Raw genomic sequence first — 57,671 nt, 5'->3', positions numbered from 1 at the left:
TGGAGCGAGCTGCTGTTATCGCCAATTGTTGAATTAGCACAGGAGGCAGATCATGCAAACGCTTAATCCAATGAGTATGGCGCTGTGTGGGCAGAGCCTTATTGAAGCCAGTGCCGGTACGGGTAAAACCTACACCATCACAGGTTTGTATTTACGGTATTTGTTGGGTTTACAAAAAGCGACCGATGAAGATGAACAATTAAATACGCCGCTTAGTGTTGAGCAAATACTGGTGGTGACCTTCACCGAGGCCGCAACGCAAGAAATTAAAGACCGTGTGCGGGCGCGTATAATCAATGCCAGAGATGCACTGCTTGGTAAAAAGCCCGATGATGAGCTGATTGAGCAAGTAATTGACGAGGTAACTGACAAACACGCCGCATTTGATTTGCTAGACGCTGCGGCAAAGTCGATGGATGAAGCCGCCATATTCACCATTCATGGCTTTTGTCAGCGAATGCTTAAACAACATGCTTTTGAATCAGGTGTGGCGTTTAACTTAGAGTTTATTTTAGATGAGCGTGAGCTTATTCAAGAAACCCTTAATGACTTTTGGCGTGCCTTTGTCTACCCACAATCAAAAGAGCGCACCCAAGCAATTACCGATATTTTCCCAGTGCCTGCATCACTGTATTCACAGGTAGTGAGTTTACTCAACAAGCAAGGGGCAACAATCACCCCTGAGTACGACCTTGACGATATATGGCAAGCGCGCGACAACTTTGTGGCAAAAGTACCGGCATTTAAAAAGGCATGCCTTGAGAGTGAGTTTATTAATGCTGTAAAAGCATCTGATTTAAGTGGCTCAAAAACCCCAGGTCGAAAAAACAGCCTTGCAGCGCTTGAAGAATACCTTAACAATGACGAGCTGTTCTTTGTATTTGGTACCAATAAATACTCCTTTGAAGTGTGGAGTACAGAGAATTTAAGCGACCCTGCAAATTACAAGAAAAACGGCAATTTGCTTAGTCATGAAATGGTGGCTCAGTTTGGTGAAATGGCCAAACTCAGTAGCCTTATCAATAACGGATTGAATATTGCGATAGTGCAATACGCTGCTAAATGGGTGGCAAATGCATTAGTTAAGCGCAAGCAAGAGCAAGGCGTGATCACCCCTGATGATTTATTAAGTAACCTGCATCAGGCGCTTTTAAGCGAGCAAGGGCAAGCATTAAGTGAAAAAATTGCCGCCTTGTTTCCGGTTGCCATGATTGACGAATTCCAAGATACCGATCCAATTCAATACGGCATTTTTAGCCGCATTTATGGCATTAAAAACACCACGCTTGCCATGATAGGTGACCCAAAACAGGCTATTTATGGTTTCCGTGGTGCAGATATTTTTACTTATATTGGCGCAAAAGAAGCTGTTGCGAAAGATAAACAATACACCCTAGATACCAACTACCGCTCAAGTGAAGGGGTTGTTGATAGCGTAAACCGCTTATTTGCTAAAAATGACAATAGCTTTATTTATAACGACGCAATCCCATTTCAAAAGGTCAATGCTAAGGGAAAACAGCAAGACAAAGCGTTTTTAATAAACGGTGAAATGCCCAGTGCGTTTGAGTTTTCGGTTTTTGTTGATGAATACGCCGAAGCGAACAATAAGCCAACCAGCAAAGGGGTGGCTCAACAAGCATTGGCTTTGCAGTATACGAAAAAAATCACTGATCTACTCAAGCAAGCTGATGCCGGCTATGCGACTATCGCAGGAAAACCACTCACCGCTGCCGATATCTGTGTGTTAGTGCGTGACCGAAACGAAGCACAGTTGATGAAAACCGCACTGGCAGAAGCCGCCATTGCCAGCGTGTATTTGTCGCGTGATAGTGTGTTTAACCAAGAGCTTAGTCATCATTTACTTAACTTTTTAACGGCATTGCATGGTCAGTATGATGAGTCATTATTGCGCGGTGTACTTGCTGGGCCATTGTTTTGCTTAAGCTACAACCGCATTTATGAGCTTCACGAAAATGAAAGCGCATGGCAAGAGCATTTAAACTTTTTTGCTCAGCTAGCCCATATTTGGCATAAACAGGGCGCTATGGCGATGCTCGAGCGTTTATTGAGTCATAATCAACTTGCAGCGCGTTGGCAAGGCTTAGGCTACAACGTTGAGCGCTGGCTCACCGATTTCCGCCATTTAGGGGAAATCTTACAGCAAAAGCAAATTGAGCTTGAGGGAACCCATAGATTGCTGCGTTGGTTTGCGCAAAAAGTCAGTCAACAAGATGGCGAAGCGGTGCAAGTACGCCTAGAAAGCGATGCTAATTTAGTGAAAATTGTCACCATGCACGCATCAAAAGGCTTAGAGTACCCGATAGTATTCATGCCGTTTGCCTGTGGTTATCGCGAAAGCAAAGAAGCCCTTTATCATAAAGACGGTAAGCTGATTTATGACCTTGCTAAAAGTGACGATGCAATGCAAAAAGCAGAGCAAGAGCGCTTGGCTGAAGATTTACGCTTGCTCTATGTGGCATTGACTCGTGCTGTGCATTTTTGTTCAGTGGGGATGTATAACATTGCACTAGGTCGCAGCGCTCGCCCAGGTATTCAAAGTACCAGCATTGGCCACGTATTATTCGCAGGGTTAGAGATTAAATCGGGCGATGAATGGCGCGCATTGTTACAACAATTTTGTGAAGGCTCTGCGCACATGCACTATGAGGCGTTTAGCCAAGCAGATGAGCTAGAAAAGTTAACATTTGCTGGCGCAGCCAATGAGCAAGAATATCAAGTTAATACTGTTAAAGCAGACATTCAGCGTGATTGGCGCTCAACCAGCTTTAGTAGCTTAACACTGAAAAAGCATACTGATCATATCGAGCTTGGTCGCAGTGATGAAGACCACGAAAAAGATGAGTTTTTAGCCCAAAATGCCAATGCTTTAACACCTTACAGCTTCCCTAAAGGGGCAAAGCCGGGTAGTTGTTTGCATGAAATTTTTGAGCAATTAGACTTTACCGACCCTTACGCGTTAAAGCGTCCAGCCAGTGAACAAGAAGACCATGCACTTGATAAAGTGATCAAAACGTTATTCGAAAAATACCATATTGATGATAGCTGGCAGGAAATGAGCGAGCAGTGGATCCTTGCTGCACTGAATTGCCCATTAAACGATAAAGGACTTAGTTTATCAGTACTTGAGCCTGATACCTGTTTGGTCGAAATGGAATTTAACTTACCGCTGTTATCGCTCTCAAGCGATAGGCTAAACCAAGTGTTGGTAAAACATTTTAACTTACCCGGGCAGCTTGATTTTAGTGAGGTGCAAGGCTTACTAAAAGGCTTTATCGATTTAATATTTTGCTGGCAGGGTAAGTATTATATTCTTGATTATAAATCGAACTTTTTAGGCAATAGTGCGGCTGACTACCAACATGAGCAACTAGAGCAAGCCATGACCAGTCATCAGTATCATTTGCAGTATTTGATATACACCGTAGCACTGCACCGTTTATTAAAACAACGTATTCAAGACTACGATAGCGATACGCATTTAGGCGGTGTTTACTACACCTTCTTACGTGGTATGAGCGAAGGGCAAGGGGTGTATTTTAATCAGCTAACAAAACAGCAAATAACTGAGCTTGATAGCTTATTCGCACAAGGAGCCATGCTATGAGTCAACTGACATTCGGCTTTGATGACCATGAGCCAAACGGGCCAGTGAATAAGCAGCCAGAACAACCAGCACAACATGCAGAGAGTAACTCAGCGTTGCCTGCCACAGAGGTTAAAACGCAGCCATTACTTAGTTATTTGCTTGAGGCAAAACGTATTCGCTTAGTTGATGTGAAACTTGCCGAGCTATTGACTGGTACAGAAACAGTTTCCGGCTCACAATCGCTGATAGAGAATAACAATGGCGGGCACAGCGAAGTTTTTTACCTGATTTTATTGCTTGCGGCCGCGCAGCAAAGTCAGCACAGCTGTTTAGAGCTTGTGAATATAAACTGGCAAAATCCGTTTGAAATTAGAGAGCAAAGTTTAGCTGATGCCAGCATTGCAGCCCCCGAGGTTTTAACGCCGTTTGATATGGAGTTTGGCCTTACTGAGGCCGTTAATAAATTAATGAATGCTGATTGCGTAGGGGATGATAAGCCACTGCTGTTGTTTGCGAATAAACTCTACTTTGCCCGATTGGCTGAATACGAAACCACACTGGCATCACGTTTACATCATTTAGCAACGAAAGAGCTGACCCTTGATGAAGGTGAATTAACGGCATTACTTGAGGTGTATTTTCCTCACAGTGAACATACAACAAACCCAAGCGATGCTATTAAAACATTAAACTGGCAAAAAGTAGCCTGTGCGATTGCCGCAACAAAAGGCTTTAGTGTGATAACCGGCGGCCCAGGTACCGGTAAAACCACCACGGTAACTAAACTACTAGCCATTTTACAATCTTTGTATGCCAGTGCGCCGCTAACAATTAAGCTGGTTGCACCGACAGGTAAAGCGGCAGCTCGTTTAACTGAGTCCATTTTAGGGGCAAAGCAAAAGCTTAATATGATCCCTGATAATATCGTGCCACTTATTCCAGACAGTGCACAAACGATTCACCGTTTATTGGGCGTCATTCCGCATACTAATAAGTTTCGCCATAACAAGCGTAACCCACTGCATTTAGATGTATTGATCATTGATGAGGCATCGATGGTAGATTTGTCGCTTATGGCAAAACTAATCGAGGCATTACCGAGCCATGCAAGGCTTATTTTACTGGGTGATAAAGACCAATTAGCTTCGGTTGATACGGGCAGTATTCTCAGCGACCTATGCCAAGGGCTAGAGCTTGGCAAAATGCCTGATTACAGCAGTGAAAGAGCAGCGCAGCTTAATCGCGTTTGTTTTAATAATCAGAGCTTTATACCCGCGGCGAGCAGTCATTTTGTACTTAACGATTGTATTGCGTTTTTACAGCAAAGTTATCGTTTTGATAGCAGCAGCGGCATTGGTCAATTAGCCCAAGCTGTAAATACCAATAACAGTGGCTTACTGGGCTTCGTTGAGCAAACGATTAATCAAGGTGGCTTTAAAGACCTTAAACTTAATTACAGCGTGATCAGTAAACCGATTGAGCAATTTGTGCAACAAGCGGCTCTGCAATACCACGATTATTTGCAGCTTATCCAGCAAGGGGCAAGTGTTGCCAGTGTGCATAAAGCATTTGCGTATTATCAGTTACTGGCTGCCGTTAGAGAGGGAGATTATGGTGTAAATAGCCTTAATCAGCGTATTGAAAAAGCACTGGCTCAACAAGGTTTAATTTCGCCATATCAAAGGCATTATGTGGGTATGCCAATTATGATCAACCAAAACGACTACCAGTTAAAACTGTTTAATGGCGACATAGGTATTTTAATGCACGATGAGCAAGGTCAGTTAAAAGCCATGTTTGTTGATGAACAAGAAAATATTCGCGCCTTTTCGCCCGCACGTTTACCTGCTCACGATAAAGTGTATGCCATGACAATTCATAAGTCGCAAGGCTCAGAATTTGCTTACACAGCGATGATTTTACCGCCAATAAAACAGGCTAATCAGGGCATTAACAGACAATTGGTTTACACGGGGATCACCCGCGCGAAAACCACATTTGAGCTGGTGGCCGATAAAAATGTATTGCTAATGGCAATGAATAAATCTGTTACTCGTGCATCGGGTTTATATGATAGGTTAAAACATGAAGCTCGTTAAAGTAACGAATGACCAACTCAACGAGTTAATGGGTTGGTTTAACACAGAGGCAGAACTGCGTATTTGGTCAGGGCCATTTTTTGATTACCCATTTGATACGCAAAGCTTTAAAAAAGATTTAAACCTAGATGAGTTGAATTCATTCGCGTTGATTAATGACGAAGGCCAGATGTTAGGGTTTGGTCAATACTATTTACGTGAAGGTCGTTGCCATTTAGGGCGGCTAGTTATCGCGCCAAGCGAGCGTGGTAAAGGTTTTGCAAAGCTGTTGATAAATCTATTAGGAGAGCAGGGCAAACAGCAATTGAACTGCGATAGCTTGTCGTTGTTTGTATACACCCACAATATCCTCGCTAAAACGGCCTATGAGAAACTGGGGTTTATTCAAACTCAGTACCCAGCTGACATGCCCCTCGATGGCTGTATTTATATGACCTGCTAAGAGCGTTTAAAGCTGCTTTTACGAAATAGATTAGGTTGCCAGCCAAAATGAAGAGCGCCTAATCTTAAAAAAACGGTGACAACTAAACCACCAACAATACACCAGATATAGTCCACCTCTAAAGTAAATAATGCAGCATAAGTAAGCCCGCCAGATAGGCAAGCGGTTGAATAAAGCTCTTCGCCCATTACCAGTGGAACTTCTCGACAGATTACATCGCGCATCAAGCCACCAAAAATACCTGTTGTCATACCCATAGTAATGGCAACAACCATATCAGCCCCTTCAATAAGTGCTTTTTCAATACCGATAATATTGAAAATTGCCATCCCTACAGCATCCATTAATAGCATGGTGGTGTTACTTAAATCGGGGAGGTGACGAATTGATAAGATAGACGCGAATATGGCTATGTAAGTTGCGTATAAATAATCTGGTTGGGCTATCCAAAATACCGGCTTGTTGAGTAGGATATCTCGTAAAGTACCACCACCTATGGCTGTTACCGTGGCAACCACCACTACACCAAAACCACCGACACTTTTTTCATGACCTAGCAAGGTGCCAGAAATAGCAAAAAATGCCACCCCAATAATGCTTAAAAAGTGAAAGTATTCTGATGTCATGCGGCCTCCTTACCTGTTAGTAAGTTAACCCTAGCAAAATGAACTTTATTGGCGCTGAACAGATAAGAAAGTAGGGCGGGTAATGACCTTACCCGCCAGTGTGGAATTATTGATTATTTAAGGTAATCAACCACTAATTGGGTCATCGCATTTACACCAAGCTGTAATGCTTTCTCGTCTGCAAAAAAGTGTGGTGAATGGTTACTAGGCGCTGTAACTGCATCTTGACCTTTTGGTGTGACACCTAAGAAAAAGAACATGCCTGGTGTTTCTAAAGCGTAGTAACTAAAGTCTTCGGCACCTGTGATAAGTGGCGTTGTGATCAGGTTCTCTTTGCCAACCACACCAGCAAGTGTTGGCGCCATTTTCTTAGTTAATTCAATATCGTTCACGGTTACTGGGTAACCATGGTCAATGTGAACATGCGCTTGTGCGCCACCTGATTCAGCCACCATCTCGGCGGTTTTAGCTAAACGTTTTTTAATGTCAGCGCGCATTTCTTGGTCAAAGGTACGAATAGTGCCCACCATTTCAACTTGATCTGGGATGATGTTGTTACGTACACCGCCATTAATAGCACCAAATGAAACTACCGAAGGCGCTTTGGTTACATCAACTTGGCGCGAAGCAATGGTTTGTGTTGCCATAATAATTTGTGATGACGCCACAATTGGATCAACCCCATTCCAAGGGCGTGAACCGTGGGTTTGACGACCTTTTACTGTGATTGTAAATTTGTCGGCGCTGGCCATCAACGGTCCTTCACGAAAACCAATTTGTCCGGTATTTAGCGAGCTGGTTACGTGTAAACCAAATACGGCTTCTGGCTTTTCTTTAAATAAGCCCTCTTTAAGCATAAGCTCCGCACCGCCTTCTTCACCATCTGGTGCACCTTCTTCAGCTGGTTGGAAGATAAACAGAATATCTCCCGCGAGCTCTTCTTTTATTTTGACTAAAGACTCAGCGGCCGCCATTAAAATAGCCACATGGTTATCATGACCACAGGCATGCATTACGCCAACGGTATTGCCTTTGTACTCTGTTGTTTGAGTTGACGCGAAGGGTAAGTCTACTTGCTCTTTAACAGGTAGTGCATCCATATCAGCGCGCAGCGCAATAAGCGGACCTTTTTTGCCCCCTTTAAGTTTGGCAACCACACCGGTATGAGCCACACCTGTTTGCACTTCAAGGCCTAAAGAACGTAAATGCTTCGCTACGTATTTGGCTGTTTCAAACTCACGGTTACTCAGCTCTGGATATTGGTGTAAATGACGGCGCCATTTAATGACTTTTTCACTGACGCTTTTATTTGCAGATTTAAGCTCAGTATTAATATCACTAGCTAATGCAGGGGTCGAAATCGCACTGAGTAGTAGGCTGGTCGAAAGTAATTTGTTTAACATCCCGTATCCTTTTATTATTAATTTATTAAACCAATGTAAAGTATAAAGCTTTGAATGAACAGGAACAGGCGCTAATAAATCAAGATAATTGGTTTGGGCAGCGCACACAGAACTTTAAAGATAGCCTACTTAAAAATGCTAAATTAATCACCTTAAATGCAGGTGATGCATTGTTTTTGCGTGGTGATGAGAATACCGGTCTGTATTGTGTTATTGATGGCGTGCTTAGAGTTTCTGGGGTTAATAGTCAAGGCAAAGAAGCGGTGCTCAGTTTTGTAACCAGTGCGATGTGGTTTGGTGAAGTTGCTTTGTTTGATGGGGGTAAACGCACCCACGATGTGTATGCACAAACTGCGGTACGGCTTTTACACGTACCTGAGCGGGCATTAACTCAGCTATTACATGAGCATCCTGCCTATTGGCATGATTTTGGGCTGCTGCTTACCAATAAAGTGCGAAACCTGTTTGACTCATTAGAAGATCACGCACTCCTTGCAGCAAAGCAAAAGGTGAGTAAGCGGTTATGCATGCTTTATCAGTCGTCAAGCCAAAACCCTTTGCCGCTTACCCAGCAACAACTTGCCGATATGACCTATTTAACACGGCAAACTATTAATCAAATATTACAAACCCTGCAAGCTGACTCAATTATTAATCTTAAATATCAATCGATTGAAATAATTAATATAGATAAATTGCAATCACAGTGCTGATTTGGAACTAAAATTGCTACAAAGCAGCAATCAAGCTTAAACGGAAGACAGCGTGTGGCAATTACATTTCATAATCAGTACAACCCTTATCATTACTCTGGCACTAAAAATAGTGAGACGTCGCTTACTCCATCACAAGCAAAACCCATGGCTCAATCTTCTTCAGATGCACAACAGTTGTTAAGAAAACATACAGAGCCAAGCTCATTTTTAGACACAGCAAAGGAAGCGCTTGTTTATCAGCGTTTAGGCGTGGACAAAGAGAAAATTGATGAAATTAAAGCGCAAATAGAAAAGCTTGCTGAACAAATGCAACAACAAGGCGCGGATATGAAAGCCCTGCAAGAAAAAATGGAAGAGTTACAATCTATGCTAGAAGAGGAATATCAAAAAGGACGCGACCGCATGGACATGCAACCAGACGCTGAAAAGGGCAGGGTTATCGATGCACTGGTTTGATGTGTAAGTTAATGCCGGTTCGTCAAATGTCGGCTAGTTGACATTCTTGGTAGTAAATTTTCTGCTAATCTGAACTTTGAACACAGTTTTGGCAGGAAAAATAATGAAAACATTAAAACAACAATTAACAAATTACGCCCTCTATCACCGCTCTAAACGCAACATTTATACTCACTTTATTGGTATCCCATTAATTGTGTTTGCGATTATTTGTTTATTGCAACGTGTCACGCTTATCTCAGAGCCTGTTGTTATCCCCTTGGCAACTGTGGTGATTGCGCTCACTTGTCTTTATTATTTAATGCTCAGCTTATCTATGGGGTTAATTATGGCTGTATGCTTAAGTGTGTTAAGTATTGCCGCTAAGCCTGTGGTATCGCTTTCGACCGAATTATGGCTAGCTGTGAGTATTGGTAGTTTCGTTGTTGGTTGGGTATTTCAGTTTATTGGTCATTATTTTGAAGGTAAAAAGCCAGCTTTTGTTGACGATTTAATTGGTTTGGTAATAGGGCCTTTATTTGTATTAGCAGAGTTCTTGATTATGCTTGGTTTTTATAAAGATATTGCTGATCATATCGAACAACATGCAGGGCCTAACAAAGCATAACAACAATAATAAGGAACACATATGCAATTAAATGGTAAAACAGTTTGGGTCACAGGAGCATCTTCTGGAATTGGTGAGGCACTTTGTGAGCAACTGGCGGCAAAAGGGGCAACGCTAATACTGTCTGCCCGTAATGAGGAAAAACTCAACGCTCTTAATGCAAGGCTCGGCGGCAATCATCATGTGGTCGCCCTTGATTTGGCAAAGCCCGAAGCCCTACTTGAAGATATGCCAGCGGTGATTGAACGACTGGGCCGAATTGATGTACTTATCAATAACGGTGGGGTGTCGCAGCGTAGCTTATTTTTAGAAAACGAATTTACGGTTTATCGCCAACTGATGGAAGTAAATTACTTTGGTTTAATTGCTTTAACCAAGGCCGTAGTACCACAGATGGTGAAGCAAGGTATGGGTATGGTGGTCTCAATTAGCAGTGTGGCAGGTAAAGTCGGTTCAAAGTTCAGAACAGGTTATTCGGGCTCTAAATATGCGGTTGTGGGTTTTATGGATTGCTTAAGAGCAGAACTAGCCGACAAAAATGTGAATTGCCTGACAATTTGCCCAGGTTCAATCAAAACAGCCATTGCACATAATTCGTTAGATGGCCAAGGTAAACCGCAAAATAAGCCAGAGCAATCAATCGAGAATGGCATGGATGTCGCAAAAGCCGCTGCAAAAATGATCAAAGCCATTGAAGCCGAGAAAGATGAGGTTGTGATTGGCGAGGGAATAAGTGGTTTAGCACCGACCATTAAGCGTTTTTTTCCAAGCTTTTTTAATCGCCTCACAGCAAAAATGAATTATCGATAATTTATAGTCATAAGTTAGTGAATGATTCTTAGTAAACAATGCGCAGCTTAGGTTGCGCGTTTTTTGTACCAAACGGTCGAATTTTTAACACTTAAATCGATAAAAGGCACTAGTTTGCTATGGTTAAACGGGGATGGATTAGCTTACAATGAGGTAAAAGTAGTCCAAACAAGAGAGAACAACAATGGCCGCATTTGGTACTGTATTTATGCCACAAATGATCCAAGCACGTTTTGCTGATAACTCATGGAGTGAAAGCGCGCTGGTCCCATCTGATAAAATCGAATTACATGCGGGTGCTCACGTATTACATTACTCAAGCACCTGTTTTGAAGGATTAAAAGCATTTCGTCATGAAGATGGCACGGTCTATATCTTTCGTATGGATGCTAACATCGCGCGTATGAAACAAAGCTCTAAGTTACTAAACTTACCTGACTTTGACGAAAGCATGCTTGAGCAAATGATTAAAGACATTGTAAAAGAGTATGCAGACGAAACACCGACCCCTCCGGGGTCTATGTATATTCGCCCTACGCACATTGGGACAGAAGCCGCAATTGGTAAAGCGGCTGCGCCGTCAATGAGTTCATTGCTTTATGTATTACTTTCGCCAGTGGGTGACTACTTTGCTGGTGGCGCAACGGCACTCCGTGTATTACTTGAAGAAGATGGCATGCGCTGTGCGCCACATATGGGTATGGTGAAAAGTGGTGGTAACTACGCAAGTGCATTAGGTCCAATCTTACAGGCTCGCTCTGAGCACCAAGCAGACCAAATTTTATTCTGCCCAGGTGGCGATGTACAAGAAACCGGTGCTGCAAACTTCATTCTAATTGATGGGGATGAAATCATCACAAAAGCACTTGATAGCACATTCTTACACGGTGTAACGCGTAATAGTATTTTAACGATTGCTAAAGATTTAGGTATGACAGTATCTGAGCGTAATTTTACTGTGTCTGAGTTGCTTGAAAGAGCCGCTAAACCAGGCACTGAAGCTGCATTATCGGGTACCGCTGCGGTATTGACGTCGGTTGGCACGCTTATTCATAATGACCAAGAGTTTAAAGTGGGTTCGGGCGAACCTGGCGAAAAAGTCGCAAAATTACGCCAAGCATTGAATGATATTCAATGGGGTAAATCAGCGGATAAACACGGCTGGTTAACAAAAGTATAATTGCGCAGTAAATATGGAAAGCCACGTAAATTGCGTGGCTTTTTTGTTTTTACATTGGTTTACAGCTCTACCCGTGTTTAGGCGCAAATTACTAGACATTAATGGGTATTAACTTTATTTTCATTTTGTTAATAATGACTAACAAGTAAACCTATTATGATCAAGAAAACGCTTGCATGTGCGATTGTTGTTGCACTGGCGGGGTGTGGTGAATCAACCCCAAAAAATACAGAACAAACTGTAAAAACTGCAGAGGTAAAAACTGCAGAGGTAAAAGCTGCTGTGAATTATCCAGAAACTAAAAAAGGCACTGTTGTCGATGAGTACTTCGGTGAAAAAGTGGCCGATCCGTATCGTTGGTTAGAAGACGATATGAGCGACGAAACAGCACAATGGGTCAAAGCTGAAAATGACGTCACGTTTTCTTATTTAAAAAATATTCCTTATCGTGATGAGCTTAAAACCACGCTTGAAAAGCTGATGAACTATGAAAAAGTCACAGCACCATTTGAAGAGGGTGAGTATACCTACTTTTATAAAAACGATGGTCTGCAAAATCAATATGTGGTGTATCGCAAAAAAGGCGACTCAGAAGCTGAGGTGTTCTTAGACCCAAATACTTTTAGTAGCGACGGCACAACCTCAATGTCGGGCTTAACCTTCACAGAAGACGGTACGTTAGCAGCTTATCAAATCTCTGAAGGCGGCAGTGACTGGCGTAAAATTATCATTATTGATACAGCGACAAAACAGCCAATTGAAGAAGCGTTAGTCGATGTGAAATTTAGTGGTATTGCTTGGCTTGGTAACGAAGGTTTCTATTATTCGAGCTACGATAAGCCAAAAGGAAGTGAGCTGTCTGCCAAAACAGATCAACATAAAGTTTATTATCACAAATTAGGTACAGCACAAGCTGATGACCAATTAATTTATGGTGGAACTGAAGCACAAAAGCACCGTTATATTGGCGCAGAGGTAACCCGTGATAATCGTTATTTAATTATCGCTGCAAGTACTTCAACATCAGGTAATAAACTGTTTATAAAAGATTTAACTAAGTCTGATAGCGAATTAGTGACGATTTTGGATAACACAGAATCAGATACTTCTATTATTGATAATGACGGCTCGAAACTCTATTTAGTGACTAACTTAAACGCACCAAATATGCGTGTAGTGACTGTTGATGCCGCTGATCCACGCCCTGAAAATTGGCAAGATTTAATCCCAGAAACTGACAATGTGCTTAGTATTTCAAAAGGCGGTGACTACTTCTTTGCTAAGTATATGGTTGATGCGATTTCGCAAGTAAAACAATACGATAAATCAGGTAAACTGGTGCGCGATATCAGCTTACCAGGTGTGGGCACTGCATACGGCTTTAGCGGTAAGCACGATGCACAAACATTGTATTACTCATTCACAAATTACACCACGCCAGGTAATACCTATTCGTTTGATGTTGAATCAGGCAAGTCTGATGTGTATCGCAAGTCGGGCGCTAAATTTAATAGCGAAGACTATATTTCTGAACAAGTATTCTATACATCAAAAGATGGCACTAAAGTGCCGATGATTATCTCATACAAAAAAGGCACCGAGCTTAACGGTAAAAACCCAACTATTTTATATGGTTATGGTGGCTTTAACGTAAGCCTAACACCAAGCTACAGTCCTACGGTTGCGGCATGGCTTGAGCACGGTGGTGTGTATGCGGTAGCGAATATTCGTGGTGGTGGTGAATACGGTAAAGCGTGGCATGTGAATGGTACACAACTTAAGAAGCAAAATGTATTTGATGACTTTATTGCTGCTGCAGAGTACTTAAACGAAAAGCAATACAGCTCACCTGATTACTTAGCGGTGCGTGGTGGTTCTAACGGTGGCTTATTAGTCGGTGCGGTTATGACTCAGCGTCCTGAGCTATTTAAAGTTGCGCTTCCTGCCGTGGGCGTATTAGATATGCTGCGTTACCACACCTTTACAGCCGGTGCTGGTTGGGCCTACGACTATGGCACGAGTGAGCAAAGTAAGGAAATGTTTGATTACTTAAAAGGCTACTCGCCTGTTCACAATGTTAAAGCGGGTGTAAGTTATCCTGCGACTTTAGTGACAACAGGGGATCATGATGACCGTGTTGTGCCTGCGCATTCATTTAAGTTTGCTGCTGAGTTACAAGAAAAAGGTGCGAAACAAAACCCGTACCTGATTCGAATAGAGACAAATGCAGGACATGGAGCGGGTACTCCTACTAGTAAGGTTATTGATATGTACGCTGATATCTATGGTTTCACACTTTATAATATGGGTGTAAAGAGTCTTTAGTAAAAAGATAACGAGGCTAAATACAACGCCGAGCAATTGCTCGGCGTTGTTGTTTTCAGGCAGCTTTAATACTAACGTCGCGCTCTTTGTGTAATGGGTCGGGAAGAGTGTCAGCGCCGTAGCTCATTGGGGAGTGAGCTAATATGGCATTAAGTATCGTTGAAGCTTTATTGCAATCCATGTTCATTTAATGCGTGAAAAATTTGTCATTCAGTTCTAATTACTCAAGGTTAGACCAACTTCTAAACACACAATGATTAACTAACAGGAAGAAATAATCGCTGATAGGTTTTATATGCGTACTCGTCACTCATTCCCGATAAATAATCGCAAATAATGCGCATTGAGTTTTCTTGTTTGTCATGGGCACTCAACCACATTTCTTGGGTTGTTTCGGGCAGTAGACGCATAGGATCACTGGCAAACGCACTGAATAGCTCAATCAATAAATTTTGTCCTTTAAATTCAACTTGCTGCATTTTGGGTTCACGAATTAAACGCTTAAACACAAAATGCTTTAAAACATTAAGAATGGCTGCGAATTCATCAGGTAAGCTGACCGTGTACTGCAATATTTCAGACTCAAAATCAGCGTTTTGAACCACCAACTGAGCATTAATAATAAAGGTGTTAACCAACTCTCCAATGGCGTCTTTTCGCTCGTACTCATATTCTGAAAATAGCCGTTTGGTTATCGAGTTTAAATGCCCATTTAACCAAGGTGAATTAAGAGCGTCTAATTGTTGTTGAGCGTGGTTGAGCCAATCTGACAGGGTAAGCACTTCTGTTGCTATGGCATCTTCGAGATCATGCACGGCATAGGCAATGTCATCAGCCAACTCCATGATTGCAGCGTCGAGTGATTTATAATGGGTTCTAGCTCTAAATTCATCGGCTTGGTAATGACTAGACAAAAGCTTTTTATCATCGCCTGAAAGCGGGGCGATTATCCAGTTAAATACATCTTGATCATCTTTGTATAAGCCTTTAGCAGGGCGCCAATGATCCGCTTTTATAAAGCTTCTTTTTCCACTTAAAGGCGGAATGGTATGCCATAAATCATCAATAAACGCTGGGTATTTGATAAATCCGAGTAAAGTGCGGCGTGTTAAGTTCATACCGTAACCATTACTATATGGTTCCAGTTTTGAGACGATTCTTAATGTTTGCGCATTGCCTTCAAATCCACCATTTTCACGCATCATATAGTTAAGTGCTATTTCCCCACCATGTCCAAAAGGGGGATGGCCTATATCATGAGCTAAACATAGAGTTTCAAGTAAACTTGCACTGGGAAAATGTTTAAAATTAGCGTGTTGCGTTTTTAAATGTCTAAGTAGGCCACTGCCAATTTGCGCAACTTCTAGAGAGTGTGTCAGGCGAGTTCGGTAAAAATCATTAAGGCCAATGCCCATTATTTGCGTTTTTGCTTGTAAACGCCTAAATGCGGCTGCGTGTATAATACGTGATCTGTCTACTTGCCACGCAGAACGGTTATCATTTGGGCGATATTTTTGTTGATCAATGATACGGGCTTGCCAATATTGGCACATAAAATAACCTTATAATTACTCGCTCAGATGCCTTTTAGTATACGCAAGCACTTGAAAAATGCGAGCTAATTACTTGAAGCTCGACATAAAATGTAAGGCTATTAAATAACCTTTTTAGTGAAATTCGCCAAAAAAAATACCCTTTGATATAATTCGCTTTTATATGTGTGTGACGTTGCCGCACAGAGTTGTTGTTTACTTGAGAGAATACATGTTTAAATACCTTTTTCGAGGCTTACTTACTGCTTTCTTTACTTGGGCATTACTTTATCCATTTATAAATACAGACCATGTTGTTGAAGGCGTAGAACAATCAGACAGCACAAAAAAAGGAACACAACGTGTACAAAAAAAAGAGAAACCTTTACATAATGTAAAGCTGCCTGACTTTTCGAGCTTTACAGATGTAAAAGAAAAAAAGCATGCTTTTTTTGATTTTATTCGTCCGCACATTGAAGCTGAAAATAAAAAGATTTTACAGCAACGTGCAACGTTAGAAATTGCCCGCATGATGCTTGAGTTTAATGAGCCTTTATCTAACAAGCAAAAACAAGATATTAAAAAAATCTTAGCCAGCTACAAGTTACCTAGCTCACTGGATGTTTTATCACTTACGCAAGCATTACGGCGTGTTGATATCATACCCAAAGAACTTGCACTTATGCAGGCTGCAAATGAGTCAGCTTGGGGAACATCTCGCTTTGCAAGAATTGGCTTAAACTTTTTTGGCCAGTGGTGCTACAAAAAGGGCTGTGGCATGGTTCCTCGACGCCGTGCAAATGAAGCCGCACACGAAGTTACTGCATTTAAGTCTGTGCGTGCAGCAGTCAGTTCTTATTTTAAAAATATTAATACCCACGCAGCGTATTCAGATTTGCGCTCAATTCGCGAAGACTTACGACGTCAGCAAAAACCTATTGAAGCGACGAAGCTAACACACGGGTTGATGTCATACTCTGAGCGTGGTGAAGCGTACATAGAAGAATTAAACACAATGATTAATCAAAACAGAGCATACTTTGATGAATAAAACGGTTTCATGGTTGAAAGTAATTGGTGCTGTTGCGGCTTTGAGCTTTTCAAGTTTTAAGGTCGCGGCGAGTGAGTTTGTTGTAGCCTACGATGGTTTTTATGACCGCTTAAAAGTGGTTAATAAAGGTGAGTTTCAATATGCACAAGTGAATTTCTATTTAACTGATATTGCGACTAACGAAGTATGTACCATTAAATCAGGAAAAATCATTACAGAGCACCAAGAGTTTGATCTAACTTATACTGATCAAGCGCAGCTTTTACTGCCTTTTGATAAACAGTTAGATACTGACAAAGCTGTGATTGTGGTACAGCCTATGAATCCTAAACATGATTGTCAGCTTAAGTTACAGATTGAGGCAACACAACTGGATGAGTTCGCATTAACAAAAGCGAATCTATTTGCTCTTGACCAAGAATTTGATGAACTACTCTCCGACCTTTCAGGGTTTTTTGTGAGCAAACTAATGTGGTTCCTGTTACCTGAACAAAAAGGCGTTGTGTTGAAGTTTGATAGCACAGATGCAATGTCAGCAGCAGGAGTTAGCTGTAAAGAAAATCGCTGTTTTATTAATGTTACTGACGACTGGGAGGAGGATGAAACTCGTCTTAGTAATAATGGAGCGTTATTAAGTGCAACTCCTTGGATTGCGAAATAATATTTGCCAGCATAGTTAGCTTTTCAAAAAAAGGATCTTAACAGGTCCTTTTTTATTGATTTCAAATTACTCTTTAAGTATTTAATATGACAGATGTTGATAGTTAACACGCTCACATAAATACAATAAAGCGTGTTATATAAATTGATTTGATGAATAAGGAAGTTCGAATGTATATCAATGAGGCGTCAAAACTGACAGGGGCAACACAAAGAGCGATAAGACTTTATGAATCAGTTGGGCTACTGACTGTTTCTCGCCGAGGCAAGTATCGAGTTTATAGCCAAGAGAATATTCATCTAATCAAATTAATAAAAGAGGCTCAAACTCTAGGTGTTGCCTTGTCAGATATGGTTGCTTTAAAGGGAGAAAATGAGGATTTTGATTGGCAGGCAGTCAGCCATTACCTCATTCAAAAGCAAGCTCTAGTCGAAGAAAATATAAAGCAGCTTGAACTCCAAAGACAGCGTATTAAAAATTATCGAATTTCAATTGATAAGTGTATTCAAGAACTTGACTCTCACCCTTAGGTGAGAGTTTACACTGTATCCTTACTGTAAATGGATATGTAAGTGTATGAAAAGAATATTAGTAATTAATGCGAACCCAAAATCAATGAGCTTGTGTAAATCTTTAGCAGAGCAGTATGCCGCTGTTGCCATAAAAAAACACGATGTGAAACAAGTTCATATTGGTGACTTGAATTTCGCAATAAATTTAGCAGAAGGCTACGATGAAGTAATTGAGTTAGAGCCTTGTTTAGCCGATCTGCAAAAGAAAATCCTTTGGGCCGAACATATTGTGATAGTTAGCCCTGTTTGGTGGGGAACAATGCCTGCTAAGTTTAAAGGGGCGATTGATAGAGTTTTTTTACCAGGGTTTTCGTTTAAATATGTTGAGGGTAAATCTATACCGCAAAAGTTATTAAAAGGGCGTACATCCGAGTTGCTAGTAACGTTAGATACCCCTGTCTTTTGGTATAAATACATTCAAGGAAATGTTATCTATAAGAACTTTAAACATTGTATTTTAGACTTTTCAGGGATTAAAAATAAAGTCACCACATACTTTGGGCCCGTTATAAACTCTAGTAGTGATAAAAGAAAAGCGTGGCTTAACAAAGCAGCTCAATTAGGAGCGAAAGTTAATTAGACTATTTGTGTTCTAAAATTAAAAAGGAGAGCGAATGACTCTCCTTTTTAGCATATTGAATAGAGCTGGTTAGCTTAAATTAATTGTTACTACGTTATTTTCCTGCTCTTGTTCAAGCGCAGGTTGTTTCGGGATATCAGGCTTATCTAGAGCGATATCACCGCCATCAATTACGTCACCACCGGTTTGAAGGTCTTTAAAGTTAAATAAGGCATTGTCAGCTAAGTGTGACGGTACAACGTTTTGCATTGCTGTAAAAATACTTTCAATGCGGCCTGGGTGTTGTTTATTCCACTCTGCAAGCATTGCTTTAGTGTGCTTACGCTGTAAATTTTCTTGTGAACCACACAGGTTACAAGGAATGATAGGAAACGCCATACGGTCTGCATATTTTTCAATATCAGTTTCTTTACAATAAGCAAGTGGGCGAATAACCATGTGCTCGCCATTATCACTCATTAATTTAGCAGGCATGCTCTTTAATTTACCGCCATAGAACATGTTTAAGAAAAGCGTTTCAATCATGTCATCACGATGATGACCTAAGGCTATTTTGGTTGCCCCCATTTCTTTTGCTGTGCGATATAAAATACCACGACGAAGGCGCGAGCAAAGCGAGCAGGTTGTTTTACCTTCAGGAATAATATCGGTGACAATACTGTAGGTGTCTTCTTCTACTATTTTGTATTCAATACCAAGCTTGTCTAGGTATTCGGGTAACACATGCTCAGGAAAACCTGGTTGCTTCTGATCAAGATTGACTGCAAATAAGTCAAACTTAATTGGCGCAACGCGTTGCAAATGTTGCAGAGTATCCAATAGGGTGTAGCTGTCTTTACCACCTGATAAACACACCATGATACGATCGCCTTCTTCGATCATATTAAAGTCCATCACGGCTTGGCCGGTTAATCGACGTAAGCGTTTTTGTAACTTATTAAAGTTATATTGCGCTTTAGCTTCTACTGAGTGAGACACTACGCCCCCTTAAAAATACATGGGTAAAATAAAGGGGAGTATTATATTGGAAGCGCGGAGAAACAACAATTGTTAGTTACCCTTTGCACGGTTAATTATTTTGCAAGGGGACTGATGTAGCCATCAGGTTTCAATGCTAATACATCGCAATCAAGACTATCAATTACATGCTCGGCTGTGTTACCAACCAGTGCGGCGCTCAAACCTGTGCGTCCTACCGTACCAATAACCACTAATTCGCTGTTGAGCTTAGCGGCAACATCAGGAATAACATCTTCAGGTAAACCTTCTTCAATATGACAGTGTTCTTCACTAATTGAAAAGCTCTTTGCAAGCGCTAAGGTTGATTCGAAATGATGTTTTTTTACTGATTCGTTATAAACGCCTGGGTTGAACTCGGGGATTTCAATCGCAATGTTTACCGGCGTTGCTGGGTAAGCATTAACAAGATTAAGCTGCGCATTTGCGAGTTCACAAATAAAGCGGGCGTCATTGATGATACGTTTATTTAGCTCTAGATGTTGTTCATTTTCAGTTACGGCATTAACGGCAGCTAAAATATTGCCCTGAGCCGGCCACTCTTTTTCTTTAACGAGTAATACAGGGGCAGGGCACTTACGAATAAGGTGCCAATCAGTGGGAGTGAAAATAACCGATTTTAGAGTGTCATGCTGATGTGTGCCTTTGACGACAAGATCAAATCCATCATTAATAACAGTATTAATAATCGCTTCGTAAGGGCGATTATGCCAAACAACACACGACTCTATGCTAAGTTCAGGGTAGAGTGCAATTTGCTCATCTAACCAGACTTGCCTATCTTTGATAACAGCTTCGCGCATGGCTTCTCGCTCATCACTGGAAAGCATAGTGGTCATTTCATAAGAAAAATCATAGATACTGAGGAATGCGGTGATGGTGGCGCCAGATTTTTTCGCCAAATCAATTGAACGGCTTAAGCCATGTTGGTGTTCTTTAGTTGGGTCTATAACTGCTAGGATTCGTTTAATTGCGTCCATGTGCTGCTCCTTAACTGTTCCGCAAAAAGTATAGGTTGAGTGTAACCTATATTCAGAACAGTTAAAGGGGCAAGCCAGATAAAGTTGCGCTAAATCAAACTCTATTTACATTTGATAGCAGCAGTTGTTGCCAGCGCTTGTTGATCTAAAATCGTAATAAACTTACCTTCAACCTTGATAAGCCCCGCTTTTTGGAAGCGACTTAGTAGACGACTAATCGTTTCAACGGTTAAACCCAGATAGTTGCCGATTTCTCCGCGTGTCATGGTTAAACGAAACTCTTTGCGTGAAAAGCCGCGTTCGCCAAAACGCTCAGCGAGATTAAAAATAAAGCTGGCTAAACGTTCTTCAGCAGATTTTTTATTGAGTAGTAGCAGCATTTCTTGGTCATAGTTAATTTCGTTACTCATCAAACGCATAATTTGCTGACGTAGCTTAGGGAGCTTACCTGCTAACTCGTCAAGGGTATCAAATGGAATTTCACATACCATAGAGGTTTCAAGTGCTTGTGAGAAGCTTTGATGTGCCATTTTATTTATAGCATCAAAGCCAACAAGATCGCCCGCTAAGTGGAAACCCGTTATTTGTTCATCACCCTGCTCAGAGAGTGTATAAGATTTGAATGACCCTGAGCGTACTGCATAGATTGCATTAAGGCTTGCTCCAGACTCGAAAAGGTAATCGCCTTTGTGGAGTGGCTTTTTACGTTCAATAATTTCATCAAGTCGATCCATTTCCTGACCATTGAGTGAAAATGGCAAACATAGCTGACTGATACTGCAATTGTTGCAGCTAATCGTACATAAGCTTTTTGACTTGTTTTGAGAAAAGTCCATACATCCAATCCATTCAAATAAGTTAACAACACGAATACTAATGAACGAGTTTATCGGTTGCTATAATTAATAAGTATATACCGTACCATATTATTACACTTCCTAGAATAACCCTAGTCCAAACATGGTTTAAAAAAGTGTTTATTTTATGGCTAACAAGCCCAACACTGACCATTGCAGGGAAGGTACCTAGTGCAAAAAAGAGCATAACACCGGCGCCATGTGCTGCTGATGGGCTTGTTAATGCCCATGTTAACGCCGAATAAACCAAGCCACAAGGAAGCCAGCCCCATAATGCACCATATAATAATGCTTTTGGTAGGGAGTTAACCGGCAAAAGGTGGCGATTAAGTTTGACTAAATGCTGCCATATTAGAGTTTTTCCAAGTTTCTCAAGCCATTGTAAAGTGGCAGCTAAACGCATAATGTAAATTCCAACGAGTAGCATGAATAGGCCGCTGAGGAAGGATAATACAATGGCTAACTGAGAATTTTGTGCGGCAAATTTGCTACTGATCCCAGCGACTAGTGCGCCAGCAAGCATATAACTTAGCGCTCTGCCAAGATTGTAAGCAACAGAATAACTGACAGCTTGTTGTTTTTTTGCAGCAAGCTGTAAACTGCTTGCTATACCACCGCACATAGCAAGACAATGCCCACTCCCGAGCAAACCCATAACAAAGGCGCTGATAAATAGGGGGTCAATCATTACTTTTATTATGTTGCTCTTTGTCGTCTTCAAATAAGATGCTGTGGCCTTGCTTATTTAAATCAGAAAATTGTTCGCTTTTTACAGCCCAAAAGAAAACGCCAATTGCAATAATTACAAATAATATAGCAATAGGGATTAGCATATAGATAATACTCATAGTTTTAATAACCTTAATGAGTTAGTAATAACCAGAATGGAGCTTGCAGACATACCAATTACAGCCATCCAAGGTGCAACGAGGCCAAGAGCAGCCAGTGGTAAAATCGAACCATTATAAATGAGTGACAACGCCAAGTTTTGCTTCACAATTCGACGCGTTTTTTTCGATACAGTGAGCAAGTGTTCAATTGCATTTAAGTCACTGTTGAGTAATACCACATCTGCACTATTTTTGGAAATATCAGCCCCTGTTTCCATGGCAATAGATAAATGCGCGCTGGCAAATACAGGGCTGTCATTGACACCATCACCCACCATAGCAACAATGGCACCTTTACCTGCAAGTGCTTCAACATGAGTTTGTTTATCACGAGGGCTACATGCTGCATGCACGGTATCTAGATTTAGCTGCTTTGCGAGTCGCTCACCACTGTTTGACGCATCGCCCGTTAACATATGGCATTTGAGCTGCTGTGAATGAAGTTTAGTAATCAATTTTTCTGCGTTATCACGTAAGCTGTCAGCCAAATAAAAACGAGCAATAACTTGTTTGTTGATATATAACGTTGCTTGTGCATCCGCTTTGTCAGTATCAAACCAACCACTTTTACCTATCGCAAGATGTTGATCATTAAGCTCAGCTGTAATGCCTTTACCAGGCTCGATGGTAACATTTTCGATTTGATTCACAGTGTCGTTATAACCAGCGAATGCATTGGCAATCGGGTGCTCAGAGAAGCTCTCAAGTTGAGCGGCTAAGCGTAATACATCTGCTTCACTATAACTACTGTTTACCATTTCAACTCGCTCTATGGTAAACCGACCTTGCGTTAAGGTGCCTGTTTTATCAAAGGCGATATCTGTTAATTGTGGTAGCGTTTCTAACACATGGGCTTGTTTAATTAAGATACCGCGTTTAGTGAGACTGGCAACCGCACAAGTTAGCGCAGTTGGAATCGCTAAACTCAGCGCACAAGGGCAGGTTGCGACAAGCACAGAAATAGTAATCCAAAAGGCATGTTCAGGGTCTATTTGATACCAACCAATTGCTGTTATTGAGGCAAACAGTAATAAACAAGCAACAAACCACTGTGCCACTTTATCAGTGATTTCAACTAATCTTGGGCGCTTGGTTAGTGCTGTGTGTTGCAGTCTAATAATTTGATTAAGCAGTGTGTTTTGACCAATTTTGTTAATTTCAATACTGATTACACCATCATGGTTAATGGTGCCAGCGAAAACTTGATGGCTTACAAATTTATTAACAGGTTGATGCTCGCCTGTCATCATGGCTTCATCAACAGTTGTTTTACCTTTGATTACGACACCATCGGCAGGGATGGTTTCACCGGCTTTAATTAAAACAATATCACCTAGTTTTAGCTTTTTAGCGGCAATAATCGATTCTTGATTGTTTTTATCAATAATACGGGCGGTAAGAGGCAGTAATTTTTGTAGATTAGCAGTGAACTCACTGGCTTTTAAACGGGCTCTAAATTCTAAATATTTACCTAATAATAATAAGAAGGTAAACATACAGATAGATTCAAAATAAACTTCGCCAACAGACATTAAAGTGGCATAACAGCTTGCCCCGTAAGCACCAAAAATAGCTAAAGATACGGGTAAGTCCATGTTCAACTGTTTGGCTTTTAACCCATTAATGGCATTGGTTAAAAATGGTAGGGCACTGTATAGGATAACGGGTGATGCAAGTACTAAGCTTATCCATCGAAAGTATTGTTCAAAGTCTTCTTCCATGCCCGAGAACATGCCAAAATACATGGCAAAAGCGAACATCATAACCTGCATGGTCATTAGGCCCGCCACACCTAAACGGCGGATGTACGCTTTTGCGGCTTGTTGTTTTTGACTGGCTTCCAAGTCAGCCTGAAACGGATATGCTTTATAGCCGATTTCGTGTAACGAGGTGATAATTTGGCTAAGTGGGGTAACCGATTTATCCCACTGGATCATGGCACGATTAGTTGATGTATTTACATCCACGCGCTTAATTGCTTTTAAATTAAGTAACTGTTTTTCAATTAACCAAGCACATGCCGCACACGTTATACCTTCAACGGTGAGAAGCACCTCAGATAAGTCGTTGGAGGCTGAAATAAATTCGTCTTGAATATCTTCGTTATCGTAGCTTTTAATTAATTCCAGTTGCTCTGGTACAAGTTGTTCTACCTTGCCAGAGCGCACTGTTCTGAATTTATAGTAATCGGTCATGCCTTGGGCGACGATATTCTCAGCAACCGTTTGGCAGCCAATACAACACATAGGTTGTGCCTTACCATCTATTTCGACAGTCGCATTAAAGCCTTTTGGCACACTTTCAAGACAATGAAAGCAATTATCAGACATCAGAGTTTACTACTTATATTCAGGGCTAATCGAAATTGTTTTTTCAGTTGGTAGAATAATATCTTCTTTTAGTTTCCAACTACCATCAATAGGTTCAATAAACACTGTGTAAGCACCATTTACATGCGCATCTAATAGGGCGGTGAAATCGCCATGGGCGTTTTTCATCAGGCTAACATCAAAATCGTTTGCTTTAATGGTGCGGTGGTAAAATGACATTTTTAAAGAATGTACATTACTCGCATCACCTTTAGTGAAAACAAACGTGACTTTGTCGTCGGTCACATTTAAGTCACCATGCAAATAGAGCGCCTTTGCTTTGTTAAATTTACTGAGTTCAAGGTTGATAGCTTTGCCTTTTTTATAATAGTCATCGACAACCATGTCGGGCCCGTTGCCAATAGCCATGTAAATAAGACCAGCACAACCAATGATAGCGGCAAGTGGAAAAGAGATTAAAAACCAAGGCCAAAAATTTTTATACCAAGGAGTGGGGTTCATAGTACTTACTACCTTTAAAAACGTTGTACGCATTTTATCGGATCTAAAAGCAAAAGACTAAAAAAAAGCCTCCAGATGGAGGCTTTTTTGATCTTAATTAATCTATTGAATTAAAAGATTAATTGAATATACATTTTATTAACCGCGTGGTTATTTTTCTTGTGACAAGCTGTAAACGTACGCTGTTAACAGGTGTACTTTATCTTCACCTAAAATGTCTTTCCATGCTGGCATAACACCTGCACGGCCATTGATAAGTGTTTCTTCAACGGCACGTTTAGAACCACCATATAACCAGATGTTATCTGTGAGGTTAGGTGCACCAAATGGTAAGTTATGAGCTACTGAACCTTTACCGTCAGCACCGTGACACGCAGCACACATTGCAAACTTAGCTGCACCTGCTTCAGCGTCTTTTTGGTTAACAGTACGGCCAGATAGGCTTAGTACGTGAGCTGTCATTTCTTTAATGCCTTGCTCACCTAATGCATCACCCCAAGGTGGCATCGCAGCAACACGACCATGAAGAAGTGTTTCTTTGATTTTATCTGGTGTGCCGCCATACAACCAATCGTTATCCGTTAGGTTAGGGAAGCCTTGACCACCACGTGCATCTGAACCATGACATTGCGCACAGTTTTGAGAGAATAAACGTTGACCAATTTCAAGCGCTTTTTCATCTTTAACCAGTGTCTCAATATCTTGTTTAGCAAATGCTTCAAAGATAGGGCCGAAACGCTCATCAGCTGCGATAAACTCTTGGTCTAATTGAACGTTTTCACCATTAGCTAATGCTTGCTCAGTTGCCTTTTTAGACTCTTCTAAAGAGGTGATACCTTGGTTAGAACTTGTCCACTTACCTAAACCTTCCCAGTTACCTAAACCTGGGTAAGCTGCAAGGTAGTATACAGACCAAATAAATGTCGCGAAGAACATGTAAGTCCACCACTTTGGTAGTGGATTGTTTAGCTCTTCAATGCCATCAAACTCGTGACCACAGCTCTCACCTTCTTTAACACCTGTGTAGTTTTTTAAGTTCCACAGAAGTAGGCCGAAGATGATAGCAAGACACGCAAGGGTTAAAACGATAACCCATATACTCCAAAAGCTAGTCATTTCTCAGACTCCTTTTCCTCGTTAGAGATTGTGTTGTTGTGTTTTTTTTCATCTTCAAATATGGCATTGGCAGCGTCATCAAAACGACTTTTGCTACGCTTGCTGTATGCCCATACAACAATCACAATAAACAGTACTAAAATTACCAGAGTCAAAATGCCTCTGTATGTTCCGTAATCCATAATAATTACTTCAAGTGTGTGCCAAGCTGTTGTAAGTAAGCGATTAGAGCTTGCATTTCAGTTGCGCCTTCACCATTGTTCATGGCTTCAATTTTCGCAATGTCAGCTTGTAGCTCTTCGTCGCTTCCATAACCTTTACCGTCGTAACGGCTACTCGCTTTGTCGATCCCGAAACTATCACGGAATATTTGAAGCTTTTTAAGAGTATGGGTCGTATCGACTCTGTTTTCGTCTAACCAAGGAAACGCTGGCATATTTGACTCTGGAACCACAGCACGTGGGTCCATTAAGTGAGCATGATGCCAATCGTCTGAATAACGTTCACCAACACGAGCTAGGTCCGGACCAGTACGCTTAGAACCCCATTGGAATGGGTGATCCCATACTGATTCACCAGCTACAGAGTAGTGACCGTAACGCTCAACTTCGTCACGGAATGGACGAATCATTTGTGAGTGACAGTTGTAACAACCCTCACGTACATAAATGTCGCGACCTTCCATTTCTAAAGCTGTAAGAGGGCGTAGGCCATCAACAGGTTTAGTTGTATCGTCTTGGAACATTAGTGGAGTAATTTCAACAAGTGCACCAAAGCTGATTGCGAAGACAGTCAAGATAGCCATTAGGCCAACATTTTTTTCGACTATTTCGTGTTTGTTTTGTGAATTATTATTGCTCATCGTTCTACTCCGTTATGCCAATTGTGCGTCAGCGTCTAATTGCAGCGAGTCTTTTTTCGCAGCAACAGTACGATAAACGTTGTAAGCCATAATTAGCATACCTGTTACGATGAATACACCGCCTAGGAAACGCATGATATAGAACGGGTATGAAGCTTCTAAAGATTGTACGAAGCTGTACATTAACGTACCGTCTGAGTTTACTGCACGCCACATTAGACCTTGCATAACACCTGAGATCCACATTGCTACGATGTATAGAACAACACCCACAGTGTGTAACCAGAAGTGCGTGTTAACTAATTTAACACTGTACATACGGCCTTGTGAGAATAGTGCAGGGATTAGGTGATAGATAGCACCGATAGAAATCATTGCAACCCAACCTAGTGCACCTGAGTGTACGTGACCTACAGTCCAGTCAGTGTAGTGAGAAAGCGCGTTAACTGACTTGATAGCCATCATCGGGCCTTCAAACGTAGACATACCGTAGAAAGAAAGAGAAACAACTAAGAAACGTAATACTGGGTCAGTACGTAGCTTATGCCAAGCACCTGATAACGTCATGATACCGTTGATCATACCACCCCAAGATGGAACGAATAGGATCACTGACATAACCATACCTAAGCTTTGTGTCCAGTCAGGTAGAGCCGTGTAATGAAGGTGGTGAGGACCAGCCCAAATATATAAAGAGATAAGTGCCCAGAAGTGAACGACCGATAGGCGGTATGAGTAAACAGGGCGGCCTGCTTGTTTTGGTACGAAGTAGTACATCATACCTAGGAAACCTGCAGTTAATAAGAAACCAACAGCGTTATGACCGTACCACCACTGAACCATCGCATCTACAGCACCTGCGTAGATAGAGTAAGATTTAGTGAGTGAAACTGGAATTGCCATGCTGTTTACAATGTGTAATACAGCGACAGTAATAATGAAACCAGCGTAGAACCAGTTCGCAACATAAATGTGCGACACTTTGCGTTTGATTAGCGTACCAAAGAATACAACCGCATAGGTAACCCAAACAACCGCGATAAGAATATCGATTGGCCATTCTAGTTCTGCGTATTCTTTTGAGCTTGTGATACCTAGAGGTAAGGTAATCGCTGCTAGTACGATAACAAGTTGCCATCCCCAGAAGGTAAAGGCTGCTAGTTTATCTGAGAAAAGTCGCGTTTGACACGTACGTTGTACGACGTAATAAGACGTCGCAAAAAGTGCACTCGTACCAAATGCGAAAATTACTGCGTTCGTATGTAACGGACGTAGTCGAGAGTATGTTAACCATGGTGTATCAAAGTTAAGTGCTGGCCAAGCTAATTGGGCAGCAATCAGAACCCCAACACTCATGCCAACGATGCCCCAAATCACTGTCATAATAGCGAATTGGCGTACAACCTTATAGTTGTACTCAGTTTGTGATGCTACTGTTTGGCTCATTTTCTGGCTTCCGCTGCAATTAATGCGTTTAGAAATGAATTACCCACCTACTGTAAAATAAGCGGGCCCTACTATTACTTCACAAGCGTGTTACCTAAAGCTAGCCAAAGACGTTAACTTCAGAAAACAAACTCGAGAAACCCTTATTTTTGCGATGGAAATGATAAAATTTTTGACCTTAAAAAGATAGGTCAATTGCATAAAATTATGACATCAATCAAATTTTAACGTTTTGTTGGTTATTTTTTGTCAGCCATTGTGTTTTTTTAAGTCATTCAATTTAACATAGTTGTTTTTTATAGCGCGGCTGACTAGTATCCGTTTTATTTTTACAGGCAAATAAAAATGAAAAACATCCTACTTCTTCTAACCTTGTGCCTTTTAGTCACTGCTTGTGATAGGGAAAGTATAGAAGAGCCAAGTGTATCTGCAACCTGTAAAAATAATGAGCATTGCTTATTTGCTAATAAAACTGAAGTTTGGCTTTCAGCACCCAACATTACTCCTGAAACCCCATTTACAATTAATTTAAAGCTTCCTGATGGGGCAAGCATCAGTTCAGCGAAACTTGAAGGGGTGACTATGTATATGGGTTACATACCTTTGCAATTTAAAAAGGGCACCAATTACTGGTATGCAGATACCATGGTTGGTTTATGCTCAGAAAAAGTAATGACTTGGAAAATGACTGTATCTTATATAGATACGGATGATCAAACACACAGTCTATTTTATTACTTTGACTCTCGTTATTAATAAGAACTCCTTTAAAAGCAAGTGTTTAGAAGTTTATTTCCACTATCTATAGCCGCACTTAAAAGTTTCATCAGTTTTTTCAACAAAAAACGTTAAAAGTTGGAACTTATTACAATATTCATCCCCTAATAATGCATTAGTAAGCTAACTTTATCTATTTAGTTAGTTTTTGTGAATAACTATGGTTAGCAGATTTATTGACCTATTACGGTTTTTATAATGATGTGTGATCAACTTGTAAAAATTTCATAGATAGGAATATTTGCTGAGCAATTACATTTGATTACAAAGTGAATACAATTAGTTTCATTGGTATTTTTTTTGTGTCTCACCTTTTTTATCTACATGTAATACAAGTGTTTTTTATTATTAACATTGACACATCGTGAAACTTTATTACCTGTAAGGGGTACTGAAAATTTAGGTTGTATTTTATTTAATCTATCATTCAGTTTTCATTCAGTTAAACCCGCCTAAGTTGCCTCCCGCTGACTCGTGATTCTAATAATAACGAGCGCTACCTAACTAAAGGTAAATTTCCAACAAGTAGGGTTTTCACATGAAAAAATCAATTCTTGGTTTAGCTGTTGTTTCAGCTATCCCAATGTTCTCAAGCATGCAAGCTTTAGCTGCTGATGACGCAGCTGAGTCAATCGAAAAGATTCAAGTTACTGGTTCACGCATCAAGCGTTCTGATATGGAAAACGCTAGCCCAGTAACAATTATTGGCGCTGATGACATCAAAGCTATGGGTGCAACAAGCATCGATAGCGTATTACAAAAAATGACTGCCACTGGCGGCGCGATGACTAACCCTGGTATCAATAATGGTTCAGGCGGTAACGCACGTATCGATTTACGTGGTTTAGGTTCTAGTCGTACATTAGTACTTGTAAACGGTCGTCGTATGATCGCTTCTGGTACAGGCGCAGCATCGACTGTTGACTTAAATACTATCCCAGTTTCAATGATCCGTTCTGTTGAAGTACTTAAAGATGGCGCATCAGCTGTATACGGTACTGACGCAGTAGCAGGTGTTGTAAATATTATCCTTAAAGATGATTTCGAAGGCCTAGACATGAACGCAAACACTGCGATCACTGGCGAAGGCGATGCTACAGAAAACTCAATTGACTTCACTGTAGGTACATCTTTTGACAAAGGTAATATCGTAATCGGTATGCAGTACACTGACCGTGGTAAAGCTTCTCAAGCAGACCGCGACTTCTCTGAGTGTCCTCTGGCTGAAGGTAGCAATGGCCTATACTGTACTGGTTCTTCATACAATGAAGGCGGTCACATTTGGAATGGTAATGGCGAGAAAGGCCTAACTGTTAACGCTAAAGGTGAAGATACGCCAGTATCTCTTATCAACGACAGCGGTGTAACAGGTCGTGGTGGTGATTATCACCGCTATGGCAATGCTGATGCATACAACTACTCACCAGCTAGCTACCTTTACACGCCAATGGAGCGTTTAAACCTTACTGGTATCGCGACATACGAATTATCTGACGATACGTCGTTATTCACTGAATTCACATACACTAAGCGTTGGTCAGAGCAACAAATGGCTCCACAACCAGTATGGTTCGATTTCGAATACACTGAAAACATGGGTAACGCACTTCTTAGCCAAAGCTATGATGAGCGTGTTGACCTTGATGGTGACGGCTACCTAGATAAAAATGCTGATGGCAGCTACGTGACTCAAGAAAGAAACTACCAATATGGTGATAAGATTTCTTACGGTCGTCGTATGTCTGACACAGGTGCTCGTTACTTCGAACAATCTGTTGATACTGTACGTGCTGTTGTTGGTGCACAAGGTTTCATCGGTGATTACTCTTGGGACGTTTCAGCTAACTTCGGTCGTAACGACTCAGTAGATAAGCTAAGCAACCTTCACAACATGGGTGCTATCCAAGACCAAATTCTTGAAGGTACTTTCAACCCATTAGACCAATCTGCATGGGTATCTGATGACTTCCGTAAGAATGTTTACACAGAAGTAAACAACGGTGGTAGCCAGTTATTTATTCTAGCTGCATCTGTTTCAGGCGAAATGTTTGAAATGCCAGCTGGTTACGCTGCATTCGCTGCAGGTGTTGAACGTCGTCAAGAGAAAGCATGGTACACACCAGATTCTCTAACAGCACAAGGTTTGGCAAATGATCCTCCAGTTGAACCAACAGCAGGCGGCTTTGATGTAAATGAAGCATATGTTGAGTTTGCATTACCATTATTAGCAGATGCACCATTTGCACAAAACGTTGAACTAAGCGCTGCTATCCGTGCGTTTGATTACAGCACATTTGGTTCTGACGAAACGTGGAAACTAGGTTTAACATGGAAAGCAAACGATGAATTAATGCTACGTAGCGTTGTTTCAACAGCATTCCGTGCGCCGACAGTTGATGAGCTTTACTCAGGTAATTCACCATCTTTCGAGCAAATCACATTCCCTGGTGCTCAAGACCAAGCTGAAGTAACTGTAGGTGGTAACTCTCTACTTACTCCAGAAGAAGCTGACACGCTAACAGCTGGTATCGTATATGACCCAGAGTGGTTAGACGGTTTCAGCATGACACTTGATTACTACAAAATTGAAATCGAGAATGCAATTGCATCAGTAAACGAGCAATACATTGTTGACCAATGTTTAGCTACGTCAAACAACGCAAATACGACACTTTGTCAATCTGCTAACATCAGCATGGACAGCACAGGTCGTGTTAAATTCAACAACCAATTACAAAACATTGGTTCTGAAGAAACGTCTGGTTTTGACCTTAACTTAACATACAGCTTCGAAGCTGCAGGTCTTAACTGGAGAGCGGCACTTGATACAACATACCTAGACGAGTACGTTGTAACGGTTCTTGATGACACTGTTGATTACGCTGGCCTTATCACTTCTGGTTCAGGTGGTTATGCTGACCTTAAGTCTAACTTCACGTTATCAGCACGCGGCGAAAGCTGGGATGCAACATATAAAGCACGCTACATCGCTGGTATGGATAGCTACCTATGTATCGATGATTCAAGCTGTTTAGCGCCTACAACACCATCTGTTGTTTATCATGATATCAGCGGTTCATACATTGTATCTGACCGTGTGACGTTATCTGCAGGTGTTAACAACATGTTTGATAAAGAGCCACCTTACTACTCAGGTAACAATGACTCAAACACTGACCCGTACACATACGATGTACTAGGTCGTCGTTTCCACGCTGGTATTAACGTTAAGTTCTAATCTAGCTTGAAATGAATACTAAGGCCCAGTTTTTTACTGGGCCTTTTTTATTGTCTGAAAGTCTATCAACGCGTAAACTATAGAGGTATTTTTAACAAACGAGGTAATATTGCTTAAACAAGACGAAAACTTATCTTTTATTATTGAGCCTGAGCTTAACCCACGTTCAGAGCAGCGTCTCGACCTGTATTTCTCTATTCCCAATGAAATGAGTGTGAACCCGCAAACACTCAGTGAAGAATCCTATTTTAATAATCATTTTAAATCGCACTTAGCTTATAACGCTAACAACATTCACTTACCTTTAGTACGCAGTCGCTTTGTCAGTAAAAATAAAGGTGAGCAGCAAGATTATCGGCAAAACTTAAACCTCTATTGCTACCAAGTAAGGCTTGCACTGAATGCCGATGTTAAAGATACCTTGCAATATAAAGATGCAGAGTTATTTTACCCCGCAGCACAAGAGCTTTGTGAACAAACGCAAGGTCTTCTGAAAAAGTTAAGACGCTACACCCCAGATGATGAAAAGCTGTTACCGTTTTATAAAAATGCAGATAACTATTTAAGTTGGCATGTTGAACAGTCATTTTTGAAGTTACTAGACGAGGGGCCACGTAGCAGTGACTATGCAAAAGAGCGGGGCGATCTACTGCAATTTTGTAAAGCGGAAAATAGCTATAGAGAAGAGCAAGAATATAACTCACAATCCACTTTAGAAGATGCCAATCGTATTACTAATAAAATGCGGTTATTGCAGCGCTTAATTGAGCATGGCGTCATTTTAAGCCGACATACGCGTTACTTGAATAGTTACCTAAAGCGTATGGTTAAAGGCACAGTCACAGCAGTTATCATGGCTTTTGTGATGCTTGTTGTGCTTAATGCGCGTTCTAACTTCACTGAAGTGACGGCCACGCTGATTTTGATATTAGGAGTTATTTATGGCCTACGTGAGATATTTAAAGAAGACATCACACGGGTTATTTGGCGTGCTATTGTTAGAGGGCGTCCAAAGTGGCGTTTTCAGTTTAGGAATAGTATTACTAAGGATAAAATTGCCAGCCAGTATATTTGGCTTGAGTATACCTCTTTTAAGCGTATTCCTCTGAAGGTAAGGAAAATCTTTTCAAAACGTCGCCACCAAAATAAGCAGGCTGCACAGTGGTTACATTTTGCCAGTGAAACGCAAGTTAATGCGAAAAAGTTCTTACCTGGTTATGATAGCTTGCAGCAAACAATTAACTTTAGTTTAGCGCCGTTTGCTCGTTACTTAAAACGGGGTGAAGGTAAGCTTTATCATTTAGAAAGCAATAAAATATCAAAACAGTCGGTTGAGCGGCGATATCAATTAAATTTAGTGCTTGTGTTCAGTGAAAGTGGGCAAGAAACCTTGTATCAACGCTATAAAATTACGTTAAACCGCAGCAAAATAGTGAATATAGAACAAATTTACAGCCAAGTTGAAGAAAAGGAGTAGGGTAGCTTGAGCTACCCTACGAGGAAGTTATTTAGCGCCCAAACCTGTTTTGCTGTATAGCGAAACTTTGTCAGAAACGAGCGTTATTTCGATATTTTTATCTTTATTACCCCAAATGCAGTTCGTGTGTAGGGTTTTCTCCTCACATGAATCAGCAGAGCCTAAAATGGCTTCTACTTCTGTTTTATCCATACCGATTTTGATCTTTTCGTAATTTTCTAAACTTACTTTTGAACAGCCGGCTAATGCAAGCGCTGTTGCAGCAATTACCATATATTTTTTCATAGTCATTTCCATTAATGGTTGTAGCGTCGTATTTGTACAATCATCCCCATTCTAGGATGGTCGAAATAGTGTATTTCATTACTAATCACACGTTTAAATTGTGAAAAGCGAGCTTTCTCGTAGTCACCAGTCTCTAAACGTTTGCTAATATCAAAGTCGGCATTAATGAAAAGGTAATGGCGTACATATATTTTCATTAAGCCATCTAACTCCCACTTGGGAGCACTTTGTATTGTGTCAGGTATATATTGCTGTGTAGGCGAGACCAAGCTTATAAAATCGGTATCAATATTTGTAGTCGTTGATTGTTCAGATTGTAAATGCTCCCCAGCAAATAGGCGTATACTGGGCGCTCTTGATTGGCTCATTTCAGGGAAACGCCAACCGGTATGCAAAATAGGGGTTAAGCCTTTTCTATCCAGCTGGTTTTTTTGTTCAGTGAATTGTAAATCTGATGAAGCGATAAGATATATTTCATCAGTATCTTCACGAGACTTAACTGAAGGTGTAACAGGTAATTGCGTATAGCTAGATAAAAAGTCCACACTATCATCACACACATTAGAGTGCGGTGAGTTGCTGACTAGACTGTCTGTAAAAGAGTTTGATTTAAAACGAGTGTCACCTTCTATACAGGCTTGCCTTGCTTGTTCTTCAAGGGCTGGCGTGAGCAAGTCCAGTTTGTTCTTTGCATTGATTTCATCGTGTTTTAAACTGAAATCTTCTTGTAAGTAAGGGGCAGGGCGCTGTTTATAAATAAGAACTTCAATTTCGAACCAGCGAGTTGCAAAGGCTGAGCTCGTAAATAAGCAGCAAAGCAAAATAAAACTATTTCTAAACAACATTAATGGCTAACCTTTTTTTCGAAATCTGCAATCATTGCAGTGACCATTTTTAAGCGTTCACGAGGATTTGCCTCGCTAATAGCAAAGCGCAGTTTGTTTGCGCCATCCATTTTATACACCTGCGGTGCACTTTGTATCAAACCTATAATGAAGCTAGGGTTAACCTTTGTATGCTGGCTAAACTCAAAATAGCCGCCTTTCGGGTTTGCTTCAATCTTCTTAATACCAATATGACTTGCTTGTAGTTTTAATTGCTGCAGACTGAATAAGTTTTTCGTCGCGTCAGGCAGCAGACCAAAACGGTCAATCAGCTCGACTTGTAACTCGTCCATATCATTGAGGTTAGCACAGCTTGCAATGCGTTTATAGATACCTAAACGTGCATTTACATCATGAATATAATCATCGGGTAATAACGCTGGTAGCTTTAAGTCAACCTCAGTTTGCTGGCCGAGCAAGTTTTCAAGGGTTGGCTCTTTGCCTTCTTTGAGCGAGTTGACCGCCTGTTCAAGCATCTCCATATACAAACTAAAACCAATGGTTTGCATTTGACCTGATTGATCATCACCGAGCAGTTCACCAGCACCACGAATTTCTAAATCATGCGTTGCGAGCGCAAAACCTGCACCTAGATCTTCCAGTGATTCAATTGCTTCTAGGCGCTTAACGGCATCTTTAGTTAACGATTTGGGGTTGCCAGTCAGTAGGTAGGCATACGCTTGGTGGTGGCTACGGCCAACACGACCACGCAATTGGTGAAGCTGTGCTAGACCGAGCTTGTCTGCTCTATCCATAATAATAGTGTTGGCAGTGGGTACATCGATACCGGTTTCGATAATGGTGGTACACACAATCACGTTATATTTTTGGTGATAAAAATCACTCATAATTTGCTCAAGCTCGCGCTCTCGCATTTGACCATGTGCCGTTGTTACGCTGGCTTCAGGGACCCATTCAGTGATTTCTTCCGCAACTCGGTCGATCGTTTCAACATTATTATGTAAGAAATACACCTGACCACCACGTTTAATCTCACGCAGAATTGCTTCGCGGATAAGTTCAGCATCTCTTTGTCTAACAAAGGTTTTAACGGCTAAACGTTTCGCAGGCGGTGTGGCAATAATGGATAAGTCACGCATGCCACTCATTGCCATGTTTAATGTACGTGGGATAGGGGTTGCAGTGAGCGTTAAAATATCGACATCGGCACGTAATGCTTTAATTTTTTCTTTTTGGCGCACACCAAAGCGATGTTCTTCATCAACAATCAATAATCCCAAGTCTTTAAATTGAATATCTTGTTGAATAAGCTTGTGCGTACCAATTACGATATCTAATTTACCCTCGGCCATTCTATCTAGGGTATCTTTCTGCTCTTTGGTTGAGTTAAAACGTGATAAAACACCCACCTCAATGGGTAAATCGGCAAAACGGTCTTTAAAGTTTTCATAGTGTTGTTGAGCAAGCAGTGTGGTTGGGACAAGTACAGCGACTTGCTTATTATCATTTACTGCAACAAAGGCTGCGCGCATTGCCACTTCTGTTTTACCAAAGCCAACGTCACCACACACTAAACGGTCCATTGCTTGTTTACTTTGCATATCACCCAGCACAGACTCTATGGCGTTGCGTTGATCGTCAGTTTCTTCAAATGGGAAGCTATCGCTAAACTGACGATATGCACTGCCATCAAGCTTAAATTTATTGCCAGGCTTTGCTTGTCGTTTAGCGTAAATATCTAATAGCTCAGCAGCCACATCACGGACTTTCTCGGCGGCACGTTTCTTGGCTTTTTCCCACGCATCGGAGCCTAATTTATGGAGCGGGGCAGAGGCTTCTTCGCCACCTGAATAGCGGCTCAGCATATGTAACGCAGAAACGGGCACGTATAGTTTTGCCTCGTTGGCGTAGATGATCGTAACAAACTCGGTGATCACACCCGCAGCATCGATAGTTTCAAGGCCTTGATAGCGGCCGACACCATGGTCAAGGTGAACAATTGGTTGGCCTTCACGTAATTCAGCAAGGTTACGAATAAGCGCATCTTGGCTGGCTTCGTATTTGTGTTTACGGCGTCGTCGCTGCGAAACCTTGATGCCTAATAATTCTTGCTCTGTAATGATGGTTAAACGCGGTTTACCGTCTAACACCACACTTTGCTCAAGTGGTGAAACGATAAGGCCAACATCACTGGTACTATTGGTAAAATCGCTAAACGATTCAAATTCTTTAAGCTTTAAACCACTTGGTTTTAATAAGGTGAGTAATGATTCGCGGCGGCCATCCGATTCAACTGAGAGCAGCACGCGGCCTTTTTGTTTTTTCTCGCTGGCAACATAGTCAATTAAACCTTGATACGGTTCATGTAACTTATGATCAATACGCACATTCGGCAGCTCTTTACTGGCAAGGTTTGTATGCCCTGCTTTGGTGCCTAACTTTGCTTGCGATAAACGAATACGTGCGTATTTAGCAAATTCACCAAATAGTTCATTAACGCTTTGATAGAGCTTTACAGGTTCAAGTAAAGGCCTGAGCGGATCAACACGGCGGTTTTCATAGCGTACATTCACATCATGCCAAAATTGATCAGCTGCATGTTCTATATCGCCAAAATGCATAAACGTCGTATTGCTTGGTAAGTAATCGAAAATAGTTGCCAGTCCATCAAAAAACAGTGGCATATAATATTCGATACCCGCAGGCCAGGTTCCTTTGGTAACCTGCATATAAATTGAGTCTTGCTCAGAGCTTGCGCCAAAATGTTCACGATAATTAATACGAAAACGCTCAATGTCAGCATCGTTGGTTGGGAATTCGTGAGCTGGCAGTAACTCAATTTTGTCGACCTTTTCATCTGAACGTTGGCTTTCAACATCAAATAAACGAATGCTGTCGAGCTCATCATCAAAAAAGTCTAAACGAAATGGGTGCGGGCTACCCATAGGGTATAAGTCAACAATAGAGCCACGAATCGCGTATTCACCATGCTCCATCACTTGTTGTACATGTAAATAGCCGGCTTGTTCTAAGTTTTCACGCAGTGTGTGGGTATCTAGGGTGTCGCCCACTTTAAAGTTAAGGGTTGAACCATAAATAAACGAAGCAGGGGCAGTACGCAGCATCAAGGTCGATACTGGCACAATTAATACACTTTGTTGTTCTTTTTTTAAGGTATTTAACGTGGCTAAGCGCGCCGAAATAATATCTTGATGCGGCGAAAAATGATCATAAGGCAGTGTTTCCCAGTCAGGGAAGACCATGACTGGGTTTTCAGGCAACAGAAATTCGAGTTCAGTTTCAAGGCGTAGGGCACTTGGCGTATCAGGGGTGACAATCACAACCAGCTCGTTGTGTTGTTTTACACCTTCTGCGATGGCGATGCTAAGACCGCTACCGGTAAGTTGCCCCCATTGAATTTTATCTTTTTCAGATTTTACCCAAGGCAATGCTGCCCATTGCGCAAACGCCATTTACTACTCCTTTAAACTGTTTTTACTGCTTAGTCTCGATAAATCTTGGTTAAGTCCTGATAGTGATCGATACGACGATCACGAAGGTATGGCCAAATTCGACGTATGTTTTCACTACGTGCTTGGTCTAATTCAACAACGAGTAATTGCTCATCGCTGTTGTTCGCTTCAGCTAAAATTTCACCTTGAGGACCCGCAATAAACGAGTTACCCCAGAACTGAATACCTTCACTTTGAGTGCTTGGATCACTTTCGTGGCCAACACGGTTACAGCTGATCACCGGTACGCCATTGGCAACTGCATGAGCGCGTTGTGAAATAACCCAGGCGTCTTTTTGACGTGTTTGCTCGTCTTTTTCATCACGCGGGTCCCAACCAATGGCTGTAGGGTAAATTAAAATTTCAGCACCGGCCATGGCCATTAAGCGTGCAGCCTCTGGGAACCACTGATCCCAACACACTAATACGCCTAGTTTACCAACAGAGGTTTGAATAGGCTCGAAACCTAAATCACCCGGTGTGAAGTAAAACTTCTCGTAAAAACCTGGGTCATCAGGAATATGCATTTTACGGTATTTACCGGCAATGCTGCCGTCAGTTTCAAGTACCACAGCAGTATTGTGATAAAGACCTGTAGCACGCTTTTCGAATAATGATGACACGATCACCACATTGAGTTCTTTGGCAAGTGCACCTAAGATGTCTGTGCTTGGGCCCGGAATGGTTTCTGCTAAATCAAAAACATCTACATCTTCGGTTTGGCAAAAATATAAACTGCGGTGTAGCTCTTGTAGAACAATAAGCTTAGCGCCTTGGCTTGCTGCATCACGAATACCAGCAATTGATTTTGCCATATTGTCTTGAGCATTATCGGTGTTTGATTGCTGAACAAGAGCAACCTTTAAATGCGTTGGTTTAGTCATTGTTTGTTCCTGCTAAAAAGCCGCGCGGTAATTGCATTGTAATACAGTGTAAGCTGCCAAATTGGTGAATAATTGGCACACAATTAATACCCACCACAGTGTGATCTGGGTATGCTTTGGCAACCTGACCAAGCGCCAGTTGGTCGTTTTCGTCACCATAAATTGGCACTAAAACGGTTTTATTGATAATTAAATAATTAGCATATGTGGCAGGGAGTCTGTCACCATCTTCATTGAACACTGCTTTTGGCCAAGGTAAGGCAATCAGCGTGTAGTTTTCACCTTCTGCTGTTTTAAATGATTGCAGTTGTTTTTCCATTGCATCAAGGGCAGCAAAGTGCTCATCATTTTTATCGTCGCACTGAACATAAACAAGGGTGTTGTTTGGTGCAAAACGTACCAGCGTATCAATATGGCTGTCGGTATCATCACCTGCAAGATAGCCGTGATCAACCCAAAGGAAAGACGTAGCACCCAGTTGCTCAATCAGCGTCTTTTCTATATCCGCTTTTGTAAGTTCTGGGTTACGATTTGGGTTTAATAAACATTCGCTGGTTGTGAGTAGCACGCCGTGTTCATTAATTTCAACGCCGCCGCCTTCAAGAACCAGCTCACTTTGCTGATAAGCATTTTTAGGATTAGCGATTTGCTTTACAAGCACTTGATTAATTTGGTTATCGAGATCACTTGCAAATTTATTGCCCCAGCCATTAAAAATAAAATCCATCACTTTTAATTGCGTTGCGTCATCAATATTCGCGCAGGTCAATGGGCCATGGTCACGTGCCCAGGTATCGTTACACGGTGTCACCACAAAGTGAATGCGATTAGCATCAACCTCTGTATTTGTAAGTAAAGCTGCAATATGTGTTTTTAGGGCATTATCATGGGCCACGATAACAACATCTTGTTGTTGGCTAATTGCTTGGCAAAGCGCTACATACACAGGCTCAACAGCTGTTAAATTTGCTGCCCAATCCGTGTCTTGATGAGGCCAAGTGAGCATTACGGCATCTTGCTCAGCCCATTCAGGTAAAAGTCTAAATTTCATGAAGGTAATAAACAAACTAAGGTGGGGCTAGTTTAGCATTTTAGCCATAGATGTCAGCTTTTTGTGCGCGATTAAGCGCGATTTTTAATTGTCTTGCTGATTGTTTTCTTGCTGACGTTTTTTTAGTTGACGTGTTTGTGCGTGTAAGGCAGCCCTTACGACTAAATCTTGGTCAACATCACGAATGGCAGTAAACAATAAGGTATATTGATATTTATCATCATCGCATTTTTCAATGGCCACTAATTCGGTATAGCAATAAATAGCCGATGCTTCGTGTTGTAAGAATAACTTAGTGCGAAATGTTTGCCCTAATTCATATACATCAGTTGAGGTCAATTTTACGCCACCGCCGCCATAACTATCGCAATAGTTTGCGTTATCGTCAGGCTGCTCTGAAGCTAAGATATGACTCATGATTAAATCGATTTTACGAGACTGCGCCTGTAAAAACGCTGCCAATTCCTGTGCAACATCACCTAGATTACGCAGTGGTCGTAAGCTTGTTTGTTCAAGTTCGTTTACTTCGTTGGCAAGTTTAAATAGAGCAGGGATATCCGCTTCGAGTTCAGCATTGGTTTTTGGCACAGCACTTGATTCAACCGCATATAAATTGACACGGTTGCTCTCGTTGATTTGAAAAAACTGTTCAAATTCGGCTAATTTTTGATTATTCATGCTGTACTCCACACATCTTTCCTTAATACTAGCGTTGGAAGCTGTAAATTGCTAGTAATCCAATAATCAAAAAAAGGGCAAACTCATTGTTTGCCCTTCATTTTTTACAGATTACCCTCTTGGGTTTTGACATGTTCTTGTTGATGATGTTCTGCTATCTCATCAGCAAGTTCTTGTCTTGAGCGTTTTTCAGTTAACTTACGCGCCGTTAACCAATAAAAGAATAAAGGCACAAAGAATACCGCAAGGAATGTGGCGGCCATCATTCCGCCCATAACACCCGTACCAACACTGTGACGTGCCCCCGCGCCTGCACCAGTGCTCAGTACTAAAGGCACTACGCCTAAAATGAAAGCAAGCGAAGTCATAATGATTGGTCTAAAACGTAAACGAGCAGCCTCAAGTGCAGCAGTACTTGCGCTCCAGCCTTGTTGATGTTTCATCAAGGCGTATTCAACGATAAGAATCGCGTTTTTACTGGCAAGACCAAGTAGTGTTACCAGACCAATTTGGAAGTACACATCGTTTGTCATGCCAACAACCCAAACTGCTATAAGCGCACCAAAGGTACCAAATGGCAGGGCAAGCATAACTGAAAATGGTAATGACCAACGTTCATATAGCGCTGCTAAAATCAAAAATACCATGATCACAGCAAGGCCTAAGGCAATTCCTGTGGTACCAGAACTGCGTTTTTCTTGGAATGCAGAGCCTGTCCATTCGTAGGTCATATTAGGGGGTAACACGGCTTGTGCAATTCGTTCAACTTCAGCAATGGCTTGGCCTGAGCTGTAACCTGGCGCTGCATTACCCATCAGTTTAACAGCTGGTAAGTTGTTGTAGCGGTTAAGATTTTCTGGGCCACGGCTATACTCAATGGTGGTGAATGCTGAAAGCGGTACCATAGTACCTTGGTTGTTTTTAACATAGATACGGCCAATGTCATCAGGCTTCATTCTAAATTCGGGTTCAGCAGACATTAGCACTTGCCATGCTCGACCAAATTTATTGAAGTCGTTAACGTAATAAGTCCCTAAGTTACCCGCAAGGGCATTAAATGCAGCATCTATCTCAACACCCATGGCACGCGCTTGTTCACGATCAATATCCACTTTTAATTGTGGGGCATCTGGTCGCCAGAGTGTTTGCAGACCACTGATGATAGGGCTCTTTTGCGCTTCGGCTGTCATTAACTGCATGGCTTGCTGTAGCTTATCAGGGTCACTATCACCTTTGTTTTGAATGTAAAACTCAAAACCACCGGTATTACCTAAACCAAAAATAGCCGGAGGATTAAAGGCAAGCACCAGCGCCTCCTTAATACCTGCTGTTTTCATGAAGAGCTCTTGTACCAATGCTTTGGTATCAACTTCGCGTTCATCCCAATGCTTTTGGGTCACGAATAAGGTCGCAGCACTATTTTTGTAGCCACCACCAATAAAGTCAAAACCGGTAAACGCCACCACGTTCTCGTTAGCAGGGTTTGACTGCACTGCTTTTACAACTTGTTGCGTTACTTGTTCGGTGCGCTCAAGTGATGAACCGTCAGGTAAGAAAATCGCAGAGATGTAATAACCTTGGTCTTCATCAGGCACTAATGAACCAGGCGTATTTTGCCAAAGGCCTATAGTTGCAACAATCATCCCAGTCATAAGAATTAAACCGAGTAAACCGCGTCGAATCATAAAGCCAACGGCACCTACATATCGCCCTGTGATTTTTGTAAAAGTAGCATTAAACCATAAGAAGAAGCGGGCTGTTTGCTTATGCTCTTGCTTCAAAATAAGCACACAAAGAGCAGGCGTCATTGTTAAGGCGACCACACCCGATAAACTTACAGCAATCGAAATGGTAATAGCGAACTGGCGGAATAATTCACCAGTTAAGCCACCTAAAAATGCGATAGGCACAAACACTGAACACAGTACTAGAACAATCGCCACAACAGGGCCGCTAACTTCACCCATGGCCTTAACTGCGGCGTCTCGTGCACCTAGCCCTTCTTCGTGCATGATACGCTCAACGTTTTCAAGCACCACGATAGCATCATCAACAACAATACCAATCGAAAGCACCATGCCGAATAAGGTTAACGAGTTAATTGAGTAACCCAGCATGTACATACCCGCAAACGTGCCCAGTAGTGATACGGGGACTGCTAGAGTTGGAATAAGTGTTGCGCGCCAGTTTTGTAAGAATAAATACACCACTAAGAATACCAATACCATGGCTTCAAGCAGTGTTTTTACTACTTCACGAATCGATACTTCAACAAAGCGGGTCGTGTCATATGAGGTTAAATGAGCAAGCCCGATAGGGAACTGACTTTTCATTTCTTCAATAACACTGTTTACTTCTTCAGCAACATCTAGGGCATTGGCGCCTGGTTGTAAGAAGATACCTAATAGTACCGCTTCTTTACCGTTTATTGTGCCTTTAAAGTTATAGTCTTTTGAACCCAGCTCAATGCGTGCTACGTCTTTTAATCTTAAGCTACTGCCATCAAGATTTGAGCGAATAATAATATTTTCAAATTGCTCAGGCTCTGACAAACGGCCTTGTGCGGTCACACTGTAAACCAGTTCTTGAGGAGATTTAGACGTTGGTGTCGCACCAATTTTACCGGCAGCATATTGTGAGTTTTGCACACGAATGGCGGCTGAGATTTCTTCAACAGTGACACCGAGCTGGCTCATAACATCTGGACGTAACCAAATACGCATGGCGTAATCTTTGGCACCAAATATTTGCACACTCGTAGTGCCTGGAATACGTTTAATACGATCCAGCACATTCATAGTGACATAGTTTGATGTCCATAAACTTGAGCGAGAACCATCTGGTGAATAAAAGGCGTGTACCTGTAAAAAGCTAGAAGAGCCTTTTTGTACCACCACACCTTGGCGGCGTGTTTCTTCTGGTAAGCGCGCTTCAACCTGCTTAACACGGTTATTAACATTGACTGCGGCCTGATCGACATCAGTGCCAATTTCAAATGTTACTTCAATTGTGGTCGAACCCGAGCTAGTTGATGTAGACGACATATACATCATGCCCTCAACACCAGTTATTGCATTTTCGATCGGCGCTGCCACTGTTTGTTCGAGTACCTCGGCAGATGCACCTGGATAGGAAGCTGTCACTTGCACTACAGGAGGCGCTATTTCAGGGTACTGAGCAATAGGTAAACTGCGCATCGCAGCAAGGCCCGCAAGCACAATAACAATCGATATAACAAACGCGAAAATCGGTCTGTCTATAAAATAACGAGAAAACATAAGACTCCCTGTGCTTATTCTGCGTGGCTTGAGTTAGCGGCTGGTTTGCCAACATTGACAGGCATACCTGGGAAGAAAATACGCGCCATGCCATCAACAATCACTTGGTCGCCTTCTTTTAAACCACTGCGAATTAACCAAAAGTTTTGGAATTGTTCATTGTTTGGTTTTTTTATCCATTCACCCACTTCAACAGGCGCAGGTAGTGCTACATCCATACCTTGTTCATTTTTACTCACAACATAAACAAACTTGCCTGTGCCGTTATCGAGTACGGCGCGCTGTGGTACGATGATGGCATTTTTGCGTACCGCGCCAGTTAGCTCAATTCGTACAAATTGGCCAGGTCGTAACTGAAAATCAGGATTTGAGATCACAGCTTGAAACTCGCTGGTGCCGGTGTTCGGATTGATACGCACATCAGAGAAGTTCACTTCGCCAGTTTTAGCGTACAAAGAACCATCTTGAAGTTTTATTTGCGTTCTCCAGTGGCCTTGCTCTGGTAACGTTAGTGAGCCATTTTTAACATCTTGACGCATTTGTAGTTGTTCGCGTTCTGACAAACCAAACCGAATACGTATAGGGTCAAACTGGGTCATTTGCGTGAGTAAAACGTCAGGGCCTGAAACAAACGTACCTTCAGAAACAAATTCACGTCCCATTACACCCGCAACAGGGGCTTTTACTTGGGCATATTCAAGATTTAATTGTGCTTCTTTTAGCGCAACCTTGGCCGCTGCGAGGTTTGTTTTGGCAATATCATTAGCTGAGCTCGCGTTATCATAATCGCGTTGTGAAACTGACTTCTCTGCACGCAATTTTCCTAAACGTTTAACGTCTCGTTCAGTTTGTACCAGCGATGCCTTGGCACCATCAAGAGCCGCCTGGGCACGATCAACAGCTAGCTGGTATGGTTCAAGATCAATAGTAAATAGTGATTGACCTTGTTCGACACGCTGACCTTCTTCAAAATTACGTGATTCTAGAATACCCGCTACACGCGCTCGAACTTCAACTTCTTTAGAGCCAGATAGGGTTGCTGGTAATTCAATCGTGAATGGTGCATCTTCTGTTTTTATGGTCATTGTAGCAACAGCAGCAGGATGCATTTGCTCTTGTGGTTTAGGGGCCTCGGAACAGCCTTGCAATACAAGTGGTGCAGCGATCAAAAATAGTAAAGATAATGATAATTTGGCAGGTGCGAAAGACAGACGCATGTTTACTCCACAGTCCAATTGTTAAGTATAGTAAGCATAGTCGATAGCCCACAAGTCATGAAAAGGCGAACCATGCTAGGATTAAGCGCAATCAGTGTATACCTAAAACTTTTAAAGGTACACCATTTAGTTTACTTTTTGGTTTGTTTTTTAGACTAAATAATGAATGCTCTGTACATAAAAATTACTGAGTTTTGTGCGAAATGAACAATAAAAAGTATGAAGACTACCGTTTGTAGTCTTCTGAGGGTTTAATTAACGATTAAGTAGTAAAGCGAGCTCTTTTATATCATTAACAATGTAGTCAGGTTTTGTCGCTAGTGGATACAGCGCTTTACCGGGTCTTGCAACAAAGGCTGTTTGCATACCTGCGGCCTTTGCACCGGCAACATCCCAACCGTGAGCGGCTACCATCAGTGCCTCATGGGGTGCTACATTAAGTTGTTTAAGTAGCCACTGATATGAGCGAAGATCGGGCTTATATACCTTGATATCTTCAACACTGTATCGGTCACTAAAAAATTTCGTCAAATCAGCGTGTTTAAATTGCGCTGCTACCCCTTTATTTGATGAATTAGTAAAGCTTACTAACTTAAAGCCTTTATCATTAAGTTGAGCAAGTCCGTGCTTTACATCTGGGTGTGCTGTAAGAGATAAAAGCGGTGGTACAATCGCTTGTTTTGCCTGCTCTTTAGTAATATTAATTTGATGGTTACTTGCCACCATCATCAATGCTGCGACACCAATTTCACCAAAATCATGGTAGTCATTCGTCACGGTGCTAACTAATGAGTGATGTAACATGGTCGAAAACCAAAGAGGCAATAGTTGTGTTTGTCCGTTAAGTGCTTCCCCGACAGAGTCCCTCATTTGTTCAAGGTCAAGCAAGGTTTCGTTAACATCAAATACAATTACTTTTGGGGTTTCAAGATGTTGACTATTTGCCATAGCTTCACTCCCAATTAAGGTGCTAAATATTAATATACAAGCACCTAATAATTTAGTTGATAGACTGACATTACGCATCCTGCAACCCTTTTGCCGCATTTAATACCTCACTTGGCTCTGCACGTAGCGTATAGTCTTCTTTAGCAAATACATATTGAACAGTACGGTCTTTATCAATAACGTAGGTTGCAGGAAGAGGAAGCTCGTAACTGTTATCCCCATTTGCACTAGGAATATCCAAGCCCAGCTCTTGATAGACTGGAATTAAGCGTTCATCTAATGTGAACACTAATCCACATGCTTTTGCTAGTGTATTTTCAACATCTGATAAGACCGTAAAGGCTAATTCATTCTGTTGTTCAGTGGATAACGAGTGATCAGGTAACTGTGGTGAAACTGCTACTAGTTGAACATGGTGTTTAGCAAACTGTCCTTAAGTGCATTTAGCGCACGTAATTCTAAGTTACAGTATGGGCACCAACCGCCACGGTAAAAGCTAAGCACCAGAGGTCCTTTGTCTAATAACTGCGAGAGTGTCACGGTTTCACCATGACTATTTGGCAAGCTAAAGTCAGGAAATACTGCGCCTACTGGTAATGCATGTTGATTTAACTGCTCAGCGATCAGTTTGTCGGTGGTAATGTCCATTAAGTTTAAGATATCGCTTGGGACATTTGCTTTTTTCTGTACTTCGAATGCGTCAATTTGGCTTTTTAAAGACATAGTGTGGCTCCAGACCATTAGGGTAAAAAATGCAGTATAGTGTTTTATTTTTTTATATATACTAGGCAAAAGTGAAAGCTAAATTCGAAAATATTGAATTGAAAATATGTATAGCCTATCCGATTTAGAAACATTTATAGCGATTGTTGAGAACCAAGGGGTCGTGGCGGCTGCAAAAGCACAAGGTTTATCGCCAGCAACAGTGAGCCACCGTTTAAGTAAGCTTGAAAAGGCACTTTCAACCGTGCTTATTTTTCGGGATAGCCGACGGATTAGGTTATCACCAGCAGGAGACGTCTTTTACCAACGCGCAAGCGCAATTTTGGAAGCGTTGTATGATGCTGAGCATCAAATAGGTGCAAGAGGGTCGGCAATATCAGGGTTATTACGTGTCACCATGCCGCCATGGGTCTTTTCTAAATTTGTTATGCCTGAGCTTAATCAGTTTGAGCAACAATACCCTGATTTAAAACTGGATTTTATGATTACAGATCATTTTGTGAATGTAGTGGATGACGCACAAGATGTGGCGATTAGGGTAGGACAGTTAGTTGACTCTAATTTATTATCTCGAAAACTTGCTGTTAACTCGCGTATTCTATGTGCTGCACCAAGCTACATTGAAAAATATGGTATGCCAAAGTCAGTGGCTGATTTGGTTGATCATTACTGGGTGTGTTTACCGTGGCAACGCCAACTTAAGCTCATCGAGAATAATCAAGTCATTCATCACAATGCGCGTACTCGATTTACTATTTCAAACTCAGATAACATGACTCAAGCAGCGATTGCAGGGCATGGTATCACCATCAAATCACACATTGCTATTCAGGATGAACTCAGCAAAGGAGAGTTAATTGAAATATTACCCAATTGTTTAGCTGATGCAGATGCGCCAGTCTGGTTTTTAAAACCTCAAAACAGTTTAGTCACTCGAAAAACAGAGATATTTTATAATTTCATGAAAAGTTTATTTACTTAGAGAACAGAAAATTAACAAATTGTCTTGTAATTAAAATGAAATCTCGTACCCTTAGTTATAAAATAACAAGTGCGAGTTACGGATGACGGAACAGACAGGAATTATTACCGCATTTACTGATATATCAAGCAAACTCAGACGATTTGTTGCACGTATTGTCAGCCCTGATGACGTTGAAGATATAATTCAAGAAACGTTTATTAAAAGTTACGAGGCTGATCTTAAGCAAAATATTGAATATACCCACAGTTATATGCTTAAAACTGCTAAGCACTTAGCATTAAATCACGTTGCGAAATGGGATAATAAATACAAAGAGTCCCTTGATGAGCATCAACAAGTCACCAATCAGATGCGCTCAATGGCACTTGAAGATGAAGTCACCTCAAAAGAGCGGTTTTTATTTTTTTGTCGCGTGACTAACGAATTGAGCCCTCAAGTTAAAAAGTGTTTTATTTTAAAAAAGGTCTATGGTCTAAGCCAAAAGGAAATCGCAATTAAAATGAAGTTGAGCGAAAGTACAGTTGAAAAGCACATCGCCAAAGGGCTCTTGCATGCATTGCATGCTATGAAAGCACATGACACTCAGCAACTAAATCAATTAAATACCACTGATGTAACCGCCAAAGAGGTGAATAAATGAGTAATGTTCATCCTTTTTCGTCGAAAGATATGATTCAAGCTCAGGCGAGTCGTTGGGTAAGCGCAATTGACAGAGGCTTATCTGATAAAGAGGTGCATGAGTTACAGCAATGGGCAAAACAAAGCAGTGCCCATCAAGATGCGTTATTTGAACTCGCTCAACTTTGGGATGAAATGAGTGTGCTCAATGAGCTAAGTAGCCTTTTTCCTGAAAAAACTCAACATAAACAACCTGCGGTTTTTGGCTTGGCAACCGCGGCAAGTTTTCTAGTTGTGATGTTACTAGGTTGTGTTTTACTGATTTACTCAAGTTATTGGCAATCAGCTGAAGACGACCATGCGAAATTTACAAAGATTTATCGAACCAAAGTCGGTGAGCAGGCAACCTATGTCTTGCCAGACAGCACGATTGTTCAGCTTAACACCAATACAAAGTTAGAAGTGGTGTACACGGGCGACCGTCGTCAACTTATATTGAATCGAGGCGAGGGGCGTTTCAATGTTGCCAAGGATGCGAGCAGACCTTTTACAGTCATTGCCGGGGATAAGTCTTTTACTGCGCTTGGCACCGTGTTTAATGTTCAGCGTAACACTTCATCAGATCTTGAGTTGGTAGTCACAGAGGGCAAAGTAATGATAGCAGAGCCACACACGCTTGTTGATGCAAATGACTTTGAGCATTTAAAAGATGCTTCAAACGAGAGTCTATCGATAAAAAAACTCCATGCGAACGTGGTTGTCTCGGGTGAAAAAGCGCTTATAAAACACAGTAAAACAGAGCCTGTTAAACAACTGTCGATGGATGATGTACAACGAGATTTAGCATGGCAGCATGGTATGATTATTTTTAATGGTGAGCCTTTAGGTGAAGCGCTACAAGAGGTTAGTCGCTACACAGCTACCCGTTTTGAATTGACTGATCCTGATTTAACTTCTTTAAAAGTTGCGGGCGTTTTCAAGGCTGGCGATATAAAAGGATTACTTGAGTCGTTACACGCTAATTTAGCGGTTAAACATCAACGCTTAGGCGAGCATCGTGTTAGTTTAAGTTTTGAAAGTAAAAGCTAATTTCCCTCATGAAAAAAAATGATTTTCACGTTGTTAATGTTAATCACAAAAAATTAAATAAAAAAAAGTTAAATTTACATAGTGGATTTTTCTTTCTGAACTGTTTGATTAAGTTGCGCAGTAAACAATTGCATTTATTTCCAGCGTCGATGGCTGTCTACGGCTTATGTATGGGGCAACCAGCCATTGCTGCTGAAAAGCAAATGCTGCAATTTGATATTAAAGCGCAACGAGCAGATTTAGCCTTGATTGAATTCGCTAAGCAAACAGACCAAACGGTTATTTTCTCTTTTGAGCTTGCTAAGCAATATCAAGCACAGTCGGTGTTTGGTTTTTATACCAAGCTAGATGCACTTGAGACCATGCTTCAAGGTACAAAGCTCGATGCGGTTGTTGATCAAACTGGTTTACTGAGTATAAAACTCAAACAAATCAATAGGAAAGATAACAACATGAAAAACCTTTCAGGGGTCAGTGCTGCAGTCGTGCCGTTACTACTTGCAAGCAATAATCAGGCATTTGCAGCAGAACAAGCTGCAGAAGAAAATATCGAGAAAATCGCTGTTGTTGGTAGTCGTGTAGCAGGGCGTTCAGTTGAGGATTTACCGGTACCCGTTGATATTTTAAGTGCGGAGGCACTTGAAAATACAGGACAAACAGAAGTGGGCCGTATGCTTCAAGCTATCGCCCCTTCTTTTAACTTTTCCAGCTCGTCTATCAGTGATGGTACTGATGCGCTGCGTCCGGCAACACTACGTGGTTTAGGGCCCGACCAAACTTTAGTGCTTATCAATGGTAAGCGTCGTCACCAAGCGAGTATCATCCACATTAATACGTCAGTAGGTCGTGGTACGGCCGGTACTGACATGAATGCTATTCCTGCGGCATCAATTAAGCGCATTGAAGTTTTACGTGATGGTGCGGCTGCACAATATGGTTCAGATGCGATTGCCGGTGTTATCAATATCGTGTTAAAAGATGCTGAAGAAGGCGGTAAAGCAGCCATTAATTATGGCGAATACTCAGAGGGTGATGGCGAAACTGTTAATATTGATTTTAACAAAGGTTTTGCCCTGGGTGATGATGGTTATTTAAATACCACAATTAACTACCGTGATCGCGCCCCAACGAACCGTGCTGGCCTTCATGGCTCATGTCAATTTTATGGTTGTACGGAGCTTGATGACGGCACTTTACTTGCTGGTGACCCACGCGAACTCACAGCACCGCGTGACACATTTAGAATTGGTGATGCTGATTCTCAGCAATTTGCGCTAACGGTTAATACTGGTTATGAACTTGCTGGTGGTGAGCTGTATGGCTTTATCACTTATTCAAACCGTGAAAATGAATCAGCGGCATTTTTCCGCCATAACGCCAATGCGACTGGTAACCCTGTATTACAAGACGGTGATGCAACAATTCCAATGGGCTTCTTGCCGAAAATTAATACTGTAATTGATGACGTGTCTTATAACGTAGGTTTTAAAAAGTCGTTCGATCATGACTCAAGCATTGACTTATCTTATACCTATGGTGAAAACAGCATAGATTACACCACAAGTGACACAATTAATGGTTCGTACGCAAACTTACTTCGTTATGAGCAAGGTTTATCAGCAGATGAAATTCGTGCCACTATCCCGCGTTCAGCGTTTGCATATGGCCTTGAATTATCTCTACAAACACTTAATCTCGATTACACAAAAGATTACGATAATTTTTCATTAGCATTGGGTGCTGAAATCCGCACAGATGAATTCCGCATCTTAGAGGGCAGTGAATATGCTTATCGTGATTACGACACCGTTGATGGTGTAAGCATTTATTCAGGCCTCAGCGGCGGTGTAGGTAGTGAAGATGCAGCCAGTGGTACACAAGGCTTTGGTGGTTCTGATCCTGCGTCATCTGTGGATGAATCACGTGATGTGATCTCATTTTATGCGGATGCTGAAACTTACGTGATCGATGATGTTATTATCTCAGGCGCGCTTCGTTACGATAACTACAAAGGCTTTGGCGACACTGTTAACTTTAAGCTAGCGGCTAATTGGTCGATTACTGAAGACGTCTCTTTACGCGGTGCATTGAGTACAGGCTTTAGAGCACCGTCTATGCAACAGCTTTACTTTAATAACATAAGTACACAATTTGTTGTTGGCGATGATGGCAGCTTAGTGGCTGAACAAGTGGGTACTTTTAGAAACGACAGTACACTCGCGCAATCGATTGGTATTCCTAAGTTAAAAGAAGAAAAATCGCAAAACCGCAGTTTAGGTATTGTGTATAACGTGACTGACAATATCAACGTAACCATTGACTACTATTCGATTGATATTGATGACCGTATTGTTATTTCTAACCGTTTAGGCAAAGGTTTATCAGACACACTTGATGCTGCACTTGTCAGCTCTGGTGCAGGGGCTGGTCAGTTTTTCTTAAATGGTGCGGACACAGAAACAGAAGGTGTTGATTTAGTTGCTACATGGAACACTGAAGGCCTTGGCGGTACGCTCGATTTCACTTTTGCTGCTAACTTCACCAAAACAGATGTGGTTGATTTATTTACGCCATCAGGCAGTGGTCTTGAAACGATTCCTGTTGAAGATGTGTTTTCTGCTCAAGAAACGTCAATCATCGAAGAGTGGCAGCCAGAAGATCGCATTAACTTAAGTGCACTTTATCGACTTGAAGACTGGACAGTAAACTTATCACTGAATCGCTATGGTGAGTACACTGTGGAAGACGGTGGACGTCAAACATACGGTGCTGAAATCTTAACGGATGTGAAAGTGAGTTACTTCTTTGATGAAAACTTATCGTTTAACATTGGTGCTAATAACCTATTTGATGTTTATCCAGATAAGAACACCATTGGTAATTCGCGCTCGGGTACGATTGTTGATGCAAACGGCAACACAATAGTGTCAAGCCCTGGTGTATTCACTTACTCTCGTCGCTCAGCACCATTTGGTTTTAACGGTGCATACTACTACGTAGGTGCAGAGTACAAGTTCTAAACTCTCTTTAGATTCCTTTATTATTATAAACTTGCAAAGGGCCGTTAGGCCCTTTTTTAGTTATAAAGACGTGCCTATAGAGATTGGTACATCTTGATATTGTTTTATTTTATCAAGCAAGGTGACCAAGGTTTTGTGACTACTTTGCTCACTCGCTGTTACTTGCACATTTGTCATTTCAAATTGTGCGGCAAATAACGCGAGGTTAGCGATTATCTGCTCTGGTGTTATAAGCCGGTTTGCAAAGTAAATACTATCATTTTCAGTGATAGTAAATTGCGCTTGTTTTTTCGGGTTATCAAGAGTTGGTTTTGCCAAAGGGCGATTAACTTCAATAGCGCGCTCTTTAACAAACGAGGTTGTTACGATAAAAAATATAAGCAAGATAAACACAATATCGAGCATGGGGGTCATATCTACATCAGCGTTTGCAGTGATTTTTTTATGTTGTTTCACCATAATTAGGTCCTTGTTGTTTTTGGCCAAGACACAAAATTTATGATTAAGTGCACTAGCCACAGTCGTGTTATGAACACGGATTATTTTTAAATTGCTGGGCGCCACAGCAGTTTTTCGGATCCTAAATTTAAAGTTAGCAGCTTTTAAAAATACGGTAGTTAAATAATTATTCTAAGTTTATTAAATGTTTGTAGCGTTTTTGTTGGTAGAGTTTTTTTATTAACTTTAATGAAATCATAATGAGCTTTGTTGGGTCATCTCGATGTAACTAAGTTAAAAGGATGGATAAATGCTAAAAATTAAGTCTTTGGTTTGTGCTGTATGTCTTGTTTTACCCACAGCAAGTTTTGCTGAGCAATCAGTAAATGGGCAAGATTTCATAAATTTATTTGAGAAGCTCTCGGGTAAGCAGCCCGGTATCAGAAAAGGTCACGCCAAAGGTGTGTGCGCTGTCGGCACATTTACACCTAATCAAGCCGCAAAACAGTATTCAATCAGCCCTTTATTTAATGCGCCGTCTAAAGCCAATATCCGTTTTTCTATGGGCGGTGGAAACCCTCACGCTGATGAAACATCACGTTCACCACGTGGTATGGGGGTGCAGTTTGTGTTAGAAAATGGTGATGTGCACAATATCGCAGGGCTTACCACGCCTGTTTTTGCAGGTAACAGCCCTGAAGCATTTTTTGGTTTGCTAAGCACTTTATTACCTGACGAAAAAACGGGTCAAATCGATTTTGCAAAAGTGAAAGCATACAGGCAACAACACCCGAGTACCTTGGGTCAGTTTAATTGGCTACAAAGCCATAATCCGCCTGCATCGTATGTGTCTTCGCGTTATTTTGGCGTACATACTTTTTACATGGTTGATGAAAAGGGCGCTAAGCATGCCTTTAGATGGACTATGGTGCCAGAAGAGCCAGAACAAGTGCTAACAGAAGAGCAAATGAAAACATTACCCAAGTCATTTCTGGCTAAGCGACTTGAAGAGGATTTAGCCAAAGGCAAAGTTCATTATCGTTTTCAAGCTGAATTAGCCGAGCCAGGTGATACATTAACGGATCCTTCAGTTCGTTGGCCTGTTGATCGCACAACAATTAATTTAGGAAAGCTTACGATAGAATCTACGGGCGAATCAGGCTGCGACCTCACTAATTATGACCCAAATCTATTGTCTGAAGGCTTTATGCCAAGTGATGACAAAGTACTTAAGTTACGCTCAACAGCCTACGCTATTTCATTTGCTAAGCGTTTAACGGGGCAATAAATAAAATTAAATCGCTTGGAGTTAACACATTAAAGTAAATACATTTTAATTCTATCTGTCAGGTTTGATTAAAAGGAATTAATCAAACCTGAAAGGCGTATATGAGAGAGAAGCAGGCTGTCGGATAAACTCGTTTTTGGACAGAAATGTGTCAGAGTCCCAGCGAGCAACTTAATGTGATTGTTAGACGACTACAGCATTGACCCGCTTACGAAGCTCCTTAATGTAAAAATTACCTCGTTTACACGCAGTCTCTAACTGTTCTTCTGAATATACTTCTTCTATTACTCTAACGCCGGATTTTCTTTTTGCTGTAATTTTTTTCCTCTGGGCACCAGGTTGATTTATTCCATTTGGGGAATGCATCCAAATGGAATGTGCCAAATCATTTCTTATTTTTTCGAAATCGTCGATTTTGCCTAGTGCGAATTTGAACTCACGAAATGTTTCGCTATCTCGATCACTAAATTTAAGCATGGAAGAAGAAACAAGAGCAATTAACTGACGATAAGATAATTCAGCGGTGAGAATCTGAAGACGTTCATTGTCAAGTTTTAAAAGCTGCCCAACACATATTTGTAGTTCATATTCAATGACACTTTGCTGCACCATTATCGAAGCGTAAAGCTCTAGAAACCTTGAAGATATCGCAGAACTTATTGCATGTAATGACCAATCTGGTTCATCAATCATCAGTGTTTCTCTTGTCGTCTAACGCCCCATTCAGGGGCTTTTAATTGTTGGCTAAAATAACGAACGCAGTGAGGAAAGCTAACGGTTAAAAAGTCCCGCACTACAATGGCTTATTAGTTACCTTTCGCAAATTGCCAAAAATCTCTGTTTGCGTATAAAACCCAATTTAAACTTTTTGGAACCATATAGAAATAAAGAATATCAGTAGTAGTTTGAAAGGCATCAAAGTTAGCCCAGCTCAAAGCGATACTTTCATTTAGTCTTTTAGTTAAACCTGAACCTTTATATATACGTTCAAAGGACTCAAATACAAATACTGTATCATTACTTTGATATTCATGCGTATCTGAGAAAATTTGATTAAATTGTTCTTTAGATAACCAAGGCTTCAATTCGGAATTGATGCCCTTATTAACTATCCAAGAATCCGAAATGACCTTTAACTCTTGATCATTTTCAGTTTTGATGAACGATTTTAAATCATCAAAATTCAACTCGTACTCCCTAAGCAACTAACAATTTTATAGTGCGCGCGTCGCGCATCTTTCTGCCAATGTCACGCTCATGTATTAATAAATCTATTAGTAACAAATAACGTAATGCATTGCCAATTCTAATTTTTTATTGGTACTAAAGATATTCAGAAAAAATGCGCTCGTCGCTCATTTTCTTGAATATGTGCGCATACTACACAGGATGGAAATCAATTAACTATTATTTTAAGCCAAACTCAATATCTGGTTATTTTTCAAAACAGCCCTTTAGAGCATTTACATTAACTCGTTTCGGGGCATAAACGAGTCATGCTAAATGGTCCGTTATTGGAACTTAGTTGAATTTCGGGAAATAGTGAACTAGAGATGGTGGTTAGCTCTTAGTTGTCTTTCAAATGATACCCAAATCTAATGGTTAAATTTTCAGATAAAATACGAACCACTCCATCTAAATAGATAAAAGCCCAGCTGAACTGGGCTTTGATTAGTTAGCAAGTTAGTGTTTTTTAAGCTTACTCATTTCAGCGTGACAGCTTTGAATAGTTAGCAGTGTTTTTGATAACGCTGCTTCACAGTCGTGCGGCTGAGGCTTGTCGAGTGCGTGCTTTATTTCAGCAAGTGTTTTGTCTTCAACTTCTTCAAGCTCATCAACGTAGGTTTTATCTTTATCAGCGCCAAGTTTAGTAATTAACGCGGTATAGGCTTTACGTGCTTCTACAGCAAATGCAGAGCCATTTTCGCGTTCACCGGTTTCATTGATGGCGTAAGGTTGTAAGCGCTCTATGCTTACTTTACGAGCATCTATCATGCGTTGAAATAGTGCAATTATGGCTGGATCTTCAACCTTTTCCTGTGCTTTTTCATAAAAATCGATACCACTGTTCATAACTTGAATGATATCTGCAATATGATGAACGTCATGTCCTTGATGTGTTTGCATAATGACCTCTTTAAAATTTAAATTTAATAACTTAAAAACAATGCACATAAATTAGAGCAAGACACGTTCCATAGTCGTTAATTATTTATAAGTCTTTTATTTTCAAAGACTTGCAAAATTATAAAGAGATAAGAAAGGGGCTGATGTGTCCTCGATAGAGCAAACATCAGCAATAATTACAAATTAATAGGTAAAATGTTACTTAAGCTCATCTGCGACTTCAGCCACTTTTTGACGTAACCATATATGACTGGCATCACGGTGTAATAAAGGGCTCCAGATCATATCGAGCTCAAATGGAGGAATAGGGAAGGGTGGCTCAAGAATCGTTAAACCAGGGTCATCTAGGTATATATTGGCAGCTTTTGAAGGCAGAGTTGCAACCAGGTTTTGTTCTTTTGCTAAGTGAATGGCTACATGATAATTACGTGTGAAGGTTGCAATATTCCGGTGCTTACCAAAATGAGCAAGTGCTTCATCTACCCAGCCAAGCTTTTGCACATCTTTAGGATCCATACCCACGC

General features: G+C 41.2%; 49 protein-coding genes and 2 pseudogenes (2 of these 51 running past the window's edge). 22 read left to right on the top strand and 29 right to left on the bottom strand.

The window, feature by feature from the left end:
* The 4 genes in view from recC to PAARA_RS12180 are tightly spaced (each overlapping or abutting the next) and all read left to right on the top strand, a layout consistent with a single transcriptional unit that may run on beyond the window.
* A protein-coding gene (gene recC, locus PAARA_RS12195; protein ID WP_062569292.1) for an exodeoxyribonuclease V subunit gamma crosses the window boundary here: on the top strand, window positions 1–66 show its 3' end. Its footprint begins 3,279 nt before the window's first position; 66 of the gene's 3,345 nt are visible here — the last part of the coding sequence; its start codon lies off the left edge, out of view; its stop codon occupies window positions 64–66.
* Entirely contained in the window at window positions 53–3,628 is a 3,576-nt protein-coding gene (gene recB / locus PAARA_RS12190) for an exodeoxyribonuclease V subunit beta (RefSeq protein ID WP_062569291.1), read from the top strand. Before recC ends, recB begins: the two co-directional genes overlap by 14 nt.
* Entirely contained in the window at window positions 3,625–5,709 is a 2,085-nt protein-coding gene (gene recD, locus PAARA_RS12185) for an exodeoxyribonuclease V subunit alpha (protein ID WP_083515310.1), read from the top strand. The genes recB and recD overlap by 4 nt, the downstream gene beginning before the upstream one ends.
* On the top strand, window positions 5,696–6,151 hold the full coding sequence (locus PAARA_RS12180; protein ID WP_062569290.1) for a GNAT family N-acetyltransferase: 456 nt from the start codon (window positions 5,696–5,698) through the stop codon (window positions 6,149–6,151). Before recD ends, PAARA_RS12180 begins: the two co-directional genes overlap by 14 nt.
* Here PAARA_RS12180 and PAARA_RS12175 read toward each other — a convergent pair.
* On the bottom strand, window positions 6,148–6,777 hold the full coding sequence (locus tag PAARA_RS12175; protein WP_062569289.1) for a trimeric intracellular cation channel family protein: 630 nt from the start codon (window positions 6,775–6,777) through the stop codon (window positions 6,148–6,150). The genes PAARA_RS12180 and PAARA_RS12175 overlap by 4 nt on opposite strands.
* 113 nt (window positions 6,778–6,890) lie before the next feature.
* Window positions 6,891–8,180, bottom strand: a complete 1,290-nt coding sequence (locus tag PAARA_RS12170) for an amidohydrolase (RefSeq protein WP_062569288.1) — start codon at window positions 8,178–8,180, stop codon at window positions 6,891–6,893.
* A gap of 50 nt (window positions 8,181–8,230) precedes the next feature.
* Here PAARA_RS12170 and PAARA_RS12165 point away from each other — a divergent pair, with 50 nt between their 5' ends.
* The 6 genes and pseudogenes from PAARA_RS12165 (at window position 8,231) to PAARA_RS12140 (ending at window position 14,274) form a co-directional block, all read left to right on the top strand.
* Window positions 8,231–8,893, top strand: a complete 663-nt coding sequence (locus tag PAARA_RS12165; protein ID WP_062569287.1) for a Crp/Fnr family transcriptional regulator — start codon at window positions 8,231–8,233, stop codon at window positions 8,891–8,893.
* Window positions 8,894–8,947: 54 nt separating this feature from the next.
* Window positions 8,948–9,352, top strand: coding sequence for a hypothetical protein (locus PAARA_RS12160; RefSeq protein ID WP_062569286.1), 405 nt, complete (start codon window positions 8,948–8,950; stop codon window positions 9,350–9,352).
* Window positions 9,353–9,455: 103 nt separating this feature from the next.
* A complete protein-coding gene (locus PAARA_RS12155) occupies window positions 9,456–9,959 on the top strand; it encodes an Mpo1 family 2-hydroxy fatty acid dioxygenase (protein ID WP_062569285.1) in 504 nt (167 codons plus the stop codon).
* Window positions 9,960–9,980: 21 nt separating this feature from the next.
* Window positions 9,981–10,769, top strand: a complete 789-nt coding sequence (locus PAARA_RS12150; RefSeq protein ID WP_062569284.1) for an SDR family oxidoreductase — start codon at window positions 9,981–9,983, stop codon at window positions 10,767–10,769.
* Window positions 10,770–10,947: 178 nt separating this feature from the next.
* Window positions 10,948–11,949: pseudogene (locus tag PAARA_RS12145) on the top strand (branched-chain amino acid aminotransferase); the annotation flags it as partial.
* Window positions 11,950–12,105: 156 nt separating this feature from the next.
* Window positions 12,106–14,274 (top strand): prolyl oligopeptidase family serine peptidase, encoded by a 2,169-nt coding sequence (locus PAARA_RS12140; protein WP_062569282.1) that lies wholly within the window; start codon window positions 12,106–12,108, stop codon window positions 14,272–14,274.
* Between the two features lie 257 nt (window positions 14,275–14,531).
* Here the strand turns inward: PAARA_RS12140 and PAARA_RS12135 are convergent, their stop codons facing one another.
* Entirely contained in the window at window positions 14,532–15,827 is a 1,296-nt protein-coding gene (locus tag PAARA_RS12135) for an anti-phage deoxyguanosine triphosphatase (protein ID WP_062569281.1), read from the bottom strand.
* A 211-nt stretch (window positions 15,828–16,038) separates the two neighbouring features.
* Between PAARA_RS12135 and PAARA_RS12130 the strand changes: the two genes are divergently transcribed.
* From PAARA_RS12130 to PAARA_RS12115, 4 genes are all read left to right on the top strand, one after another.
* Window positions 16,039–16,857, top strand: coding sequence for a glucosaminidase domain-containing protein (locus tag PAARA_RS12130; RefSeq protein WP_062569280.1), 819 nt, complete (start codon window positions 16,039–16,041; stop codon window positions 16,855–16,857).
* Window positions 16,850–17,518 carry a DUF2987 domain-containing protein gene (locus PAARA_RS12125; RefSeq protein ID WP_062569279.1) on the top strand — a complete coding sequence of 223 codons (669 nt, stop codon included), beginning with the start codon at window positions 16,850–16,852 and terminating at the stop codon, window positions 17,516–17,518. The genes PAARA_RS12130 and PAARA_RS12125 overlap by 8 nt, the downstream gene beginning before the upstream one ends.
* 170 nt (window positions 17,519–17,688) lie before the next feature.
* Complete coding sequence (locus tag PAARA_RS12120) at window positions 17,689–18,048, top strand: MerR family transcriptional regulator (RefSeq protein WP_062569278.1); 360 nt, start codon at window positions 17,689–17,691, stop codon at window positions 18,046–18,048.
* Window positions 18,049–18,094: 46 nt separating this feature from the next.
* Window positions 18,095–18,670, top strand: a complete 576-nt coding sequence (locus PAARA_RS12115) for an NAD(P)H-dependent oxidoreductase (RefSeq protein WP_062569277.1) — start codon at window positions 18,095–18,097, stop codon at window positions 18,668–18,670.
* A gap of 69 nt (window positions 18,671–18,739) precedes the next feature.
* Here the strand turns inward: PAARA_RS12115 and ttcA are convergent, their stop codons facing one another.
* The 11 genes from ttcA to ccoN form a co-directional block, all read right to left on the bottom strand.
* A complete protein-coding gene (ttcA, locus tag PAARA_RS12110; RefSeq protein ID WP_062569276.1) occupies window positions 18,740–19,648 on the bottom strand; it encodes a tRNA 2-thiocytidine(32) synthetase TtcA in 909 nt (302 codons plus the stop codon).
* Window positions 19,649–19,743: 95 nt separating this feature from the next.
* Window positions 19,744–20,667 (bottom strand): universal stress protein UspE, encoded by a 924-nt coding sequence (gene uspE / locus PAARA_RS12105; protein ID WP_062569275.1) that lies wholly within the window; start codon window positions 20,665–20,667, stop codon window positions 19,744–19,746.
* Between the two features lie 101 nt (window positions 20,668–20,768).
* Window positions 20,769–21,503, bottom strand: a complete 735-nt coding sequence (locus PAARA_RS12100; protein WP_062569274.1) for an FNR family transcription factor — start codon at window positions 21,501–21,503, stop codon at window positions 20,769–20,771.
* A 37-nt stretch (window positions 21,504–21,540) separates the two neighbouring features.
* Window positions 21,541–22,212 (bottom strand): sulfite exporter TauE/SafE family protein, encoded by a 672-nt coding sequence (locus PAARA_RS12095; RefSeq protein ID WP_062569273.1) that lies wholly within the window; start codon window positions 22,210–22,212, stop codon window positions 21,541–21,543.
* Window positions 22,205–22,372: a cbb3-type cytochrome oxidase assembly protein CcoS gene (ccoS, locus tag PAARA_RS12090; RefSeq protein ID WP_036967866.1), complete on the bottom strand. Its 168-nt coding sequence runs from the start codon at window positions 22,370–22,372 to the stop codon at window positions 22,205–22,207. The genes PAARA_RS12095 and ccoS overlap by 8 nt, the downstream gene beginning before the upstream one ends.
* Complete coding sequence (locus tag PAARA_RS12085) at window positions 22,369–24,744, bottom strand: heavy metal translocating P-type ATPase (RefSeq protein WP_062569272.1); 2,376 nt, start codon at window positions 24,742–24,744, stop codon at window positions 22,369–22,371. The genes ccoS and PAARA_RS12085 overlap by 4 nt, the downstream gene beginning before the upstream one ends.
* A 9-nt stretch (window positions 24,745–24,753) precedes the next feature.
* Window positions 24,754–25,245 (bottom strand): FixH family protein, encoded by a 492-nt coding sequence (locus tag PAARA_RS12080; RefSeq protein ID WP_062569271.1) that lies wholly within the window; start codon window positions 25,243–25,245, stop codon window positions 24,754–24,756.
* Between the two features lie 150 nt (window positions 25,246–25,395).
* Window positions 25,396–26,361 (bottom strand): cytochrome-c oxidase, cbb3-type subunit III, encoded by a 966-nt coding sequence (gene ccoP / locus PAARA_RS12075; protein ID WP_062569270.1) that lies wholly within the window; start codon window positions 26,359–26,361, stop codon window positions 25,396–25,398.
* The gene (locus PAARA_RS12070; protein WP_062569269.1) at window positions 26,358–26,543 is read right to left on the bottom strand and encodes a cbb3-type cytochrome oxidase subunit 3; all 186 of its coding nucleotides are present in this window, start codon (window positions 26,541–26,543) and stop codon (window positions 26,358–26,360) included. Before PAARA_RS12070 ends, ccoP begins: the two co-directional genes overlap by 4 nt.
* 5 nt (window positions 26,544–26,548) lie before the next feature.
* Window positions 26,549–27,223, bottom strand: coding sequence for a cytochrome-c oxidase, cbb3-type subunit II (gene ccoO / locus PAARA_RS12065; RefSeq protein ID WP_062569268.1), 675 nt, complete (start codon window positions 27,221–27,223; stop codon window positions 26,549–26,551).
* Between the two features lie 12 nt (window positions 27,224–27,235).
* On the bottom strand, window positions 27,236–28,669 hold the full coding sequence (gene ccoN, locus PAARA_RS12060) for a cytochrome-c oxidase, cbb3-type subunit I (RefSeq protein ID WP_062569267.1): 1,434 nt from the start codon (window positions 28,667–28,669) through the stop codon (window positions 27,236–27,238).
* 345 nt (window positions 28,670–29,014) lie between these two features.
* On the opposite strand from ccoN, the gene PAARA_RS12055 reads away from it, so the two are divergent.
* From PAARA_RS12055 to PAARA_RS12045, 3 genes are all read left to right on the top strand, one after another.
* Window positions 29,015–29,425 carry a hypothetical protein gene (locus PAARA_RS12055; protein WP_062569266.1) on the top strand — a complete coding sequence of 137 codons (411 nt, stop codon included), beginning with the start codon at window positions 29,015–29,017 and terminating at the stop codon, window positions 29,423–29,425.
* A 559-nt stretch (window positions 29,426–29,984) separates the two neighbouring features.
* Complete coding sequence (locus PAARA_RS12050) at window positions 29,985–32,684, top strand: TonB-dependent receptor (RefSeq protein WP_062569265.1); 2,700 nt, start codon at window positions 29,985–29,987, stop codon at window positions 32,682–32,684.
* Between the two features lie 109 nt (window positions 32,685–32,793).
* Window positions 32,794–34,161, top strand: a complete 1,368-nt coding sequence (locus PAARA_RS12045; RefSeq protein WP_062569264.1) for a hypothetical protein — start codon at window positions 32,794–32,796, stop codon at window positions 34,159–34,161.
* A gap of 27 nt (window positions 34,162–34,188) precedes the next feature.
* Here the strand turns inward: PAARA_RS12045 and PAARA_RS12040 are convergent, their stop codons facing one another.
* The 10 genes and pseudogenes from PAARA_RS12040 to PAARA_RS11995 form a co-directional block, all read right to left on the bottom strand.
* Complete coding sequence (locus PAARA_RS12040) at window positions 34,189–34,446, bottom strand: hypothetical protein (RefSeq protein WP_062569263.1); 258 nt, start codon at window positions 34,444–34,446, stop codon at window positions 34,189–34,191.
* A gap of 11 nt (window positions 34,447–34,457) precedes the next feature.
* Window positions 34,458–35,291, bottom strand: coding sequence for a peptidoglycan binding protein CsiV (locus PAARA_RS12035; protein WP_062569262.1), 834 nt, complete (start codon window positions 35,289–35,291; stop codon window positions 34,458–34,460).
* On the bottom strand, window positions 35,291–38,764 hold the full coding sequence (gene mfd / locus PAARA_RS12030) for a transcription-repair coupling factor (RefSeq protein WP_062569261.1): 3,474 nt from the start codon (window positions 38,762–38,764) through the stop codon (window positions 35,291–35,293). The genes PAARA_RS12035 and mfd overlap by 1 nt, the downstream gene beginning before the upstream one ends.
* A 29-nt stretch (window positions 38,765–38,793) precedes the next feature.
* Window positions 38,794–39,687, bottom strand: a complete 894-nt coding sequence (locus tag PAARA_RS12025; RefSeq protein WP_062569260.1) for a carbon-nitrogen hydrolase — start codon at window positions 39,685–39,687, stop codon at window positions 38,794–38,796.
* On the bottom strand, window positions 39,680–40,738 hold the full coding sequence (locus tag PAARA_RS12020; protein ID WP_062569259.1) for an agmatine deiminase family protein: 1,059 nt from the start codon (window positions 40,736–40,738) through the stop codon (window positions 39,680–39,682). Before PAARA_RS12020 ends, PAARA_RS12025 begins: the two co-directional genes overlap by 8 nt.
* A gap of 84 nt (window positions 40,739–40,822) precedes the next feature.
* Window positions 40,823–41,416 carry a hypothetical protein gene (locus PAARA_RS12015; RefSeq protein ID WP_062569413.1) on the bottom strand — a complete coding sequence of 198 codons (594 nt, stop codon included), beginning with the start codon at window positions 41,414–41,416 and terminating at the stop codon, window positions 40,823–40,825.
* Window positions 41,417–41,520: 104 nt separating this feature from the next.
* A complete protein-coding gene (locus PAARA_RS12010; RefSeq protein ID WP_062569258.1) occupies window positions 41,521–44,694 on the bottom strand; it encodes an efflux RND transporter permease subunit in 3,174 nt (1,057 codons plus the stop codon).
* Window positions 44,695–44,708: 14 nt separating this feature from the next.
* A complete protein-coding gene (locus tag PAARA_RS12005; protein ID WP_062569257.1) occupies window positions 44,709–45,911 on the bottom strand; it encodes an efflux RND transporter periplasmic adaptor subunit in 1,203 nt (400 codons plus the stop codon).
* A gap of 255 nt (window positions 45,912–46,166) precedes the next feature.
* Window positions 46,167–46,859 carry a haloacid dehalogenase type II gene (locus PAARA_RS12000; protein WP_062569412.1) on the bottom strand — a complete coding sequence of 231 codons (693 nt, stop codon included), beginning with the start codon at window positions 46,857–46,859 and terminating at the stop codon, window positions 46,167–46,169.
* 70 nt (window positions 46,860–46,929) lie between these two features.
* Window positions 46,930–47,582, bottom strand: a pseudogene (locus tag PAARA_RS11995) (peroxiredoxin-like family protein).
* 106 nt (window positions 47,583–47,688) lie between these two features.
* Between PAARA_RS11995 and PAARA_RS11990 the strand changes: the two are divergent.
* From PAARA_RS11990 to PAARA_RS11975, 4 genes are all read left to right on the top strand, one after another.
* A complete protein-coding gene (locus PAARA_RS11990) occupies window positions 47,689–48,564 on the top strand; it encodes a LysR family transcriptional regulator (RefSeq protein WP_062569256.1) in 876 nt (291 codons plus the stop codon).
* 82 nt (window positions 48,565–48,646) lie between these two features.
* Window positions 48,647–49,207 carry an RNA polymerase sigma factor gene (locus tag PAARA_RS11985; RefSeq protein ID WP_062569255.1) on the top strand — a complete coding sequence of 187 codons (561 nt, stop codon included), beginning with the start codon at window positions 48,647–48,649 and terminating at the stop codon, window positions 49,205–49,207.
* Window positions 49,204–50,274: a FecR family protein gene (locus PAARA_RS11980; protein ID WP_062569254.1), complete on the top strand. Its 1,071-nt coding sequence runs from the start codon at window positions 49,204–49,206 to the stop codon at window positions 50,272–50,274. The genes PAARA_RS11985 and PAARA_RS11980 overlap by 4 nt, the downstream gene beginning before the upstream one ends.
* A gap of 170 nt (window positions 50,275–50,444) precedes the next feature.
* Window positions 50,445–53,294, top strand: coding sequence for a TonB-dependent receptor plug domain-containing protein (locus tag PAARA_RS11975; RefSeq protein ID WP_420806954.1), 2,850 nt, complete (start codon window positions 50,445–50,447; stop codon window positions 53,292–53,294).
* Window positions 53,295–53,354: 60 nt separating this feature from the next.
* Here PAARA_RS11975 and PAARA_RS11970 read toward each other — a convergent pair whose 3' ends face one another.
* The gene (locus PAARA_RS11970) at window positions 53,355–53,753 is read right to left on the bottom strand and encodes an ExbD/TolR family protein (protein ID WP_062569252.1); all 399 of its coding nucleotides are present in this window, start codon (window positions 53,751–53,753) and stop codon (window positions 53,355–53,357) included.
* A gap of 289 nt (window positions 53,754–54,042) precedes the next feature.
* On the opposite strand from PAARA_RS11970, the gene PAARA_RS11965 reads away from it, so the two are divergent.
* The gene (locus tag PAARA_RS11965; RefSeq protein WP_062569251.1) at window positions 54,043–55,020 is read left to right on the top strand and encodes a catalase family peroxidase; all 978 of its coding nucleotides are present in this window, start codon (window positions 54,043–54,045) and stop codon (window positions 55,018–55,020) included.
* Window positions 55,021–55,203: 183 nt separating this feature from the next.
* Here the strand turns inward: PAARA_RS11965 and PAARA_RS11960 are convergent, their stop codons facing one another.
* The 4 genes from PAARA_RS11960 to PAARA_RS11945 form a co-directional block, all read right to left on the bottom strand.
* Entirely contained in the window at window positions 55,204–55,713 is a 510-nt protein-coding gene (locus tag PAARA_RS11960; protein ID WP_062569250.1) for a hypothetical protein, read from the bottom strand.
* Window positions 55,714–55,826: 113 nt separating this feature from the next.
* Window positions 55,827–56,207 carry a hypothetical protein gene (locus tag PAARA_RS11955; RefSeq protein ID WP_062569249.1) on the bottom strand — a complete coding sequence of 127 codons (381 nt, stop codon included), beginning with the start codon at window positions 56,205–56,207 and terminating at the stop codon, window positions 55,827–55,829.
* Window positions 56,208–56,703: 496 nt separating this feature from the next.
* Window positions 56,704–57,147, bottom strand: a complete 444-nt coding sequence (locus PAARA_RS11950) for a ferritin-like domain-containing protein (protein WP_062569411.1) — start codon at window positions 57,145–57,147, stop codon at window positions 56,704–56,706.
* Between the two features lie 198 nt (window positions 57,148–57,345).
* Window positions 57,346–57,671 carry the 3' portion of a LysR family transcriptional regulator gene (locus tag PAARA_RS11945; RefSeq protein ID WP_062569248.1) on the bottom strand. Its footprint extends 613 nt past the window's final position, so 326 of the gene's 939 nt are visible here — the last part of the coding sequence; its start codon lies off the right edge, out of view — the gene reads right to left on this strand; its stop codon occupies window positions 57,346–57,348.

The organism is Pseudoalteromonas arabiensis, from assembly GCF_001550155.1.
Lineage (GTDB): Bacteria > Pseudomonadota > Gammaproteobacteria > Enterobacterales > Alteromonadaceae > Pseudoalteromonas > Pseudoalteromonas arabiensis.
The sequence above is the reverse complement of the archived record's forward strand: the minus strand, read 5'-3'. Positions and strand labels throughout refer to the sequence as shown.

Excerpts from the sequence above, each read along its gene's own strand:
- PAARA_RS12115 (WP_062569277.1), top strand. The coding sequence starts at position 18,095 with ATGAAAAGAATATTAGTAATTAATGCGAACCCAAAATCAATGAGCTTG.
- PAARA_RS12135 (WP_062569281.1), bottom strand. The coding sequence starts at position 15,827 with ATGTGCCAATATTGGCAAGCCCGTATCATTGATCAACAAAAATATCGC.
- PAARA_RS12070 (WP_062569269.1), bottom strand. The coding sequence starts at position 26,543 with ATGGATTACGGAACATACAGAGGCATTTTGACTCTGGTAATTTTAGTA.
- PAARA_RS12100 (WP_062569274.1), bottom strand. The coding sequence starts at position 21,503 with ATGGACTTTTCTCAAAACAAGTCAAAAAGCTTATGTACGATTAGCTGC.
- PAARA_RS12010 (WP_062569258.1), bottom strand. The coding sequence starts at position 44,694 with ATGTTTTCTCGTTATTTTATAGACAGACCGATTTTCGCGTTTGTTATA.
- PAARA_RS11965 (WP_062569251.1), top strand. The coding sequence starts at position 54,043 with ATGCTAAAAATTAAGTCTTTGGTTTGTGCTGTATGTCTTGTTTTACCC.
- PAARA_RS12095 (WP_062569273.1), bottom strand. The coding sequence starts at position 22,212 with ATGATTGACCCCCTATTTATCAGCGCCTTTGTTATGGGTTTGCTCGGG.
- PAARA_RS12025 (WP_062569260.1), bottom strand. The coding sequence starts at position 39,687 with ATGACTAAACCAACGCATTTAAAGGTTGCTCTTGTTCAGCAATCAAAC.
- PAARA_RS12020 (WP_062569259.1), bottom strand. The coding sequence starts at position 40,738 with ATGAAATTTAGACTTTTACCTGAATGGGCTGAGCAAGATGCCGTAATG.
- PAARA_RS12035 (WP_062569262.1), bottom strand. The coding sequence starts at position 35,291 with ATGTTGTTTAGAAATAGTTTTATTTTGCTTTGCTGCTTATTTACGAGC.
- PAARA_RS12015 (WP_062569413.1), bottom strand. The coding sequence starts at position 41,416 with ATGAATAATCAAAAATTAGCCGAATTTGAACAGTTTTTTCAAATCAAC.
- PAARA_RS11975 (WP_420806954.1), top strand. The coding sequence starts at position 50,445 with ATGGGGCAACCAGCCATTGCTGCTGAAAAGCAAATGCTGCAATTTGAT.
- mfd (WP_062569261.1), bottom strand. The coding sequence starts at position 38,764 with ATGGCGTTTGCGCAATGGGCAGCATTGCCTTGGGTAAAATCTGAAAAA.
- PAARA_RS12125 (WP_062569279.1), top strand. The coding sequence starts at position 16,850 with ATGAATAAAACGGTTTCATGGTTGAAAGTAATTGGTGCTGTTGCGGCT.
- PAARA_RS12000 (WP_062569412.1), bottom strand. The coding sequence starts at position 46,859 with ATGGCAAATAGTCAACATCTTGAAACCCCAAAAGTAATTGTATTTGAT.
- PAARA_RS11950 (WP_062569411.1), bottom strand. The coding sequence starts at position 57,147 with ATGCAAACACATCAAGGACATGACGTTCATCATATTGCAGATATCATT.
- PAARA_RS11960 (WP_062569250.1), bottom strand. The coding sequence starts at position 55,713 with ATGATTGATGAACCAGATTGGTCATTACATGCAATAAGTTCTGCGATA.
- PAARA_RS12005 (WP_062569257.1), bottom strand. The coding sequence starts at position 45,911 with ATGCGTCTGTCTTTCGCACCTGCCAAATTATCATTATCTTTACTATTT.
- PAARA_RS12120 (WP_062569278.1), top strand. The coding sequence starts at position 17,689 with ATGTATATCAATGAGGCGTCAAAACTGACAGGGGCAACACAAAGAGCG.
- PAARA_RS12175 (WP_062569289.1), bottom strand. The coding sequence starts at position 6,777 with ATGACATCAGAATACTTTCACTTTTTAAGCATTATTGGGGTGGCATTT.
- uspE (WP_062569275.1), bottom strand. The coding sequence starts at position 20,667 with ATGGACGCAATTAAACGAATCCTAGCAGTTATAGACCCAACTAAAGAA.
- PAARA_RS12085 (WP_062569272.1), bottom strand. The coding sequence starts at position 24,744 with ATGTCTGATAATTGCTTTCATTGTCTTGAAAGTGTGCCAAAAGGCTTT.
- ccoS (WP_036967866.1), bottom strand. The coding sequence starts at position 22,372 with ATGAGTATTATCTATATGCTAATCCCTATTGCTATATTATTTGTAATT.
- ccoP (WP_062569270.1), bottom strand. The coding sequence starts at position 26,361 with ATGACTAGCTTTTGGAGTATATGGGTTATCGTTTTAACCCTTGCGTGT.
- PAARA_RS11985 (WP_062569255.1), top strand. The coding sequence starts at position 48,647 with ATGACGGAACAGACAGGAATTATTACCGCATTTACTGATATATCAAGC.
- PAARA_RS12040 (WP_062569263.1), bottom strand. The coding sequence starts at position 34,446 with ATGAAAAAATATATGGTAATTGCTGCAACAGCGCTTGCATTAGCCGGC.
- PAARA_RS12150 (WP_062569284.1), top strand. The coding sequence starts at position 9,981 with ATGCAATTAAATGGTAAAACAGTTTGGGTCACAGGAGCATCTTCTGGA.
- PAARA_RS11990 (WP_062569256.1), top strand. The coding sequence starts at position 47,689 with ATGTATAGCCTATCCGATTTAGAAACATTTATAGCGATTGTTGAGAAC.
- ccoO (WP_062569268.1), bottom strand. The coding sequence starts at position 27,223 with ATGAGCAATAATAATTCACAAAACAAACACGAAATAGTCGAAAAAAAT.
- PAARA_RS12050 (WP_062569265.1), top strand. The coding sequence starts at position 29,985 with ATGAAAAAATCAATTCTTGGTTTAGCTGTTGTTTCAGCTATCCCAATG.
- PAARA_RS11970 (WP_062569252.1), bottom strand. The coding sequence starts at position 53,753 with ATGGTGAAACAACATAAAAAAATCACTGCAAACGCTGATGTAGATATG.
- recD (WP_083515310.1), top strand. The coding sequence starts at position 3,625 with ATGAGTCAACTGACATTCGGCTTTGATGACCATGAGCCAAACGGGCCA.
- ccoN (WP_062569267.1), bottom strand. The coding sequence starts at position 28,669 with ATGAGCCAAACAGTAGCATCACAAACTGAGTACAACTATAAGGTTGTA.
- recB (WP_062569291.1), top strand. The coding sequence starts at position 53 with ATGCAAACGCTTAATCCAATGAGTATGGCGCTGTGTGGGCAGAGCCTT.
- PAARA_RS11980 (WP_062569254.1), top strand. The coding sequence starts at position 49,204 with ATGAGTAATGTTCATCCTTTTTCGTCGAAAGATATGATTCAAGCTCAG.
- PAARA_RS12155 (WP_062569285.1), top strand. The coding sequence starts at position 9,456 with ATGAAAACATTAAAACAACAATTAACAAATTACGCCCTCTATCACCGC.
- PAARA_RS12055 (WP_062569266.1), top strand. The coding sequence starts at position 29,015 with ATGAAAAACATCCTACTTCTTCTAACCTTGTGCCTTTTAGTCACTGCT.
- PAARA_RS12170 (WP_062569288.1), bottom strand. The coding sequence starts at position 8,180 with ATGTTAAACAAATTACTTTCGACCAGCCTACTACTCAGTGCGATTTCG.
- PAARA_RS12140 (WP_062569282.1), top strand. The coding sequence starts at position 12,106 with ATGATCAAGAAAACGCTTGCATGTGCGATTGTTGTTGCACTGGCGGGG.
- PAARA_RS12130 (WP_062569280.1), top strand. The coding sequence starts at position 16,039 with ATGTTTAAATACCTTTTTCGAGGCTTACTTACTGCTTTCTTTACTTGG.
- PAARA_RS12180 (WP_062569290.1), top strand. The coding sequence starts at position 5,696 with ATGAAGCTCGTTAAAGTAACGAATGACCAACTCAACGAGTTAATGGGT.
- PAARA_RS12080 (WP_062569271.1), bottom strand. The coding sequence starts at position 25,245 with ATGAACCCCACTCCTTGGTATAAAAATTTTTGGCCTTGGTTTTTAATC.